General features: G+C 44.6%; 63 protein-coding genes (2 of these 63 cut by a window edge). 38 read left to right on the forward strand and 25 right to left on the reverse strand.

All coding sequences use genetic code 11. From position 1 onward, the window contains the following. The 5 genes from rhaB to MKX36_RS24455 all read left to right on the forward strand — a co-directional run. Positions 1-942, forward strand: partial view of a rhamnulokinase gene (gene rhaB / locus MKX36_RS24435; protein WP_340865960.1) — the 3' portion only. The gene continues 540 nt to the left of window position 1, outside the view; only the last 942 of its 1,482 coding nucleotides appear in the window; its start codon lies off the left edge, out of view; its stop codon occupies positions 940-942. 12 nt (positions 943-954) lie between these two features. Beyond that, positions 955-2,211, forward strand: coding sequence for an L-rhamnose isomerase (gene rhaA, locus MKX36_RS24440; protein WP_340865961.1), 1,257 nt, complete (start codon positions 955-957; stop codon positions 2,209-2,211). Between the two features lie 51 nt (positions 2,212-2,262). Next, positions 2,263-3,108: a rhamnulose-1-phosphate aldolase gene (gene rhaD, locus MKX36_RS24445; RefSeq protein WP_340865962.1), complete on the forward strand. Its 846-nt coding sequence runs from the start codon at positions 2,263-2,265 to the stop codon at positions 3,106-3,108. A 182-nt stretch (positions 3,109-3,290) separates the two neighbouring features. Further along, a complete protein-coding gene (locus tag MKX36_RS24450) occupies positions 3,291-4,187 on the forward strand; it encodes an AraC family transcriptional regulator (RefSeq protein ID WP_340865963.1) in 897 nt (298 codons plus the stop codon). Positions 4,188-4,330: 143 nt separating this feature from the next. After that, positions 4,331-6,619 carry a GDYXXLXY domain-containing protein gene (locus MKX36_RS24455; RefSeq protein WP_340866148.1) on the forward strand — a complete coding sequence of 763 codons (2,289 nt, stop codon included), beginning with the start codon at positions 4,331-4,333 and terminating at the stop codon, positions 6,617-6,619. Between the two features lie 191 nt (positions 6,620-6,810). Here MKX36_RS24455 and mmuM read toward each other — a convergent pair whose 3' ends face one another. Next, on the reverse strand, positions 6,811-7,758 hold the full coding sequence (gene mmuM / locus MKX36_RS24460; protein ID WP_340865964.1) for a homocysteine S-methyltransferase: 948 nt from the start codon (positions 7,756-7,758) through the stop codon (positions 6,811-6,813). A 291-nt stretch (positions 7,759-8,049) separates the two neighbouring features. Between mmuM and MKX36_RS24465 the strand changes: the two genes are divergently transcribed. Both MKX36_RS24465 and MKX36_RS24470 read left to right on the forward strand, forming a co-directional pair. Then, the gene (locus MKX36_RS24465) at positions 8,050-9,105 is read left to right on the forward strand and encodes an AEC family transporter (RefSeq protein WP_340865965.1); all 1,056 of its coding nucleotides are present in this window, start codon (positions 8,050-8,052) and stop codon (positions 9,103-9,105) included. A 17-nt stretch (positions 9,106-9,122) separates the two neighbouring features. Further along, a complete protein-coding gene (locus MKX36_RS24470; protein ID WP_340865966.1) occupies positions 9,123-10,142 on the forward strand; it encodes a 2-hydroxyacid dehydrogenase in 1,020 nt (339 codons plus the stop codon). 51 nt (positions 10,143-10,193) lie between these two features. Here MKX36_RS24470 and MKX36_RS24475 read toward each other — a convergent pair whose 3' ends face one another. Continuing rightward, the gene (locus tag MKX36_RS24475; RefSeq protein WP_025366182.1) at positions 10,194-10,931 is read right to left on the reverse strand and encodes a response regulator; all 738 of its coding nucleotides are present in this window, start codon (positions 10,929-10,931) and stop codon (positions 10,194-10,196) included. Next, positions 10,928-12,553: an ATP-binding protein gene (locus MKX36_RS24480; RefSeq protein ID WP_340865969.1), complete on the reverse strand. Its 1,626-nt coding sequence runs from the start codon at positions 12,551-12,553 to the stop codon at positions 10,928-10,930. The genes MKX36_RS24475 and MKX36_RS24480 overlap by 4 nt, the downstream gene beginning before the upstream one ends. A gap of 249 nt (positions 12,554-12,802) precedes the next feature. On the opposite strand from MKX36_RS24480, the gene MKX36_RS24485 reads away from it, so the two are divergent. Further along, the gene (locus tag MKX36_RS24485) at positions 12,803-12,985 is read left to right on the forward strand and encodes a hypothetical protein (protein WP_016822587.1); all 183 of its coding nucleotides are present in this window, start codon (positions 12,803-12,805) and stop codon (positions 12,983-12,985) included. 96 nt (positions 12,986-13,081) lie between these two features. On the opposite strand, the gene MKX36_RS24490 is transcribed toward MKX36_RS24485, so the two are convergent. From MKX36_RS24490 to rlmN, 3 genes are all read right to left on the reverse strand, one after another. Then, a complete protein-coding gene (locus tag MKX36_RS24490; RefSeq protein ID WP_340865970.1) occupies positions 13,082-14,014 on the reverse strand; it encodes a dihydroorotate dehydrogenase in 933 nt (310 codons plus the stop codon). Next, entirely contained in the window at positions 13,995-14,696 is a 702-nt protein-coding gene (locus tag MKX36_RS24495) for a dihydroorotate dehydrogenase electron transfer subunit (RefSeq protein WP_090889108.1), read from the reverse strand. Before MKX36_RS24495 ends, MKX36_RS24490 begins: the two co-directional genes overlap by 20 nt. 140 nt (positions 14,697-14,836) lie before the next feature. Then, entirely contained in the window at positions 14,837-15,934 is a 1,098-nt protein-coding gene (gene rlmN / locus MKX36_RS24500) for a 23S rRNA (adenine(2503)-C(2))-methyltransferase RlmN (RefSeq protein WP_240753408.1), read from the reverse strand. 170 nt (positions 15,935-16,104) lie between these two features. On the opposite strand from rlmN, the gene MKX36_RS24505 reads away from it, so the two are divergent. Both MKX36_RS24505 and MKX36_RS24510 read left to right on the forward strand, forming a co-directional pair. Then, positions 16,105-16,239, forward strand: coding sequence for a hypothetical protein (locus MKX36_RS24505; protein ID WP_256620833.1), 135 nt, complete (start codon positions 16,105-16,107; stop codon positions 16,237-16,239). Next, positions 16,184-17,053, forward strand: a complete 870-nt coding sequence (locus MKX36_RS24510; RefSeq protein WP_290402443.1) for an AraC family transcriptional regulator — start codon at positions 16,184-16,186, stop codon at positions 17,051-17,053. The genes MKX36_RS24505 and MKX36_RS24510 overlap by 56 nt, the downstream gene beginning before the upstream one ends. Positions 17,054-17,098: 45 nt before the next feature. On the opposite strand, the gene MKX36_RS24515 is transcribed toward MKX36_RS24510, so the two are convergent. Further along, positions 17,099-17,986 carry a LysR family transcriptional regulator gene (locus MKX36_RS24515; RefSeq protein ID WP_090889110.1) on the reverse strand — a complete coding sequence of 296 codons (888 nt, stop codon included), beginning with the start codon at positions 17,984-17,986 and terminating at the stop codon, positions 17,099-17,101. 157 nt (positions 17,987-18,143) lie between these two features. Here MKX36_RS24515 and MKX36_RS24520 point away from each other — a divergent pair, with 157 nt between their 5' ends. Next, the gene (locus MKX36_RS24520; protein ID WP_340865973.1) at positions 18,144-18,884 is read left to right on the forward strand and encodes an SDR family NAD(P)-dependent oxidoreductase; all 741 of its coding nucleotides are present in this window, start codon (positions 18,144-18,146) and stop codon (positions 18,882-18,884) included. 148 nt (positions 18,885-19,032) lie between these two features. Here the strand turns inward: MKX36_RS24520 and MKX36_RS24525 are convergent, their stop codons facing one another. Then, a complete protein-coding gene (locus MKX36_RS24525; RefSeq protein WP_025366187.1) occupies positions 19,033-19,764 on the reverse strand; it encodes a YheC/YheD family protein in 732 nt (243 codons plus the stop codon). A 285-nt stretch (positions 19,765-20,049) separates the two neighbouring features. Here MKX36_RS24525 and MKX36_RS24530 point away from each other — a divergent pair, with 285 nt between their 5' ends. The 4 genes from MKX36_RS24530 to MKX36_RS24545 all read left to right on the forward strand — a co-directional run bounded on the left by MKX36_RS24530 (position 20,050) and on the right by MKX36_RS24545 (position 22,647). After that, positions 20,050-20,595 carry a glutathione peroxidase gene (locus MKX36_RS24530; protein WP_016822579.1) on the forward strand — a complete coding sequence of 182 codons (546 nt, stop codon included), beginning with the start codon at positions 20,050-20,052 and terminating at the stop codon, positions 20,593-20,595. 132 nt (positions 20,596-20,727) lie between these two features. Next, positions 20,728-21,306 (forward strand): TetR/AcrR family transcriptional regulator, encoded by a 579-nt coding sequence (locus MKX36_RS24535; RefSeq protein ID WP_340865977.1) that lies wholly within the window; start codon positions 20,728-20,730, stop codon positions 21,304-21,306. 27 nt (positions 21,307-21,333) lie between these two features. Next, positions 21,334-22,074, forward strand: a complete 741-nt coding sequence (locus MKX36_RS24540) for an SDR family oxidoreductase (protein ID WP_257126485.1) — start codon at positions 21,334-21,336, stop codon at positions 22,072-22,074. A 36-nt stretch (positions 22,075-22,110) separates the two neighbouring features. Beyond that, on the forward strand, positions 22,111-22,647 hold the full coding sequence (locus tag MKX36_RS24545) for a Crp/Fnr family transcriptional regulator (protein WP_045244754.1): 537 nt from the start codon (positions 22,111-22,113) through the stop codon (positions 22,645-22,647). On the opposite strand, the gene MKX36_RS24550 is transcribed toward MKX36_RS24545, so the two are convergent. The 3 genes from MKX36_RS24550 to MKX36_RS24560 form a co-directional block, all read right to left on the reverse strand. Further along, a complete protein-coding gene (locus MKX36_RS24550) occupies positions 22,580-23,101 on the reverse strand; it encodes a DinB family protein (RefSeq protein ID WP_016822575.1) in 522 nt (173 codons plus the stop codon). The two genes, MKX36_RS24545 and MKX36_RS24550, sit on opposite strands and share 68 nt — an antisense overlap. A 64-nt stretch (positions 23,102-23,165) precedes the next feature. Next, positions 23,166-24,110 carry a helix-turn-helix transcriptional regulator gene (locus MKX36_RS24555; protein WP_025366190.1) on the reverse strand — a complete coding sequence of 315 codons (945 nt, stop codon included), beginning with the start codon at positions 24,108-24,110 and terminating at the stop codon, positions 23,166-23,168. Positions 24,111-24,219: 109 nt separating this feature from the next. After that, a complete protein-coding gene (locus MKX36_RS24560; RefSeq protein ID WP_016822573.1) occupies positions 24,220-24,576 on the reverse strand; it encodes a nucleotide excision repair endonuclease in 357 nt (118 codons plus the stop codon). 216 nt (positions 24,577-24,792) lie between these two features. On the opposite strand from MKX36_RS24560, the gene MKX36_RS24565 reads away from it, so the two are divergent. From MKX36_RS24565 to MKX36_RS24575, 3 genes are all read left to right on the forward strand, one after another. Next, the gene (locus MKX36_RS24565; RefSeq protein ID WP_016822572.1) at positions 24,793-25,416 is read left to right on the forward strand and encodes an acetate uptake transporter; all 624 of its coding nucleotides are present in this window, start codon (positions 24,793-24,795) and stop codon (positions 25,414-25,416) included. 198 nt (positions 25,417-25,614) lie between these two features. Further along, a complete protein-coding gene (locus MKX36_RS24570; RefSeq protein WP_085980133.1) occupies positions 25,615-25,989 on the forward strand; it encodes a winged helix-turn-helix transcriptional regulator in 375 nt (124 codons plus the stop codon). A 145-nt stretch (positions 25,990-26,134) separates the two neighbouring features. Next, positions 26,135-26,428, forward strand: a complete 294-nt coding sequence (locus tag MKX36_RS24575; protein ID WP_016822569.1) for a DUF1330 domain-containing protein — start codon at positions 26,135-26,137, stop codon at positions 26,426-26,428. A gap of 209 nt (positions 26,429-26,637) precedes the next feature. Here MKX36_RS24575 and MKX36_RS24580 read toward each other — a convergent pair whose 3' ends face one another. After that, positions 26,638-27,306: a hypothetical protein gene (locus tag MKX36_RS24580; RefSeq protein WP_123797821.1), complete on the reverse strand. Its 669-nt coding sequence runs from the start codon at positions 27,304-27,306 to the stop codon at positions 26,638-26,640. A 157-nt stretch (positions 27,307-27,463) separates the two neighbouring features. On the opposite strand from MKX36_RS24580, the gene MKX36_RS24585 reads away from it, so the two are divergent. The 6 genes from MKX36_RS24585 (at position 27,464) to MKX36_RS24610 (ending at position 31,419) form a co-directional block, all read left to right on the forward strand. Beyond that, positions 27,464-29,002 carry an FAD-dependent oxidoreductase gene (locus tag MKX36_RS24585; protein WP_340865979.1) on the forward strand — a complete coding sequence of 513 codons (1,539 nt, stop codon included), beginning with the start codon at positions 27,464-27,466 and terminating at the stop codon, positions 29,000-29,002. 73 nt (positions 29,003-29,075) lie between these two features. Further along, complete coding sequence (locus MKX36_RS24590) at positions 29,076-29,327, forward strand: hypothetical protein (RefSeq protein WP_016822564.1); 252 nt, start codon at positions 29,076-29,078, stop codon at positions 29,325-29,327. 40 nt (positions 29,328-29,367) lie between these two features. Further along, complete coding sequence (locus MKX36_RS24595) at positions 29,368-29,748, forward strand: spore coat protein (protein WP_045244822.1); 381 nt, start codon at positions 29,368-29,370, stop codon at positions 29,746-29,748. Continuing rightward, positions 29,745-30,881 carry a zinc-dependent alcohol dehydrogenase gene (locus tag MKX36_RS24600; RefSeq protein WP_113050095.1) on the forward strand — a complete coding sequence of 379 codons (1,137 nt, stop codon included), beginning with the start codon at positions 29,745-29,747 and terminating at the stop codon, positions 30,879-30,881. Before MKX36_RS24595 ends, MKX36_RS24600 begins: the two co-directional genes overlap by 4 nt. 29 nt (positions 30,882-30,910) lie before the next feature. Then, the gene (locus MKX36_RS24605) at positions 30,911-31,123 is read left to right on the forward strand and encodes a hypothetical protein (RefSeq protein WP_016822559.1); all 213 of its coding nucleotides are present in this window, start codon (positions 30,911-30,913) and stop codon (positions 31,121-31,123) included. Beyond that, positions 31,120-31,419 (forward strand): spore coat protein, encoded by a 300-nt coding sequence (locus MKX36_RS24610; RefSeq protein ID WP_016822558.1) that lies wholly within the window; start codon positions 31,120-31,122, stop codon positions 31,417-31,419. Before MKX36_RS24605 ends, MKX36_RS24610 begins: the two co-directional genes overlap by 4 nt. A gap of 115 nt (positions 31,420-31,534) precedes the next feature. Here MKX36_RS24610 and MKX36_RS24615 read toward each other — a convergent pair whose 3' ends face one another. Continuing rightward, entirely contained in the window at positions 31,535-32,521 is a 987-nt protein-coding gene (locus MKX36_RS24615) for an aldo/keto reductase (RefSeq protein ID WP_016822556.1), read from the reverse strand. A gap of 211 nt (positions 32,522-32,732) precedes the next feature. Between MKX36_RS24615 and MKX36_RS24620 the strand changes: the two genes are divergently transcribed. Next, complete coding sequence (locus MKX36_RS24620; RefSeq protein WP_025366195.1) at positions 32,733-33,116, forward strand: phosphodiester glycosidase family protein; 384 nt, start codon at positions 32,733-32,735, stop codon at positions 33,114-33,116. Positions 33,117-33,919: 803 nt separating this feature from the next. Here the strand turns inward: MKX36_RS24620 and MKX36_RS24625 are convergent. The 3 genes from MKX36_RS24625 to MKX36_RS24635 all read right to left on the reverse strand — a co-directional run bounded on the left by MKX36_RS24625 (position 33,920) and on the right by MKX36_RS24635 (position 35,303). After that, positions 33,920-34,429 carry a hypothetical protein gene (locus MKX36_RS24625; RefSeq protein WP_016822553.1) on the reverse strand — a complete coding sequence of 170 codons (510 nt, stop codon included), beginning with the start codon at positions 34,427-34,429 and terminating at the stop codon, positions 33,920-33,922. A 200-nt stretch (positions 34,430-34,629) separates the two neighbouring features. Then, on the reverse strand, positions 34,630-35,007 hold the full coding sequence (locus tag MKX36_RS24630) for a hypothetical protein (protein ID WP_340865982.1): 378 nt from the start codon (positions 35,005-35,007) through the stop codon (positions 34,630-34,632). 110 nt (positions 35,008-35,117) lie between these two features. After that, positions 35,118-35,303, reverse strand: coding sequence for a hypothetical protein (locus MKX36_RS24635; protein WP_340865984.1), 186 nt, complete (start codon positions 35,301-35,303; stop codon positions 35,118-35,120). A 224-nt stretch (positions 35,304-35,527) separates the two neighbouring features. On the opposite strand from MKX36_RS24635, the gene MKX36_RS24645 reads away from it, so the two are divergent. Next, positions 35,528-36,406 (forward strand): RCC1 domain-containing protein, encoded by an 879-nt coding sequence (locus MKX36_RS24645; RefSeq protein WP_445671825.1) that lies wholly within the window; start codon positions 35,528-35,530, stop codon positions 36,404-36,406. A gap of 153 nt (positions 36,407-36,559) precedes the next feature. Here the strand turns inward: MKX36_RS24645 and MKX36_RS24650 are convergent, their stop codons facing one another. Next, positions 36,560-37,189: a YfbR-like 5'-deoxynucleotidase gene (locus MKX36_RS24650; protein ID WP_019689016.1), complete on the reverse strand. Its 630-nt coding sequence runs from the start codon at positions 37,187-37,189 to the stop codon at positions 36,560-36,562. Positions 37,190-37,353: 164 nt separating this feature from the next. Between MKX36_RS24650 and MKX36_RS24655 the strand changes: the two genes are divergently transcribed. From MKX36_RS24655 to MKX36_RS24675, 5 genes are all read left to right on the forward strand, one after another. Continuing rightward, on the forward strand, positions 37,354-38,049 hold the full coding sequence (locus MKX36_RS24655; RefSeq protein WP_044786679.1) for a response regulator transcription factor: 696 nt from the start codon (positions 37,354-37,356) through the stop codon (positions 38,047-38,049). Then, complete coding sequence (locus MKX36_RS24660; RefSeq protein ID WP_340865986.1) at positions 38,042-39,046, forward strand: sensor histidine kinase; 1,005 nt, start codon at positions 38,042-38,044, stop codon at positions 39,044-39,046. Before MKX36_RS24655 ends, MKX36_RS24660 begins: the two co-directional genes overlap by 8 nt. Positions 39,047-39,148: 102 nt before the next feature. Beyond that, on the forward strand, positions 39,149-39,910 hold the full coding sequence (locus MKX36_RS24665) for an ABC transporter ATP-binding protein (RefSeq protein ID WP_340865987.1): 762 nt from the start codon (positions 39,149-39,151) through the stop codon (positions 39,908-39,910). Then, positions 39,900-41,840 (forward strand): ABC transporter permease, encoded by a 1,941-nt coding sequence (locus MKX36_RS24670; protein ID WP_257126490.1) that lies wholly within the window; start codon positions 39,900-39,902, stop codon positions 41,838-41,840. Before MKX36_RS24665 ends, MKX36_RS24670 begins: the two co-directional genes overlap by 11 nt. Positions 41,841-42,041: 201 nt before the next feature. After that, positions 42,042-42,425: a hypothetical protein gene (locus MKX36_RS24675; protein WP_019689019.1), complete on the forward strand. Its 384-nt coding sequence runs from the start codon at positions 42,042-42,044 to the stop codon at positions 42,423-42,425. Positions 42,426-42,509: 84 nt separating this feature from the next. Here the strand turns inward: MKX36_RS24675 and MKX36_RS24680 are convergent, their stop codons facing one another. The 3 genes from MKX36_RS24680 to MKX36_RS24690 form a co-directional block, all read right to left on the reverse strand. Beyond that, on the reverse strand, positions 42,510-43,484 hold the full coding sequence (locus MKX36_RS24680; protein WP_340865988.1) for an aldo/keto reductase family protein: 975 nt from the start codon (positions 43,482-43,484) through the stop codon (positions 42,510-42,512). 163 nt (positions 43,485-43,647) lie between these two features. Then, positions 43,648-44,610 (reverse strand): radical SAM protein, encoded by a 963-nt coding sequence (locus tag MKX36_RS24685; RefSeq protein ID WP_340865990.1) that lies wholly within the window; start codon positions 44,608-44,610, stop codon positions 43,648-43,650. A 99-nt stretch (positions 44,611-44,709) separates the two neighbouring features. Next, entirely contained in the window at positions 44,710-45,447 is a 738-nt protein-coding gene (locus MKX36_RS24690) for a hypothetical protein (protein WP_025366204.1), read from the reverse strand. Between the two features lie 199 nt (positions 45,448-45,646). On the opposite strand from MKX36_RS24690, the gene MKX36_RS24695 reads away from it, so the two are divergent. From MKX36_RS24695 to MKX36_RS24705, 3 genes are all read left to right on the forward strand, one after another. Continuing rightward, entirely contained in the window at positions 45,647-46,123 is a 477-nt protein-coding gene (locus tag MKX36_RS24695; protein WP_016822540.1) for a DsrE/DsrF/DrsH-like family protein, read from the forward strand. Between the two features lie 135 nt (positions 46,124-46,258). Next, positions 46,259-47,767 (forward strand): aminotransferase class V-fold PLP-dependent enzyme, encoded by a 1,509-nt coding sequence (locus tag MKX36_RS24700; protein WP_045244761.1) that lies wholly within the window; start codon positions 46,259-46,261, stop codon positions 47,765-47,767. Between the two features lie 81 nt (positions 47,768-47,848). Further along, a complete protein-coding gene (locus MKX36_RS24705) occupies positions 47,849-48,358 on the forward strand; it encodes a DUF1036 domain-containing protein (protein ID WP_016822538.1) in 510 nt (169 codons plus the stop codon). 108 nt (positions 48,359-48,466) lie between these two features. On the opposite strand, the gene MKX36_RS24710 is transcribed toward MKX36_RS24705, so the two are convergent. Beyond that, a complete protein-coding gene (locus tag MKX36_RS24710; RefSeq protein WP_016822537.1) occupies positions 48,467-49,519 on the reverse strand; it encodes an LLM class flavin-dependent oxidoreductase in 1,053 nt (350 codons plus the stop codon). Positions 49,520-49,769: 250 nt separating this feature from the next. Between MKX36_RS24710 and MKX36_RS24715 the strand changes: the two genes are divergently transcribed. Further along, positions 49,770-50,525: an AIM24 family protein gene (locus tag MKX36_RS24715; RefSeq protein ID WP_340865994.1), complete on the forward strand. Its 756-nt coding sequence runs from the start codon at positions 49,770-49,772 to the stop codon at positions 50,523-50,525. Between the two features lie 120 nt (positions 50,526-50,645). On the opposite strand, the gene MKX36_RS24720 is transcribed toward MKX36_RS24715, so the two are convergent. Then, positions 50,646-50,987, reverse strand: a complete 342-nt coding sequence (locus tag MKX36_RS24720) for a zinc ribbon domain-containing protein YjdM (protein ID WP_019689024.1) — start codon at positions 50,985-50,987, stop codon at positions 50,646-50,648. Between the two features lie 155 nt (positions 50,988-51,142). Continuing rightward, complete coding sequence (locus MKX36_RS24725; RefSeq protein WP_340865995.1) at positions 51,143-52,009, reverse strand: SDR family oxidoreductase; 867 nt, start codon at positions 52,007-52,009, stop codon at positions 51,143-51,145. Positions 52,010-52,157: 148 nt separating this feature from the next. Between MKX36_RS24725 and MKX36_RS24730 the strand changes: the two genes are divergently transcribed. Then, on the forward strand, positions 52,158-53,051 hold the full coding sequence (locus MKX36_RS24730; RefSeq protein ID WP_016822533.1) for a diacylglycerol/lipid kinase family protein: 894 nt from the start codon (positions 52,158-52,160) through the stop codon (positions 53,049-53,051). Between the two features lie 14 nt (positions 53,052-53,065). On the opposite strand, the gene MKX36_RS24735 is transcribed toward MKX36_RS24730, so the two are convergent. Then, a complete protein-coding gene (locus tag MKX36_RS24735; RefSeq protein WP_016822532.1) occupies positions 53,066-53,608 on the reverse strand; it encodes a hypothetical protein in 543 nt (180 codons plus the stop codon). Positions 53,609-53,705: 97 nt separating this feature from the next. On the opposite strand from MKX36_RS24735, the gene MKX36_RS24740 reads away from it, so the two are divergent. Both MKX36_RS24740 and MKX36_RS24745 read left to right on the forward strand, forming a co-directional pair. After that, a complete protein-coding gene (locus tag MKX36_RS24740) occupies positions 53,706-54,620 on the forward strand; it encodes a phosphatidate cytidylyltransferase (protein WP_340865996.1) in 915 nt (304 codons plus the stop codon). 115 nt (positions 54,621-54,735) lie between these two features. Next, positions 54,736-55,077 (forward strand): DUF3243 domain-containing protein, encoded by a 342-nt coding sequence (locus MKX36_RS24745; protein WP_013373818.1) that lies wholly within the window; start codon positions 54,736-54,738, stop codon positions 55,075-55,077. A 139-nt stretch (positions 55,078-55,216) separates the two neighbouring features. Here MKX36_RS24745 and MKX36_RS24750 read toward each other — a convergent pair whose 3' ends face one another. After that, positions 55,217-56,174: the end of a PTS fructose transporter subunit IIABC gene (locus MKX36_RS24750; protein WP_340865997.1), read on the reverse strand. 1,040 nt of this gene lie beyond the right edge of the window; the window shows 958 of its 1,998 coding nt (coding positions 1,041-1,998); its start codon lies off the right edge, out of view; its stop codon occupies positions 55,217-55,219.

A 56,174-nucleotide genomic window follows, 5' to 3' on the forward strand; every position in this document is an offset into this window, starting at 1 on the left:
AACACCCGAGAGTTTGATGAGGACCTGCTCTCCCTGCTCCAGCTTCGGCGCAATCAATTTTCGGAGCTGGCTGAGCCTGGACGTGTTCTGGGCTCCATCTTGCCGGAGCTTGTTCGGAAACACGATCTTCCCGACTGTCAGCTCATCCTTGTGCCTACACACGATACCGCCTCAGCGGTTGCAGGTGTTCCATCATCGCGAGAGGAGTCTTGGGCTTATATCAGCAGCGGAACATGGTCGCTATTGGGTATGGAACGATCCCAACCCTTGAATACCAAGACAGCTATGCAGGCGAACTACACCAATGAATGGGGCGCTTACGGCACGTACCGTTTTTTGAAAAATATCATGGGCTTATGGATGATTCAGGAGGTTAGAAGAGAAGGTGGTTCTGCACATAGCTTTGCCGAATTGGCCCAATTGGCTTCAGCAGAGACACCGTTTGTCAGTCTCGTCCTCTGTAACCAATCCTCTTTCTTAAATCCGGATAGTATGACCCTTGAGATTCAGAGGTTCTGTGAAAAAACCGGGCAGCCTGTCCCACGCACACCTGGCGCGCTCGCCCGCTGTATTTTTGACAGTCTGGCCTTAAGCTACCGGGATGCTTTACATGAGCTACAACATTTAACAGACGAAACGATTACGAGATTGCACATTGTCGGCGGAGGCGCTAACAACGAATTACTATGTCAGCTAACAGCCGACCTTTTAGAAATTGAGGTTCAGGCAGGACCTTCCGAATCGACGGCCATCGGCAATATTGTCGTGCAATTAATCAGCTCTGGTGCTCTTGGAGATCTGAAAGCTGCTGGCCGAACCATAGCCAATTCCTTCCCGACTCGGCTATATGAGCCGCAACCGGTGGAAGGCATTGGAGAGCTTCTGGATCGCTGGGAACGCCTCAAGATACAAGCAACACCCCCTATTCACATATCTCAATAAAGGAGTAAAGCCATGAACGAAGCCATTGAAGCGAGTTATAACGAAGCGAAAAAGCTGTATGCCCGCCACGGTATTCAGGTGGATGACGTTTTACGGAGGCTCTCACAAATCAAAATATCACTGCACTGCTGGCAGGGAGACGATGTGCAAGGATTCCTGTTCAAAGATAAACAGCTTAGCGGGGGAATTGCCGTAACAGGTAGCTACCCGGGCAGAGCAGGTACGCCAGATGAACTACGTCAGGACTTGGAAAAAGCCCTATCGCTCATCCCTGGTAAACACAAGGTTAATCTGCATGCGATCTATGCAGATACTACAGAACAAGTAGATTTGGATCAACTGGAGCCACGCCATTTTCAGAACTGGGTAGACTGGGCCAAACAGCAAGGGCTTGGACTTGATTTTAATCCGACCCTGTTCTCCCACCCCAAAGCGGAGGACGGCTTCACCCTAAGCCACAAGGACCCGGAAATTCGCGATTTCTGGATCACACACTGTAAGAAATCACGCAGAATTGCAGAATATTTTGGAAAGGAACTCGGTCAGCCTTGTGTCACAAATCACTGGATGCCGGATGGTTACAAGGATACCCCGGTGGATCGCTTGGCTCCAAGAGAACGTCTGCGGGATGCTCTGGACGAGATTTTCAGCGAGGAAATTAGTGAAGATTACAACATCGATGCAGTTGAAAGTAAACTGTTCGGCATCGGTTCGGAAAGCTATGTCGTCGGCTCTCATGAGTTCTATATGGGTTACGCCCTGACACGGGGGAAATCTATCTGTCTCGATTCTGGTCACTTCCACCCGACAGAAGTCATTTCGAACAAACTGTCCTCTGTGCTGATGTTCACCGATCAATTATTGCTACACGTCAGCAGACCTGTTCGTTGGGATAGCGATCATGTCGTGACGATGGACGACGAATTGCTGGACATTGCCCGTGAGCTCGTTCGCGGTGAGCTGCTTTCCCGCACTCATATCGGCCTTGATTTCTTCGATGGCAGTATCAACCATGTGGCTGCTTGGGTCATCGGCACACGCAACACCATCAAAGCGTTGCTTCGCGCCATGCTGGAACCGATTGAGGAACTGAAAAAAGCCGAAGAGGAAAGAGACTTCACTACGCGGCTTGCCCTGGTCGAAGAGTTTAAATCCTATCCGTTTGGGGCTGTATGGGATTACTATTGCGCTCAAAACGGCGTTCCCGTTCGTGAGGAATGGCTAACCGAGGCTAAAAACTATGAACAACGAGTCCTGCTGAAACGGTAACTACTGCACTGATCATTTTATATTCATATCATCCAAAGGGAGAGATCATCCATGACTACTGTGCTGGAGAATCAAAAAGAACGAAAATCAGGACTGGATATCCCATTTGTTCGCGAGATGGCGGAAATTACGCAAAACATGTGGAAATTCGGCTGGGATGAACGCAACGGAGGAAATGTAAGCTATATTCTGGATGAAGCCGAGGTTGCCAAATATATTGATATTCACAAAGTCATTCGAACGATTAAACCTGCTTTCCCCGTGAATGAACTGGCAGGCAAATATTTTATCGTCACTGGATCAGGCAAGTACTTCAAAAATGTTATTGCCGATCCGGAAGCCAATTTAGGAGTCCTGCGTGTATCCCAAGATGGTGAGCAGCTAGAAATTTTGTGGGGCCTCAAGCATGACGCGGTTCCTACCAGCGAATTGCCGTCTCATTTTATGAGCCATATTGAGCGCTTGAAGGTCGATCCCAACCATCGGGTTGTAATCCATAATCATGCCACCCATGTCATTGCCATGACCTTCATTCATAGTCTGGACGAAAACCAATTCACCAAAACGCTGTGGGAAATGTGTACCGAATGTATCGTAGTCTTTCCAGACGGTATCGGTGTAATCCCTTGGATGGTGCCAGGCTCCAGCGAAATCGGCCGTGAAACAGCGAAAAAAATGAAGGATCATCACGCTGTATTATGGCCTCATCACGGCATTTTCGGAACAGGTAGCTCCATTGATGAAGCGTTTGGCCTGATTGAAACGATTGAAAAAGCAGCGCAAATTTATATGCTGATTGCTAAGCATGATATCCAGCAACGTATTACAGATCAGGAGCTGTCGGATCTGGCTAAAGCCTTTAATGTTACTCCAAAAGAAGGAATCCTAAAAGTATAAACACAGGCTAATCGTATAGCGCAGGACTCTATAAGGCTCCACGGCTCGTCTCAAACCAGCCATGGAGCCTTTACCGTTTTAATTTTATAACCCTAAATTCCAATGAATTAACTTGTAATTGTACTTTCCTTTATATACAATAAAATCAAAATTCCCTTATCTCCACCAAAGGAGAGGTGACAATGATGAGAAGAACAAAGAATGAAGATCACTTCGACATCGTGGAAGACCATTATTTCACAACAACCGAACTGGAAAAATCCAGTGCCATTTGGCCAGTCAGACTGGGTATGGATATTTCGAAGGCAAGCTGTCATGTCGGCCCCAAGGCTGTCCCTTATTTTTATTTTATTTTTGTACTTGAAGGTCAAGCTGAGTTCATTTATAAGGAAAAGAAGTATCGTGTGCAAAAGTCTGATGTATTCTGTTTTTTTCCGCATCTTGCCCATGAATTTTACACCGACCAAGAGCACCCGTTACAAAAGGTATGGATTGCCTTTGAGGGACCGAAATCTCTGGCGCTACTGGAGCGGATCGGGATTAACCCCTCTAAGCCATTTATAGCTAACGCAGTGAGCGAGGAAATCCTCGAACTGATCTCCAACCTATTTTCCATCGCCAACGACCACAACAGACAGGGCAGCGATCTGGCCCGCTTAATTACACTACATCAGATCTTCGAGGAGTTGTCCCGCAACACATCTGGTGCTCTGCGCAACTCTGTATGCTCCGATTATTGGCTCCAGCAGGGGAAGGATTACATCGAAATGCATTATTGTGACCGTGTTACAATTGAGCAAATTGCTGAGCATGTAGGTGTGGATCGTGCGCATTTTTCACGTAAATTCCATTCTACCTTCCTTATCTCCCCCGCCAAATATTTGCAAACCCTCAAGATTAACGAAGCGAAAAGATTGCTGGAACAGACCACTTACAATCTGTCGATCATCGCCCAATCTATCGGTTATACCGACATGTCCACCTTTTCCAAGGCATTTAAGAAAACAGCAGGAATCCCACCCCGAGAATATCGCTTCCGGCATCAGTCCCGGCAAGAGATCCGCACTGCCAACGCTTAGTCGGAATCCAGCAACGATACAGGAGAACCACCATCATACGGCGGCTCTCCCTTTTTTATGACCTGATCCTAATTTGTACTTGGTTCTGAGTGCTATCAACGCTATAATAGGCATCAAACCAACAGGAAAGGTACGTGAATTCCATGCTGCGATTTAATGCTATACGTACAGGTTATCTGCTGGGCATCTCACTGATACTGGCTGCGATTATTTATTTTTTCGCCTCCAATTGGGGCGGACTGGATCGGACAGCCAAAATTGTGCTAGCTGTTGCGCTTATTGTTTTGTTCTATGGCTTGTCTTTTGTATTTGCACGTGTTCGTGCTGTTCCTGGGCAACAAGCTTTTCTGTCCAATATATTTCTGCTGGCTGGCTGTGTAGCCTTCGGCGTTTCCGTGGCGTTACTCGGTCAAATTTACAACTCCCATGCAGACAGCTATGGATTGTTTCTCATTTGGTCAGTGCCGGCTTTACTGCTTAGCTGGATCACCCGCTATAATCCTTTTTATATGCTGTCTTATGTATTGATTCATTTGGGGGTATGGCTTTATTTTTATCCAACGATGCAAAGCGCAGGTTATAGCCAACTGGAATCGTTGTCCATTGCTGGAGTGTTCGCAATATTCAATCTGGTTCTATTTCTATTGACGTTCCTTCATCGTATACATTCTGCTCCACTACAATATATGAGCTTTACTGTTCTCCATATAGCTATGTTGGCGATGACCAACTCCTTTGCATTCGATGGGTATGGCCTGATCATGAATATACCGCATATCGCTGTGATTGCTTTAGGATTTTATATATTTATCAAGGTTCGGCTGAATAAAACGTTATTGACCTTAGATGCATTGGCGCTCTCGGCTTTTGCTGTCTTTAAATTTATAGAGCTGGCAGAGGCGTACTCTTCATCTCTATTCTTTGTTTTCGGTTTGATTTTTGTGGCATTGCTACTGACGGGTAACGTATGGTTTTTCCGTTATTTAAATCGTTTGGGAAAACCATCTCCGGAGGCTGGAGAAATACCCAATGAGAACAAAGAAGATATCGCAAAATCCGATGCGCAGACAACTGTTTCCGAAGACCGCAGTAGTGAATGGATCAGCAAAACCGTATCCCGTGTAATCAAAGTGGTTGGAGTATTGATTGGCAGTATATCCCTCATTGGACTGATTATGATTAGCACAAACGTAAATCACACCGAATATGTACTGCTGAGTGTGTCTTTGCTGCTGATGATTACGATGATTGTCATACCGGAGTCCAAGCTGGATTCTGTAGTCCGTTATACACTGCTGACCATCAGCTATATTACCGGTCTGGCGGCCATTCTATGGTCAGACCAGACGTTACTTTCAGTATTATTTCTGATCGTTTCCATCGCCGGATGGTTTCGCTCCAAGGGGAAAAGGCAGCAATTTTTTGCCTATACTTTTGTAAACCTGAATATGGCGACTGTTTTATTAAAGCAGTATCAAGAATGGTATGGTTGGAACTGGACCTATGAATTCATCATCTTCGCCCTATTCGTGCTCAATGCCGTGTTATATGGGGTAAGCTACTTTGTGCTCAAGACAGAGTTAAAAGAACATCTTCGGGATAGCTCATTATTCTTCAGCTTATTGTTCCTGTTTTGGGCGACGTTTTTTGAGGATGTCATTCCACACTCTTATATGTTCATTAATATTTTTTATTTTATTATCGTTACATGGATGGTCTTTGCCTTTATTCGTCACAAACACAAATCGCAGGCCATTACGAGCGTCGTATTCTGGTTTATTTTTATCGGCTTCAAATACTATGATTTATTGTGGACGCTGCTGTATAAATCTTTTACACTGGCGCTGCTGGGGATCATTACACTCGGAATTACCTGGTGGTTCGATCGACGAATGGCTCATAGCGGCAAAGCAGCATTCGACGCCGACCACCGCAGCTTTAGCTTTATGCGCTTAAGCCCGTTACTCATTGCCATCGTCATCGTACTACAGCTGGGGATTATCGGCTATCAGACGGCGAGAAGTGAAACCCTGCTCGCCACAGGTGCCTCCGTTAAGCTCAAGCTGGCTCCTATAGATCCGCGTTCCCTGTTGCAGGGCGACTATGTGGCACTGAATTACGATATTTCTACCCCTCCTTCCAAGGACCCTCTTCAGGAGAAGGATTGGAACCGAGGCAAAGTTAAAGTCGTTCTCACACCAGATAGCCAAGGAGTATACATCTCTGATCGTCTATATCAAGATGGTGAAGTGCTTGCCAATCATGAAATCATTCTTAACGGACAATGGAATGGTTCTCGTATTCTGTACGGTATTGAGAATTATTTCATCCCTGAAGGAACCGGGCGTACTGTTGAACAGAACGCTCGTTACGCCTATATTCGGGTCAGCCGCAATGGAGATGCGTTGCTGGAACGTTTGGTGGAAAGCTGATCTGGATTGGCAAAGAGATAGAGAGGTAGAGAAATAGCGAACGAAGCGAGGCTTTAGAAATTCATTCTTTACAAAAAGCAGGCTGAACCAGGTTGCTCCATTACTGGAGTATAACTCGGTTCAGCCTGCTTGTTCTTTTGCGGCAATGGAGGAAAACTCCATGATAACCTTCCCTAAAAGTTTATCCTCGTTTATACCTCTCTCAACCATGCCACGATTTCTCTAATATCCTGTGGCTGAGTCCGACAACAGCCACCAATCATACGCGCTCCCGCTTCATACCATTGACGGGCACTCTGCCCGAACGTTTCTGTACAAGTATGGCCATGCCATGTCTTGGTGACCGGGTCATATTCCTCCCCCAAATTGGGATATACCACCACCGGCTTATCCGTATGGCTGTGTATTTCGTGAATAAGGGATGGAATGAATTTGGGCAACGTGCAATTGATCCCTACCGCAGCCACCTGCTCGTGCTCATTCAGCCACTTTGCACATGCGGCGACAGACTCGCCGTTACTGATATGCTGCTCATCCTTTGCACTAAAGCTGATCCAGGCATATGTGCCGGGGAATTCCTTTAGCAATCGTGTGATAGCCTTGGCCTCAACCAGACAAGGTATCGTTTCACAAGCTAAAATGTCTGCTCCCGCCTCGATCAAAGCTTTCATGCGCGGCCTGTGAAACTCCATAAGCTGCTCCTCGCTCAGCTTGTAATCACCGCGATACTCTGATCCATCAGCGAGAAACGCCCCATAGGGTCCGACAGAGGCCGCAACCAGCGGCTTGGGACGAGTCTGCTGACTCGCAGTAGCCGTCACATCGGCCCAAAACTCATCTCGTGCCTGTACAGCAATCTGCACCGATGACTGAATAAGCTTCAATGCCTCATTTTCGCTCAGCCCGCGTTGAACATAGCCCTCCACAGTGGCCTGATAGCTCGCCGTAATCGCACAGTCTGCCCCAGCCTCAAAATAATCTCGATGTACACGCTTGATCGAATCTGGATGTTCATAGAGGATTTTGGCTGACCATAAGCTATCGTTTAGATCATGCCCGTGACGTTCTAGTTCAGTCGCCATTGCGCCGTCCAGCACGATCAGCTGAAATTTGTTCAGTATACGTTGTATCGGATTCATGCGGACCCTCCTGCTTGTCTTATCCATTTAACCCACTAACCAGGTTGGAATTAATTTTTTATATTATAGCATGTATGCCGATGAGCACCTCACATTTACATCCTGATGTAACGTATAAATTTTTTAAATTAGTTTCATAAGTTAAATTAATTAGATATTGTTCTTTTTTTCACAAAGTTTTTTTACTATAAAGGTGCAAACCAAACACTTTGGCCAAAAGATCAGGGAATTGCATTGTCACATTTTGCATCGTCATTTATGTGAAAAAAGGTACAAGAGAGGGTTTTATCTATGTCTTTACTAGAAATGATTACAGCGACCTTAACAGATAACAACATTGTCAGTTCTATCGCTTCTACCGTTTTTATTATCCTGCTCGGCTTCTTTTGCCGCAAGAAGGGGATTTTTACCGCAGCCGTAGGAAAGATGCTATCTAAGGTTGTTCTCACCGTGGCTCTACCAGCACTAGCCTTTAATTCTTTCATGCAGGATATCAATCCTACCATATTAAAACAAGGCATGAATGTCTTAATATGGGGGATTCTCATTTATATCATTCTCATCTTTATTTCCAAGCCGTTCTTCCTGAGCTACAACAAGGATAAGCAGGATGTTTTACGGGTACTCACTATTTTCGGTTCTACCACTTTTTTTGGAATTCCCATTGTCGGTGCCATTTACGGTCCTACCGGAGTCATGTATAGTTCCATTTTTAATATAGGCTACCGCATTTTCTTATATTCTTATGGTTATATCAAAATGAGCGGTTTAAAAATGGAGCTAAAAAATCTCAAAACTATGTTTTTGAATCCGATCGTTATCGCGACTTTTATAGGCTTGTTTGTTTGGTTGTTCCAGGGTTATTTACCACAAATGAGTGTGGCTACAGAGGATGGAACCATTCAGCAGTTTGCTTTTCTAAGAATTGACCAAACCGCTGTCTGGCTGTTCAAGCCCATGACTTACCTTGCCGGACTAGCTTCTCCATTGGCCTGGCTATCGATTGGCTCGACTTTGGGTGAGATCAGCTTCAAATCGGCAGCTACAGACAAGACATCATGGTATTACAGCCTTGTTAAAGTTTGGCTAGTACCTATTGTGAACATCGTTTTGCTGGCTTTGTTGACTGTATCTCATATTCTGTCGGTCGATACTGTCGCTTTATCTACTATTGTCATTATGATGGCTACTCCTACAGCTACCGTAGCTGCAGCCTATGCTATCAGTTTTGATAAAGAAGCTGTACTGACTTCCAACGCTTCGCTTCTATCAACTATTACTTCCGTCGTCATGATTCCAGTGTGGATCATTACGCTCAATGTCATTGATAAAATTGGAATTTTCTAAATCAGGGGGAAAACAACATGTTAAAAATCATCTGCTATGGTGTCCGTTCATACGAGAAACCCTATTTCCATGAGCTCAATAAATATAACTTCCAGCTAACGCTGGTAGAAGAGCTGCTAACTTCCAGCAATGCAGAACTGGCGCAGCATCACGATGCTGTTTTGTTAAGAGGAAACTGTGCTGCCAATCGAGAAAATCTTACAAAATTCAATAAGTACGGCATTCAATATGTTTTCACCAGAACGGTCGGAATCAACCACATTGATTTGGATGCTTGCAGCGAATTTGGAATGAAGGTCGCACGCGTCCCATCCTACTCTCCGAATGCTATTGCAGAGTTATCCCTAACGCTGGCTATGATGCTGCTCCGTCACACCGCTTATATGACTACCAAAAGCTCTTTCAAAAATTTTATTGTGGACGAGCATACGTTCAGCAAAGAGATTCACAATTGTAAAGTCGGGATTATCGGGGTCGGTCGCATTGGTCTGACGGAAGCCAAATTGTTTAAAGGATTAGGTGCTTCTGTTATCGGCTATGATGTGTACCAATCGGACGCGGCCAAGGCCGTCGTTCCATTCACAACCTTGGATGAGTTACTGGCAGAGAGTGACATCGTCAGTGTGCATGTTCCTTACCTGCCGGGACAGAACGACCAAATGATTAATGCCAGCTTTTTAGCAAAAATGAAAAAGGGAGCTATTCTCATCAACACCTCACGTGGGGAATTACAAGATAACCAAGCCATTCTGGATGCATTGCTCAGCAATCATTTGGAAGGGTTCGGAACAGATGTCTTTCCTAAAGAGGAAGAACTATTTTTCAAAGCATTTGACCCATGGCAAATGCTCCCGGACCCAACAATCCAGAAGCTTGTGGAGCTGTATCCAAGAGTTTTGGTAACCCCTCATGCGGGCTCGAATACGGTTACTGCGTTATCCAACATGATTGAAACCAGCTACGAAAACTTCCATGATATCATTACAACTCATTCTTCGGACAATCTGGTTCCACTTCCTGTTCTCGCTATGAAATAATGCAGAAAGTCTGGTACACTCATTGGACAATAAAGAACCGCTATCTCCAGATCATACTGGAAATGGCGGTTCTTTTATATCAGGATTGATCTGATAGAGCATTAGTGGTCTTCCAACCTTGTGGTATTCTATCGATTCAATTAGGAAGCCATCGTCTACTAGGAACTGAATATATTTTTTGACTGTAATCCGGGACAAATCCACTTCTCTGGCTAAGGTTTCAACCGAAAAGGGTCCGTCCAGCTCTTGGATACTCTTCAGTATGGTAGTCATGGTCAGTTTGGACAAGTTTTTAGACAGATTTTTTGATAGATTTGGAGGTAGATGTTCAACAGTTTTTTTCTTTTCCACACCCATAGGCTCTTCTTTATTAAAATATTGATCAATGACAGCCTGATTAATTCCGTTCCCTTCCTCCATTACCGTGGCCAGACGCTGGATTTTCTCCACAGCCAGCTTAAAACGTTCAAATGTAAAAGGCTTGATTAGATAGTCCGCCACTCCATAAAAAACAGCTTCCTTCACCGTTTGGATATCCTTTGCAGCCGTAATTAAAATAACCGAAGCATGGTACTGATGCTCCTGCATATGGGATAGCAAGGTTAATCCGCTTTTTCCGGGTAAATACACGTCCAGTAATACCACATCCGGTGTGTGTTTCTGAAGATAATCCTGCGCTTTCTGGACGGTATCTGCTTTACCTACCACATCCAAGTGGTCCATACGCTCAATAAACTGTTGGTTGAGCTCAGCAACCATGGGATCATCCTCAACAATGAGTACCTTCATTCACTCGTCACCTCCAATGTACAGGGCAACTCTACATAGATACTTGTTCCCAGGCCAGGTTGGCTGTCCATTTCAATGATGCCCTGGTGATTATCCACCATGGTTTTAACCAGATTCAAGCCGTAACCCCTGTCCTCTCCTTTGGTTGAGAAGCCATGCTCGAATATTCTTTGTTGCATTTCGGAATCAATCCCCATACCATTATCCTTCACTTTCAAAATGAACACATTTCCCTCGCACTCATAATTTAATTTTAATTCAATTTTGCCGGGTTGCCTTTTTTGTAAAATGGAGTCTATCGCGTTGTCAAAAAAATTGCCCAATATGTGTATGACATCATGAACAATGTCCTGCATCTCTAGATTGGAGACATTCGAGCTTTCTTCCAGTAACACCGAAATATTCTGCTCGCGTGCTTCGTTGATTTTCCCCATAATAAAACCTGCTAACGCCGGAACTTTAATTCTCTCTGTTAGAAAGCCTACTTCATTTTGATACCGGTGATTTAGCTGCTGAATATACTGACTGACCTCTTCATATTTCCTCATCTCAATCAGTCCGGAGATCACGTGCATTTTGTTCATAAACTCATGCGTCTGCCCGCGAAGAGAGTTAATATAATATTTGGTGCCACTTAACTGATTGCTAAGATGAATCATCTCGGATTGGTCGCGCAGCGTAGCCACTGCCCCAAAAAACTCATTTTCTACATGTATAGGGGTTACTGTCGCAATGACTTCTATACCATTCACATAAAATGAGCGGTCCTTGATCTTCTTCTTATCATCAAACACTTTCTTGAAGAGCGCGTTATAAAAGTTGGTATCGATTTGCTCGCCAATCGGTGCCTTCTTGTCTTGATTCGCCAATTGGTACTTGGCCTTAGCTTCCTTGTTCATAAGCATAATTTTCTTATCAGCGGAAATGGCTATAATGCCTTCAGAGACTTCATTTTCAATAATTACTTTTTCACGTAATCGTGTTGCTATCTCTTGTGGCTCCAGCCCAAATAAAATCGTTTTGATTTTTTGCGCCAGAATGATCGCCCCCAGAACTCCACTAAATAGCCCCAGCATCAGTCCTCCAAAAATGGTATACTGCGCCTGCATCAAATCATGATTTAGCGTTCTCATGGTCAGCCCTACACATACAATGCCAATGACCTCATTCTGTTGATTGAATATCGGCGTAAAATAACGGTAGCCTTGACCCAAAACACCGATATTCTCAGAGAAATGTCCCTGACCGGATAGCGCCTTTCTGGCATCATTCAGATCAGAGAACGGCTTGCCAATCATGGTTTCATTCGGATGGGATAGCCGAATTAAATCGTGGTTCAGTATGACTACAAAATCTACATTAACGTTATGCATGACTCCAAGCGAGTAATCCTGGATCTGTCTCACAGGAACTCCCCACTCAACATTACGAATCACATCGTTGTCACTGGCAACCACCTTGGCAATACCCGAAAGTTTTTCCTTCGTATTATCAAAATGCTTGTTAATCACGAAATTACGAATGAGAAGCAAGGATATAATCAAGGAAATAATAATAACTAAAACAACCAAAATAATAATCATGAATTGTAGCGAAACTTTGAATTGTCTTCTCGGTTTCAACTTGCCTTTTAACCGCAACCCTATCACCCAGCTTCTTTATCAAGCTCTCCATGAGAAGAAGAGCCTATCCTGCCCCTATAATCCCTTTTTATTCGACATTGTTTGACAAATTCCCTTCTTATTCTGCAAGCTTTACGCGCCTCATCGGGAATTAACGTAGTCTGTATCTGAAATAGAACAATATGCTGAATAAGGAAAGATCAATCCTCCATAATAAGGACGTATACCTAACGAAAGGGAGGATAACGGATGATTGACAATCTCGAAAGCAATTACGACTGCTCCCATGCAGGACAAGACCTTCACCAGCTCAAGCAGGAGCTCGCTACGCTTCAGGCACAAGGTGCCAACGACCAGGCATCCAAGGAAGCCATTCATCGGCTGGAAAATCAAATTTCGTTCATCTTGAACAAATGCGATATTAACCATTAGTCGAGTCTGGCTGGTTCGGTAAAATACAAAACCGGCTTGCCTAAAAAGACAAGCCGGTTTTGTATGCTTAAGTTTATGCACAAACGAGTCCAAAATTCACAAAATTCCTCGTATCTCATCCAATGACTGCACCTTTTCCTGCTGCATCCATTGTTCTAGTCCATATACCAGCTCAGCCCCTGCATGTAAATGGACAAAATTATACGTTCCCACCTGAATAGCGGCGGCCCCTGCCATGGTAAATTCAATAATGTCCTCCACCGAGCTGATCCCGCCCATCCCGATCACGGGAATCGATACCGCCTGCGCCACCTGGTGAACCATGCGCAAGGCAATCGGCTTGATTGCCGGGCCGGAAAGGCCTGCATACGTGTTGGCAAAGACACTGCGACGCCGACGTATATCTATTTTCATTGCAGAAAATGTATTGATCAGCGAAACGCCGTCCGCGCCTTCATCCTCGCACATCACTGCCATTTGCGTGATGTTCTCTGCATTTGGAGACAGCTTAACAACTAGCGGAAGTGCCGTCACATTGCGCACCTGACGCACAACCTCCCGCGCTACCTCTGTCTGGATACCAAATTGCATTCCACCCTGCTTCACATTGGGACATGAAATGTTCAATTCCACCATGTCAACGCCTCTGCGATTCATTGTACGGCGTTTTTGCGCGTTTTCCGTAATCATGGCTACGGCCTGTACGTATTCCTCCAGATTGGAGCCACCCACATTAGCAATAACAGCCGTGTTCCAGCGAGTCATGTCATCCAGTTCATCCTTCAAAAAAGCCGCCACACCCGGGTTTTCTAATCCTACACTATTCAGCATGCCTGATGCTGTCTCATGTATTCGTTGCCCCGTATTCCCCGCCTTCGGATGAAGGGTTAGTCCCTTGCCGACGATGCCGCCGAGAAGTTCAGGAGAATAGAACTCCGCAAACTCACGCCCAAATCCAAACGTACCCGATGCCATGATAATTGGATTTTTGAACGGTACACCTGCTATATTACACGCCATGGAGATCATCGAACTCCACCTCCTCCACCGGGAATACAGGCCCTTCCTTACATACCCTCCGATTGCCTTCACGGGTACGCATAGTACAGCCCAAACATGCGCCAATACCACAGGCCATGTGTCTTTCTGTTGAAATATATAAACGGGACGCTGTACCCGCCGTTTTCAGCGCGAGTGCTTGCAACATCGGAGTGGGCCCGCAGGAAAACATATTCGCATAACGAGCCGGATCGACCTGTTCGACGATGCTTCCCCCTACTTTGACCTGTACAGATGCTGCCGCAGCCTCGAACGCTTCAACCCCAAAGGCTTGCTGTGCAAAACCCAGATAAACGTCTGCATGTGGGTAATATTTTGCAGCCAACAACAAAGGTGCTGTACCCATGCCACCGCCGATTAAAGCTAGACTGCCCTCGACCTGCGGAAACCCGTTTCCGAAAGGTCCTTCCAACTGAATCTCCTGACCAGGCTGTAATTGGGAAAATAGATTGGTCCCCTCTCCAACAACCCGGTATAAAAAGGAAATGCTCTCTTCCCCGATATCATAAATGCTGATGGGTCTTGGCAGCAGTGGGTAACCATTCCCGCTGCGCAGCATGTAGAACTGACCCATTTTCCCTTTAAATTTGCCCTCTATCTTCATTACATAAATGCCCGGAACGAGCGCCACATTTGAAATTACGTTAGCCATATAACCCCTCCACTAACCACTCACTATAACGTAAAAGCAGCAACTATTACGTGACTATTTTCACATTTATAGTTGGCGTTTTGTTCCATGACTCATGTATAAAAAAAGCGTACTCCTGTTAGAGAGTACGCTCGTACATTTTAACTAATCGCTTCGCGCTCCGCATTGCGGCTGCCGCTCGCATCCTTGCGAATTTGCTTGCTGCGTAGCTGTCCACAGGCCGCATCAATGTCGACTCCGTGCTCCAGCCGAACACTACAGCTAATGCCTTGCTTTTTCAACACATCATAGAAGCCAGTAATCGACTCCGACTCACTCCGCTGGTATTGACTATGCTCATCCACCGGATTGTACGGAATCAGGTTCACATTCGCCAGATTGCGACGATGGCCCACCAGCTCAGCCAGTTCGAGCGCATGCTCCTTACCGTCATTAACATCCTTCAGGAGGATGTACTCTAGCGTAATCCGACGATTGGTTTTGTCCAAATAATAATCAATCGCCTGCATGAGCTTCTCAATCGGGATCGCCCGATTGATCTTCATAATGCGGGTACGAATCTCATTATTCGGAGCATGGAGGGAGATCGCAAGGTTGACGTGTAGATCGGAATCTGCAAATTCAATAATTTTATCGGCAAGGCCACTTGTGGACACAGTAATATGCCGCGGCCCAATCGCCAGCCCTTTGTGATCCTTAATGACCCGAATGAAATCGGACAGGTTCACAAAGTTATCAAACGGTTCGCCAATCCCCATTACCACAACGTGACTGACCCGGTCGCCCGGACGTTCCTGGTCCAGATACAGCTGCACCTTCATGATTTGTCCTACAATTTCACCACTGGAAAGGTCACGGCTCTTCTTCAACAATCCGCTCGCACAGAAGCTGCATCCAATGTTACATCCCACCTGGGTCGTCACACATACGGATAGTCCAAACTTATGCCGCATTAATACCGTCTCAATCAAATTCCCATCCTGCAAGCGGAACAAAAACTTGACCGTCCCGTCTGCTGATTGTTGCTTCACGTGTTCTTCCAGGGTTTCAATAGAGAAGTGCTCCGCCAACAAGCGAGTACAACTCTCGTGAACCTCTGTCATCGCCGCAAAATCAGTAATTCGTTTCCGGTACAATGCGTCCCATACCTGTAATGCCCGAGATTTTTTATGTCCATGCTCCATGAGCCATGCTGTCAATTGGTCTAACGTTAATCCATAAATGGATTCCTTTTTCATGTTCGATCCTCTTTTCACAAACGTTAAAATTCGTATTTCTATATATAAACCCTAGCCATCACGACTCGTCTCAACTATCATTGCATCATAGCATGTTTGAGCGCTCTGCGCTATTCAAACACTTCTTTTATTGTCCCAAATTTTAATTATGAACACAAGGGGGCAGGCTGATGAAACCCTGTTCAACAACAGCACGCAAAGACAGGATGACGGACACCGTGAATGATATGATTACAACCAAGGAAGGTGATGTGGTTGGAATGGTTGGTTCGGATCAAGAACGCACTCGATCTAATGGAAGATAGAATGCAGCAGCCCCTCAATATCGATGAAATTGCAAAGGCGGCCTACTCGTCTCCCTTTCATTTTCAACGGATGTTTTATATGCTGACTGGCGTTACGGTAGCAGAATATGTGCGCAAACGTCGATTGACCCTGGCTGCTCAAGAGTTGAGTCTTTCTACCACCAAAGTACTGGATGTTGCGTTCAAATACGGATATGATTCCCCCGAATCTTTTTCTAAAGCGTTCCGAAAGGTACACGGTATTTCTCCCTCTGAGGCCAGAAACCCGGGAGTGAACCTGAAAGCCTTTCCGCGCATCACCTTCCACCTATCGCTGAAGGGAGATCAGGAGATGGATTATAAAATTGTAGAGAAGGCGGCCTTTACGGTCATTGGGAAGTCCATTCAAGTTACTACTAAGAACGGTGAAAATCTTCGGGAAATCCCAAAATTCTGGGATCAGCTTAACGGAGATGGCACATCAGATCGCATTCATGCCTTGGGGACAGGCGACGATATACTCGGTATATGTCTGGACATGAAGCATGGTGAGGAGACGTTTAGCTACCTTATCGCCGCAGAGGGTAACGAAGACGTAGCAGCCTCGAACGGATTAGAAGCCAGAACCATCCCGGCTGCCACCTGGGCCGTGTTTACATCCATCGGCCCTATGCCTCACTCGATCCAGAAGGTATGGCAAAGAATTTACCAGGAATGGTTCCCTGCCAGCAATTATGAGCATTCAGGCGGTCCCGAGCTGGAAGTGTATACCATGGGGGATGCTCATGCTGAGGACTACCGAAGTGAAGTATGGATCCCGATTACGAAAAAATAAACAAACGAACCGGCTGCCTATTGCAGTCGGTTTGTTATCGTATGCTCAGGACAATTGCCCCAGTTCTTTCTTTAACACAGAATATAGCCTTGCGCTTGCTAGCTTCAGCGGTGCCTCGGTTGCTTTACAAAGAAGACCAAAGGTCATATCGATCAGGCTGCCGCTTAATTGCCTCACCGCTGTTCCTACCGGGACAGGATGGACTAGAATTTGGGGCACAAGGGCAATCCCCAATTCACATTCCACATAAGATTTCAGAGCCGTCATGCTACCAATTTCCATCGTGTCTAACGTGGTTATTCCATGTTCCTTCATGACCATTTCAAGTTTACGCCGATAGGGACAGATGGACGACGTAATAAGTAGGCGATGCCCTTGCAAATCTGCGGGTCCAATGCACTCCTTTTGTGCAAGAGGGTGATGTTCAGGCATCAAAACTACAAAATTCTCCTTAAATAAAGGTTCAAAATATAGTTCTGTACCCAAATCCGGAGCAGAGCATAATGCGATGTCCACATCCCCTTTGAGAATACGCTCGCTTAATGTAGGGGTATTCCCAAACTCAACAGAAATCCGAATGTAAGGATAATGGTTTAAGAATCGCTTTAAAATTTCAGGTAGTCGGTAACTGGCGGTCGGTTCAGTCACCCCTATGCGAATGTCGCCTGCGGTTCCCTTTTGCAGGTTCTCCATATTTTCCTGCAATTGCTCCATATCTTTTACAATATGCAGACTTTGCTCGTAAAACATCCTGCCCGCTTCAGTTAACTTTATTTTCTTGCCCCGTTCAATCAGCTGAACTCCTAGATCGGATTCCAGTCTCTGTATTTGCATCGTCACGGTGGATTGTGCATAATTCAACGCTTCCGCTGCACGCATAAAACTTCCGCAATTCACAATCATCTGAAATGTTTTAAGTGCTTTAATATCCATTCTCCTACTCCTAAGTCGCTCGTTTAATTCAATTTTATTGAATTTCAAGTTCAGTTAATTCAATTATACATAATATAATACATCCTCTACAATGATCCATATTAGATCATATTATTTTTCACACAAAACTAACGAGTTGGATAAGGGGCGGACATACATGGATTTACATCAAAAAGTAGCACTGGTTACAGGAGGCGGTACAGGAATTGGGAGAGCCATATGTATGGAGCTGGCGGATCGTAAGGCTACGGTAGTCGTAAACTATTCCCGTTCTAAAGACGATGCAGAGGAAACCGTACGTAGGATACTCGAACAGGGAGGAAGTGCAATTGCATTACAGGCAGATGTTTCCCAAGATCGGGAAGTTCGAGCGATGGTCGAGCAGATTGTTCAGCAATACGGCACGGTTGGTGTACTGGTGAATAACGCCAGCATTACACATCATATTCCGATGGATGATCTAGAGGCCGTTACGGAAGCGGTGTGGAATGATCTCTTGGATGTCAATGTGAAAGGCATGTTTCACTGTGCCAGAGCCGTGGCTCCTTATATGAAGCATCGTCAACAAGGAGCTATCGTCAATCTGGGAAGTATAGCTGGACAAACAGGGCTAGGTTCCTCGCTACCCTATGCAGTATCCAAAGCAGCCGTCCACGGGCTGACCAAGTCGTTAGCACGATCTCTGGCACCTGATATTCGAGTCAATTGCATCGTACCAGGCGCGGTGGCCACAAGATGGTGGGCAGGTAGGGAAGAACAAATGAAACAATTGGCTCCCCACTTGCTGCTACAGCGCATTTCCACACCTGAGGATATTGCTAGCATGGTCTGCTCTGCTTTGGAACAGGAAGCCATGACAGGCCAGATCATTACGATAGACAGCGGACAAACGCTATAAAGTTACTGGGCTTCTAGGTAAAAAACAAGCCGCCTTCTTAGACAGAAGGTGGCTGTTAAGCTAGAACCTAAAAAGGAGAATGCTCCCGCAAGTTTGCCGGGGCGTTCTCCTCCTTATCTTATTCATAAATGATTTAAAACACTTTATTCTAATGATGATGAATACGACGTTTATTTCTCAAAATGTTGCGAATCATCTTATGATTAGGGAGCTGCCTGAATAACATATGTCCTGGATGCGGATTGGCCTCAATAATCCAGATTTGACCGCTCTTTTCAATAGCAAGATCGATGCCCAGCTCGCGAACCGGATGATTTTGGTCAATCGTGTCGGCAATAATTCTAGAAAGCTCAATGACCTGGTCCAAAATCTCTTTCATTTTCGCTCTGTCATTTTTAAAAACCCTTAAAAGCACTTTGGACAACGGCGCCGCATGTCCTCCCTTCCGATAGTTGGTAACGACCTTTCGAGGTGCAGCGACACGGCCGGTTATCCCTGAAATGACCCATTCCGATTCCGGCTTCTGCATATACACTCTGGCATCAAAAATCGAACCTTTGTACTTGGCTAACTTAAGTCCTTGCTGTACCAAATAACGACGATGAGGTCTCCGATAGCTTCTAATTGCTCTTCTTACAGCGTGGGATCTAACGACTCTGCGACTGGAGCCGCAACGAACCTCATATCTCCTCCCTACCTTTTTCGCGCGTATGATGCCGGTTCCTCCACTGCCATAATTAGGCTTGATAAAGACAGTGCGGTAGGTATCCAGCATCCGTAAAGTCCTTGCATTCGTAATCCAGCGGGTTTCGGGCAAGTGCGAGCGTAAAATGGGATGTTGTTGCATTTCCTTGTATTGAATCATCTTTCCAATGGGCACGAATATCCCTCGATTCTGTTGGGTTTTTGCACACACTACATGAATATGCATCTATATTCTATCTTGGTAACGGCGAATGCCACAGTTTGCTATGTAAGAGGCAAATCTCCTACTTTCTCTAAGCCAAGTCTTCTTTGGTTTCAAAGAGTGAGAGAGGGGTACTATGGGTCTTTACATGACGCAATTATTGTAAACACCTATAAAGTTGATCCCAATAATATATTGGACCAATAACAACTCTAGATATATGATGTATTAAAAAATAACGCGAGGAGGAACGATAACATGTCTGTTTATGATTTTCAAGCAACCTCAATTAACGGGAAACCGATTGAATTGTCAGACTATAGAGGTAAGGTTCTCCTTATTGTAAACACTGCCAGCATGTGTAGCTTCTCCAGCCAATTCGCTGATCTGCAAAAGCTCTATGAAAGACGGAGAGAACAAGGTTTTGAAATCCTTGCTTTTCCATGTAACCAATTCAATGGAAAAGAGCCGGGTAGCAATTCGGAGGTTCAGGGAATTTGTCAAATTAAGCATGGAGTAACCTTCCCATTATTTGAGAAGACGGAGGTAAGAGGCTCTTCCCTTCATCCTTTATTTCAATATCTGACCCAACAGGCACCGTTTCAAGGCTTCGATACCCAGGCCAAAGACGGTCAATGGATGGACGATTTCTTGCAGGATAAATATCCAGAAATATACGTTGGCGACGGTATCAAGTGGAATTTTTCCAAATTCCTGATTGATCGCGGCGGCTATGTAAAAGCCAGATTTGAAGTAACAACGGCAACCTGTGCTATTGACCCTGTCATCGAATCGCTCTTGTAGGTTTCCTGGTCACACTTTAGATTCTTTAAAAAGAGAGTATCAAATGACAAAAACGTATATTTGTCATTTGATACTCTTTGTGTTATCCTGACTTCAAGGAGGTGACTCACACGGTAAGTCAACCGTGTCTCTATGGAAAAATCCTCAGATATACTGACCAAGGAACAGATTCTTATCGCGACAGAAGACACCCTTAGACGTTTTGGTGTAACCAAAAGCTCCGTGACGGATGTTGCCAAAGTGTTAGGAGTAAGTCACGGCACTATTTACCGACACTTTAAAAGTAAAGCCGAGCTTCTTGAAGGCGTGACCGAAAAATGGCTAAATGAAAAGATTATTGATCCGTTAACGGAGATATGCCAGGATTCATCTGTGCTAGGAATATCGCACTTAAAACGATATATACAGACCTTGGTCGAACTTAAGCAGTATTATGCCCGCGATGACGAGGAAATGTTCGAGATGTATACCCGGGTCACCGAGCAAGCCGCGAATTTAATCGACCAACATATCGCCCACATTGTGGATCAGCTCGCTGATATTATTGTGCGCGGGGGTATCACAGCGGATCAGCCGCCCCAACTGGCGCGTACGCTTTTCTATGCCACAGCCCGTTTTCATCATCCCGCACATGCTTATGAATGGAAGAATCCGACGATTGATCAGGAGTTTGCAGAAGTGTGGATGCTTTTAGAAAAAGGGATATCTTAAAATATATAGAAAGAAGGCCAAACACATATGAAGCATTTGGAAGGAAAAATAGCGATTATCACTGGCTCCTCCAGGGGAATTGGACGTGCCATTGCCGAGCAACTGGCTAATCTAGGTGCTAGTGTAGTCGTCAATTATGCCAGTAGTCCGGACAGAGCTAAAGAAGTGGTAGCAGGCATTCTTCAAAAAGGCGGAAAGGCCATAGCTCTCCACGCTGATCTGAGCAAGACGGGCGATATTGAAGCCTTATTTAAGAATACGATTGCTGAATTCGGCAAAGTGGATATTCTGGTTAACAACGCCGGGCTGATGATTACCAAACCTCTGGCTGAGGTGACCGAAGCTGATTTTGACCAACAATTCGCATTGAATGTAAAAGGTACTTTCTTTGCCTGCCAGCAAGCGATGAAATACATGGAGAACTACGGGAGAATCGTGAACCTGTCCACGTCCGTGATCGGACAAATGTTCCCGGCTTACAGCGTGTATGCGGGAACGAAAGGCGCGGTGGAGCAATTTACCCGTCAGCTAGCCAAAGAGTTCGGAAGCAGGCAAATTACGATCAATGCCGTGGCTCCCGGCCCTGTCAACACAGAGCTTTTTCAGGCAGGAAAAACAGAGCAACAGATCGAAGGCATGAAGAAAATGAATGCTATGGGTCGTCTCGGTGAACCGGAAGATATCGCTGATGTGATTGAGTTTCTGGTCAGCGCTAAATCGCAGTGGGTTACCGGACAGACCATCCGCGTGAATGGCGGATTCATCTAAAAGCTGGAATACATGAAATGGAGGCTATACACGTTCATGATATTACACAAAGGCGAGACCTTATTTCGACAAGGGGAATCAGGCCCTTTATATCACTTAAAGAGCGGCTTGTTAAAAATTGTCCGAGTCCATGAAGACGGCTCGCAAATTTTAGTTAATGTAATTGTGCCCGATGAAACCATCCCGCACCACTCCCTCATCAGTCCCAATCCCTATTATGGTACCGCGATGGCGCTGGTCACCTCTGAGGTTGAGGTTCTGTCGCAAAAAGAATGGTACCTGAAGCTAGAGCAAGACCCGGCTCAATGTCGAGCCATTGCTTTGCAGCTACAGGATAAGCTGCGCATGATGCAGCAACGAATTGACCAGCTCACGGAGGTATCGCCTGCCGAGAAGCTTCGGAAGCTTCAACGCTGGTTCCACTCCTACATCGCACCCGCTACGTTAACAGACGTGCTGACGCAGGAGGAAATTGGGCAGTTCATCGGGCTGCGCCGGGAGACGATTAACCGGCTATTGCGTGCTTCAAGCGCTCCATCTGCAAAAGATGATGACGATAATGCATCTCGATGAGTCTAAACCACTCTCCCGCATTCAACGCGCCAAATCCGGGATGAGAGACGGTAGACGACCCTGTTGATTTGTCAACGGTCGGCTCAATCTCTCTCATTTTACGGATCACCACGTTTAATCCTTCTACAATCTCTTCTTTGCTCGTCGGTTGGGGGGGAGTATACTGCGGAGATGGTGGAACTTGGATACGTATGGGTGGAAAGCTTCCCAAGTTAAATGCGGCTGTGCCCGCCTCCGTTTTATCCCCCTTCTCCCCATTAGACTGTAGACAAAGGTCTATGTTCCTAAGATGCATATAAAGAGCAGAGTTCACCAAATGAAGATACATTTGTCCAAGCGACCATTGTCCCTCCTGCGGTGTGTACTGCAATTGCTCCAAGCTGAAGCTGTCCAATTCAAGAAGATAGTGTTGTACCGTTTCTTCAAAACGCTGTAATGTTTCGCTTGTATTCATATAGTAAATGCCCCTCTCTATCAAAGTAGCTTTACTATACAAGAATGCTACTGACAGCATTATGTCAGTAGCATTTCAACATTTTTTCCACTTCCGTACGGACGCGCTCGCGAAGCGATTCAGGCTCCAGCACCACCACGTCTGCACCCCATCCAAGTATCCATGATAGTAACTCCTCTGGCTGTCTGACGCGATAGAGTACATGCAGTCCATCTGCATGCTCCTCCATGGACTCCATGTAAAAATGGTTCGCTTCCTTCACTTTATCTACAATATTCGAATTGGCTTGTATGCGGACATTTACATGGCGGTCATCGGGTTGTTTATAATCCTGCAAATTAAAATCACTAGGCAACTGATAGCTATCCTCCAGCATGATCAGCTCGTCCATACGCGACAAACGGAAATGTCGCAACTGCTGCCGCAATTCGCATTGTCCAATCAAAACCCACGAACCATGCAGCAGTACAAGACCATAAGGAGCGACCACACGCACACTTTGGCGATTCCCGTCAGCCTCTGGCAATTTTTTGGAGTAGCTAAACCGAACCTTCCGTTTGTTCAATACAGCGATGCGCAGCGTTTCCAAATACGTTTTCTCTCTCTGGTCTACCCCTTTACCCACCGCCAGCAGTCTAATGGTCGTCCGCACCTGAGAAACTTCCCTGCGAACGCTCTCTGGTAAAATAGCTTCAATTTTTCTGCGTGAAGCTTGTGCCTTCATGCCATAGTCTGTATCAAATTTTTGTTCGACAAAATCTGCTCCGATTAGCAGTGCCACAGCCTCTTCAACAGTAAAGCTTACAGGGGGCAGGAAGTATCCCTCCATCAAGGAGTATCCAATGCCCGGTGCCCCTACAATCGGCACGCCCGATTCGCTTAAAGCCTGAATATCCCGATAGATCGTTCTCACACTTGTTTCGAAAATCGCCGCTAAATCCTCGGCCCGTAAAATATCGTTACGTTGTAACTCTAGCAAAATGGCCAGCAACCGGTCGGTTTTGTTCATACTACATCGCCCCGTCCTTGAAAGGATCTAAATGCACGAATTTAAAAGAGCAATAAGAGCAGTGCACGACTGCGGCTTATTGCTCTTTTGTCATAAAGCAGTTGCTTCTTTATTTAAAAAACACTTTTTCAACGTTATATTTAGCCTTTTGCGAATTGATGATGTAGGTTTCATAAATTTCACGATCTACCGCATCTTCCACAATACAGACCTCAATAATCGCCACTTCGTTCCGATTGGCCTTGATCGGCGATACGTTATCTTCAAAATGCTTTTTGATTCTTGGTCTTAGCTTTCTTGCTTTACCAACGAACAGCAATTCCTCCTGTGCGTTGTAGAACATAAAGATACCAGCCTTATCTCTAGGAATCAGGTGGAAATCTGTAAATCCGTAAATATGGCTGAGCTCAGGGTTAACCTGTTTGGTAATCGTGATATCTGGAGTTGGAATCGTTATATTAATCACTATGTCACTTCCTCATTCTATATAGGTGTAAATACTATCATAAATCCTGCGCTAACACCATTTAATAAATCCTTGCCCGTCACTAAACAGATCGGTAGGAATTTTATGAATTACCTACTATGCGAGTAGGTTGGTTTCCGTTACAATATGTCAGTGTGATTCTGGCATCGGCAGATTGACGCGTACTTGAATATTATTGGAGGCTTCTATTTTTTCATGCAAAATGAATCTCATTCTAACGTAAAAATCATAACGGCCGATCCGAGCGCGATCGGCCTGTTTGGCTTGGCCATTGTAACGCTTGTAGCTTCATCCCAAAAGCTTGGTCTCACTGATGGCTTGAGCTTTATTATTCCTTGGGCTATTTTCCTTGGTGCCTTTGCACAGCTGTTTGCCTGCATTCAGGATGCAAAGCATAACAACACCTTTGGCATGACGGCATTTGGTGCTTACGCCTTCTTCTGGTTAGCCGTAGCTAGTAGCTGGATGATTAAAATGGGCGTATTCGGCTCAGAGCTGGCATCAGCGGTGGATGGCAGACAGCTCGGCTTTGCCTTTGCCGGCTATCTCATCTTTACGCTCTTCATGACCATTGGAGCCATGGAGACGCATAAGGTTCTATTTTTTATTTTTGTGTTGATTGATTTTCTGTTCCTCGGCCTTAGCTTCGATGCATTTGGCATCGCCCCAGAGGTGTTCCATACCATCGCTGCTTATGCTGAAATGGGCATCGGTCTACTCTCGCTGTACGGTACAGGAGCTGCTGTCCTGAATGCACATTTTGGCCGTACATTCCTGCCCGTAGGACGACCTTTCGGCATTTTCAAACCACGTCCTTAGTTGCATACGTATATCTCCAAAGCCGCCTTTCGCGCCGATCCGCGTTAAGGATGGCTTTGGGGATATAAGGCTGGAATTACTCGGCTTGCTACTAGATGCTGCTTATTAAAGTTAACTTGAAATCAAGTGTTGCCTTGTATCGCTGTATCTGAACTAAACTGCAAGTGCAGTATTGGTATAATAACAAAGTGAAAGGAGATGATATCGTTGAGAAAACGGCTGAACAATGGAGTTAATTGCACGCCGACTAAAGGCTGTCCGGTGGAAGTAACCTTAAGCATTATCGGCGGAAAGTGGAAAGGAATCATTCTGTACGAATTGCTGGGTGGAACTAAGCGGTTTCAAGAACTGCGGCGAGCACTTCCCACGGCCACCCAAAAAATGCTGACCCTCCAACTGCGAGAGTTAGAAGCAGACGGTCTCATTCACCGCGAAGTTCATCACCTTGTTCCGCCAAAAGTGGAATACTCGCTAACCCCGCTCGGGGCTTCGCTTGAGTCAATACTCACCCAAATGAAGGCTTGGGGAGAACGATTTCAGGCCGAACATCATCTCTCCGACTTTCAAACCTGAAATAACGAACCGGTGTAATAAATGAAACTGAGGATAAAAAAAGTGCCTAATTTACAAATCTCCGCGTGTCGGATTAAGCTAAAGATGCTCGCCGGCGAAATCCTAGGACGTATGATCACCGTCCGACATACAGAGGAGAATGAATATGAGCGCATATGTTATCGTAGATATAAAAGTAGAGGAAGAAGCTGTTTTCAAACAATACGCAGAGCTAGCAGATGCGCTGCTGCAGAAAGTTCCGGGATTCCGCAACCTTACGCTAGATCCACAGCCCGAGACACTGGAAGGCACATGGAAGCCGTCAATAGTCGTAGTTCACGAATTCCCGACTTACGAGGCTGCCAAGCAGTTCTATTATTCCGATGACTACGCGCCCTTAATTAAGCTGCGCCAATCAGGAACTCAAGCTAATGTTATTCTGGTTAACGGAAGAGCATAAACTCCTGTTCTGCTACTTTGCATATATTAGGACAATCGCATTCAAATTAGGTAACTAGCTTATTTAATTTCATAGTCATTAAATAAAACAAACTGCTACGTCCTATTAAGGACGCAGCAGTTTTTCTAGTACAACGTAAAAAATGTAACCGTACACCTCCGCCAGCATCTTGTTCTCCCCCGGAATGAAGGTAACACCATTCCATAAAATTATAGAGTGTCCCCTGCGACAGGCTTCATCGTTTTCTCCGCCATTCTGTCGATTGTCCAGACTAGTCCCCCCACGGCAAGAGTGGCGATGACCGCCATAATTGCTGTTCCGCCGACATGCAGTAGCAGCACGGGAACCCACAGCAGTCCAAGTATACGATGGATGGTTCGCATCCACTTGTTACGTACTTTATTAATATAGAAACCGTACCCGGAGATAGCCAGTATAATAGCAAAGGCTGCTAGGCCGGAGTAGGTTTTGTGATCTTGAAATTTGGTAATCAGGAAATAGACACCATGAACGGCAATAAGAATCAAGGTCGCCCAACCCAGCAGTTTATGCAAGGAGTGAAACAACTTTCCGGCCTTTTGAACCAACATTGACGGTGATCTCAGTTTCTTCTTAAACCAGAACCAACAGAAAGAGGCCGCCCCAAGAAAAACGGAGATCGTTCCCAAGGTGTTAAATATTTCTCCGTTTCCCCCACCACCTTTTCCTCCGGGACTTCCGCCCATGTGCCCTGGTACTTTGCCGCCTCCCGGAGGTCGCATGCCAGGCTTGCCACCGGAAACCGAGGACATGTAGTAATAGTAGATTACGAGTAGAGCCGCTACCGTAACTGCAATGATTGCCGGAATCCAAACCGTCTTTTTCGTCTTTGTTTTCATTAGTTATGCATCCTCCCCGGGAAAATTGCCTTGATTGTACCCAGTCAGGCTGAAAACAAGATGAAGGCTGGCTGAAAGTATCCCTTTTTAGGGTATATAAAATCATACAATGATAACAATGTATACAATAATTGTAGTCAAAGGGGTGCTTGTGAAAATGAAACAAGATGAAAATCATGTCGCCTTTCCGCAATTTCCAGAATCGTATTGGTTAGCTTCAACTGACATCCCCAGTTTTCCCAAGCTCAGTGAAGATATTCAGGTGGATGTTGCTATTGTAGGTGCGGGGATCACGGGTATTACCACTGCTTATTTACTGTCCAAAAAAGGGCTAAATGTCGCAGTCGTCGACGCAGGGCGGATACTTCATGGAACAACAGGCCATACGACCGCCAAAATTACCGCACAGCATGATTTGATCTACAGCGAGTTTCTTTCACATTTTGGCAAGGAGAAAACTCGGCTCTATTACGAAGCCAACCGTGATGCTCTTGAATTCATCAGACAAACGGTAGAAGAGAATCATATTGATTGTCAATTTACAGAAGAAGATGCCTATGTTTATACAAGTGCAGATACGCATGTGGAAAAAATCGCCGACGAGTATAAAGCTTATAAGGAACTTGGCATCCCGGGAAGTTATGTCGAACAAACACCTCTGCCTTTCTCAACTAAAGCAGCTATTATGATGGAAAACCAGGCTCAGTTTAATCCGGTTCCTTTCTTAAGGTATTTGGCAAATCAAGTCATTCGGCAAGGCGGGAAAATCTATGAACAGACTACCGTTGTGGGTGTGGATAAAGGAAACCCTGCCATCATTAAAACAAGCGACGGGCATAAAATTACCTGCAACCATGTCGTATCCTCCTCTCATTTTCCGTTTAATGATCCAAACAGTCTTTATTTTGCGCGATTGCATGCCGAGCGGTCTTATGTCCTAGCCGTCAAGACGGACAAAACCTATCCGGGTGGCATGTACCTAAGTGCGGAAACCCCCAAACGTTCGCTTCGCTCTGTACTAATAAACGGTGAACCGATGGTCATCGTCGGTGGCGAAGGCCACAAAACGGGTCAAGGAATCTGCACATTTCAATACTATGAAGCTTTAGAAAAGTTCGCAGAGCAAACATTTGGGTTAAAAGAAATCGTCTATCGCTGGTCGGCACAGGACCTGTATTCGTTAGACAAGCTCCCTTACATCGGGCAGGAATTATCCGATGTTCCTAACATCCTCGTGGCTACGGGCTATAGAAAATGGGGGATGACCACAAGTGTCGCAGCGGCTTTATTAAATACGAATCTGATTACCAGAAAGGAAAGCCCGTATCAGGATCTTTTCTCCCCTTCAAGATTTCATGCAGACCCCGACATTAAAACATTTGTGACACAAAATGCGAATGTAGCTAAACACTTGATTGCCGGGAAGCTGGGAATCAGCCACAAAAAAGCCGAAGAACTCCAGCAAGACGAAGGGGCAGTCATTCGGCTGAATGGCAAAAGGGCAGGCGCTTACCGAGATTTACAGGGGACACTGCACCTAGTGGACACAACGTGCACCCATATGGGCTGCGAAGTTGACTGGAACGAGGCGGAAAGAACATGGGATTGCCCATGTCATGGCTCTCGCTTTTCATATCAAGGCGAAGTAATTGAGGGACCCGCTAAAAAAGCACTTGGCAAGGTTGAAGCCGAATAGAACGATCCTTTCGGAATAAACCTAGTTATGCTGGACAACATACCTTCGAGAATCATAAAAGAAAGGTGATCCTATGATAAGCCAACAGCCTACATTAGCGGCGCATGAGTCCCTAGAGATCCATGAAGTGCTTAACTTCAAAACGTTATGTTTAGCCAAGTCCAAATTAATGCAGGGCTTAGTATTCGATCAAGAGCTAAAGGATTTAATGGAAAAAGATGTTCAGCAATCTATTCAGGCTATTGCTGATTTGCAAGCAATCTACGCTAAAGCACCGTTTCAAGCACCTGTTCCTGACTCCCGTCCAACACCAATTTTAAATTGAGGTGAATGATGTGACACCTAGCCAGACCCAGTCCGCCAAAATGGATTATGTGGACCCAAAAAACTCATTAAATATGCCCGAAATGGCAGACACGACACTTGCAATGGATTTTCTGGTTCGCGTCAAGGAAGGGGTTCGGAACACAGCAGTAGCTTTAACAGAAACCGTCTCTACCGATGCCAGAACCCTATTGCGCCATCAACTGCATCAAGGTATCGCGCTTCATCAGGAAATTACTGAACTGATGGTACGGAAAAAATGGTTTCATCCCTATGAGCTGCAAAAGCAATATCAATTGGATCAACTGTCAGCTAATAAGACGGTGGACATTAGCAAGATGAAACTGTTCCCAGACGATACCACACGCAAAGGTATGTTTGATCGCACGCCGGACGAACATATTGGAGGGAATCAGGCATGAAGGCAGTGACCTATCAAGGTATCAAAAACGTTGTCGTTAAAGACGTTCCTGACCCACGTATTCAAAAAGCCGATGATGCGATTGTCAGACTGACGACAACCGCTATTTGTGGTTCAGATTTGCATCTCCTTCACGGAATGATTCCGAACTTACAAGAAGATTTTGTTATCGGGCATGAGCCAATGGGGGTTGTAGAAGAAGTCGGCAGCGGCGTGACTAACTTGAAAAAGGGAGATCGCGTGATCATTCCGTTCAACATCGCGTGTGGTGAATGCTTTTACTGTAAAAACCAATTGGAAAGCCAATGTGATCATTCGAATGAAAATGGAGAGATGGGCGGTTTTTTTGGCTATTCCGGAACAACCGGTGGATATCCAGGTGGACAAGCTGAATATTTACGTGTGCCTTTTGCCAACTTCACTCATTTCAAAATTCCGGAGAGTTGCGAACATTCTGATGAGAAGCTTTGCCTGATTGCTGATGCCATGACTACTGCATTTTGGAGCGTCGATAACGCCGGAGTGAAGGCTGGGGATACTGTCATTGTTATAGGCTGTGGGCCAGTAGGTCTATTAGCGCAAAAATTCGCCTGGTTCAAAGGGGCAAAACGAGTCATTGCGGCAGACTATCTGGATTATCGTCTGCAACACGCAAAGCGCACCAATCATGTGGAGATCGTGAATGTGGAATCGCAAGAAAACGTCGGCAACTATCTGAAGGAGATGACCAAAGGAGGCGCAGACGTAGTTATTGACTGCTCCGGCATGAGCGGCAAAATGTCTCCGCTGGAATCCTTAGCTTCAGGTCTTAAACTTCACGGTGGAGCTTTGGGAGGCTTAGTCATAGCTACACAGGCTGTCCGCAAAGGGGGCACTATTCAAGTTACCGGGGTATACGGCGGTCGATATAACGGTTTTCCGATGGGAGATATTTTTCAGCGAAATGTTAATTTGCGTACGGGACAGGCTCCTGTTATTCACTATATGCCTTACATGTATGAGCTGATAGATACGGGGAAGGTTGACCCTGGTGACGTTGTCACACACGTCATTCCACTAAGCGATGCTAAACGCGGATATGAAATTTTCGATACCAGACAAGACAATTGCATCAAAGTTGTACTTAAACCTTAACTATATATTGGACTGGAGGCAAATGTTATATGGTGTATGGCCTGCACGAAACACTTGAAGTCCATGAATTGTCAGCATTCAAAACAGTGTGTCTTACCAAGTCTAAAACAATGCAAGCATTGATCTCTGATCCGGTTCTCAAAGCTATTTTGCAAAAGGACGTTGACCTAACAACACGACAATTGCAAGAGCTGAGTAATGTTTTAAATCAAGCCTCGTCATCACAGGAGGTGGAGCAATGAATATACTCTTGGAGTATTTGACCGGACTCAATACGTTAACCGACCAAGTGATTGCTGCTGATTTTTTAAACACCGCCAAAAGCGGTGTGAGAAATTACGCTATGGCCGTAACGGAAGCGGGAACTCCAGAAATTAAAGCTATGCTTACAAAACAACTGGATGAAGCTATCGATATGCATGAGCAAATTTCAACGTACATGATCGAACGTGGCTGGTATCACCCCTGGAACGTAAAAGAGCAGCTGTCGGTGGATCTGCAAAATATCAATACTGCATTGCAAGCTCCTGTTTTGTAAAAGGATGCCTTCGGCATTATACGAAGCACGTTCCTGCTTATATATAAAGTCCTTAAGCCGTCTTTCACGCCGATTCGTGTTAAAGACGGCTTAAGGGGTTATCTCGTGATTCTTATTATTCCGCTTGCCAATTTGGCATCCGCTCTGCCGGGTAACGAAGGCCGGCTGCCATTCCTTTAGGGATGATGGCGTTAATCGTCTCCATTTCTTCTGCGGACAAGCCCACATCAACTGCTCCTGCATTTTCCTCTAAATACGTGACCCGTTTGGTGCCGGGGATTGGTACAATTCCCTCTTGTGCAAGTAACCAGGCCAAAGCAAGCTGAGAAGGCTTGACTCCTTTTTGAGCCGCAAGATCCTTAACATGCTGCACGAGATCCAGATTCTTTTGGAAATTTTCGGGCTGAAAACGTGGCGCCGTGCGACGGTAATCATCTTCTGCGAAATCATCCAACTTCTGAATTTGACCGCTCAAAAATCCGCGTCCCAGTGGACTGTAGGCCACAAATTCGATGCCCAGCTCCTTACATGTCGGTATCACTTCATCTTCTGCTTCCCGGCTCCATAAGGAGTATTCCGTTTGCAGTGCTGTAATCGGGTGTACCTTATGAGCACGTCTGATCAGTGCAGGAGACGCTTCAGATAGCCCCAGATAGCGGACTTTTCCCGCTTGGACCAGATCACTCATCGCCCCTACTGTTTCTTCAATAGGTACATTCGGGTCAACACGGTGCTGATAGTACAAATCAATCACATCTACACCCAATCTTTGCAGGCTACGATCACATGCCTGTTTTACATATTCAGGACGGCCGCTTACCCCCATAAATGCACCATCTTCCCCGCGCATAATCGAAAACTTGGTAGCTAACACTACTTCATCCCGGTGGCTCCGCAGGATTTGACTGATCAGTTTTTCATTTTTCCCCACACCGTAGACATCTGCTGTATCCCAGAAGTTGATCCCCAGCTCCAACGCACGATGAAGCGTTTTGATCGATTCCTGATCATCCAACTCACCATAATACTCGGACATTCCCATGCAGCCCAGACCCAGAGCGGATACTTGAAGGTCGCTGTTACCCAGTTGTTTCTTTTTCAATTTTATCACTCCCAATTTGTCAGAATAGCCATCGCCTGTCCTAATCCATACGTTACACCCAGTATGTTACTACTTAAAGTTAACTTTAAGTCAAGCATTGTCTCGTACGCAGTATTTCATTTTTTTTAATAAAATTTGATGATTAGGTTGTAAGGGGCAGCTGTAAATTGCCATTACCCGTACTTTAAGTGTAACGGATCTCAAAAAACAAATGGGAACGGCAATTAAGTACAAATCCATTATTAGCGGCGGTAGTCTGTCACTGAAGAATAAGGAAGAAGTATGGCTCAAGGAGCTGAAAGAGATTGAAAACTTCGATTTGAATGGAACCTTGCAGTACACGGAAGCCACGGGACGGACAGGCCTGGGATTCAAAGTCGTGAATAATATTTGGCAGGTCTATCTGGTTGTTCATAAAAATGAGACGCTAAAACAACTTCGCAATTATTTTATCAAACAGGATTGCTTTGAAGCCGTTCTTCTTGATGGTGGGGGCTCGTCCGGTATTCAACTCAAAAACTCTGCAGGTACAATGGTTAAGAATGCGCAAACACGTTATATCTACAACATGGTAAAACTCATTAATATCACCTAAACCTTATGATATGACGTGCTTTTATAGGAGTAAGGTTCCTTACCGGCCTCCTCTACAATTCATCCAGCACGACCATTTCCAATGCCAGGAAAACAGAGGTTGCAGGGTACACATAAGAAACCTCAATGGGTTGCCCACCTGTAATTCTTCTGGATTGATTAATTGCCTCCGCTGTCCATCCATCTGCTTATAAATATGTGTATCTGGGATAGATATATAGACCGATTGGATAGGTTTTTCCGTAGGATCAACATTTTCAGGTATTTCTTTGGCAAATTGAACAGACTGTTCAAATCGGATCAAATAGTTCGTGGCAGGGGCTGCTAAGGGTTAATATACTCGCTAAAGATGAAAGTATACAGAAATGGACGGAAGCAAGATTTCCTTTTAGACCATCTGAGCTGACTGAGCCCAAATCTTTTAAAATGATGGATGATAGCCTGGAGTTGGTTAGGGCTTCACTTAAGGAATCGCAAGCCGACAAAGGGGCATATGAAACTGTCATCTCATTCTACGGGAAGATGGATAATGAAATAATGCATGAGGAGTGGAGAGCATATGATGCAGTAGGTAAGCAGTATAACGTACTTGCTATAGAGCGATCGTAGGGCAAAGCAGACTTATGATTCTGGATTACAAAGCTAGATCAGATTCCAGAGGAGCTTATCCTGGTAAGGGAAGTGGTGGATAAACGATACAAAGATCCTAACTGGTCAGTATTGCTCAAATAATATGTAGAGAAAGAAAAGAAGACGTTCTGATTTTATCAGAACGTCTTCTCTTGGGTTGGAATGAGATATGAATCAGTCTATCGAAACAATTTGCCATGATCCACCCTTATCTTTTTCAAAATAAAAGGTATACTGTACATCAGGTGAAGAACCTTCTTCTTTAGTAAGCCGTTTGCCTACTACGGGTACCAATACCCGATCCTTTTCTTTTATAGCTTCGGCAATCCCTGTAAACTTCACTGGATGCTCTAAGAGATAATCGTGACCTGTTCCAATGTCTGGAGCAAGCGCAGCATGAAATTGATTCAAATCGTTTGATACAAAGGCGGCTATAGCCGCTTTGAGTTTGGTTATCATGCCATCCTCAATCAGAGGATCTTTAACTTCATTCCATTTGATCTCGTCCAAGCTATGCTGGACAGCTGATTGACCGGGTTCTTCTTTTACTGCCGATTCTGAGGTTGCTGGCAGTACCGTTTCATTGGTGGATGGACTTGTTGCTTCCTGTTTTCCACAACCAGCAAACACACCTACACTTGCAGCAAGGATAAGAATAGAAATAATTCGAGCAGGTTTATTCATGTTAAATGTACACATCCTTTCTCGTTCTTTGACGAATACAAATGAAGAAAATTACAATAATCTTATAATAATTTACTCTATTTTTTAAATTATGTAAAAAACGAAGGCATCAATCGAATGATACCTTCGTTTATATTCTATTATATACCCTTTTTTAGGGTGAGTAGAGGGCTAGTAAGGCCCTCTACTTGATTATGAGATTACCGCAAGGCAACCATAGAGAAGACTTTACGACTATCGCCTGTTGCCTTAGGGGTTCCCGCTCTCATCTGTGCAGAACCAGAACCATCAAGGAAAATACCATTCACCAGCGTACCGGAACTGACCTTTTCTTTAATGGCAGAACGGAACTGTGCAGCTGAGCATTTCGTGTTTGTAACCACGAGCCATATATTTTTGCCAGTGTTGTATACCAAACCTGCACGCTCTGCATTACCTGTGCGGTTTGGCATATTTTCTTTATCCGCTTGTGCGGCCCATCCGGATTCGTTATTCAATCCCATACTGATCCCACCTTGAGCCCAGTACTGATGGCGATTTACTACAGCAAGACTTGCTGCCGAGCTTACCACTTGCACAGAGAACTCTCCTTCACGAGAATCCCATACCAGTGTGCCGCGAGCATACTTTGCGTTCTCATAACCAGAGCCGTATGACCCTTTGCTACCACCGACTGGAACGTCATTGTTTACTGCAATCGTGAGCAATGCACCTGAAAGAAATCGAAGAAGCTACCATTGATACCATCTGTACTCTGGTTCGCAATCGTGGAACCTCCAGGAAGAGCCTTCATATAAACGCTGTTTGGGGATGTTTTGATTGTGTGCAGGACGACTCCGTTAGATGCTGTAACTTGTGAATATGTGTATGCCATAATTCTTACCACTCCTATTAATTATTTTTTAGTGGAAGAACAATGAGGGGGAATCCATCTTCAGCGCTCCATTCCCTAGCGCTTACTGTGATGCCGTATTGCCTTCTCATATATAAAGGAGTGGAATACGCATTTTTTACAACCAATTTTATAAAAAATATAAATGATTAAACTTTACCACAAGCCGGTGCTCTGCATTCGACCTTGCTCAAAAAGACAGAACCATCTGGTCTTGGGGCTTTGCAGGTCACGGGGAGCTAGGGACAGGAAAGGTAAGGGATTCTGCAAAGGAGCCTGTTATAAACAAGTATATTAATGATGTGAAGGAAGTGAGGGCAGGTGGTCAGTTTACTCTTGCGCTCAAAAATGACGGTACCGTGTGGGCCTACGGGGAAAATAACTTTGGCCAACTCGGCAATGGCACCAAAGGAGCTTCTGCCTCTTCCGTTAAGCCTGTGCAGGTACAGGGTTTGGAGGATATTGTAGCCATTAACGCTGGGGATAGCTTCGGTGCAGCCTTAGACAAAGATAATCAGCTATGGGTATGGGGACGCGGTTATGATGGTGCAATGGGGCAGGATGATAAAGAAGACCAGCCTACCCCTGTTCAATATCGAATTGGTGATATCAAAACCTTTACAGCAGGACCTGACCGCATATATGTATTGACCAATAGCGGAGAAGTATATGCTTCCGGCAACAACTCTTCTGGAAAGCTTGGGGATGGAACTTCTACTTTTAGAAGATCACCCGTATTGATCAATGTTTCCAATGTAAGTAGACTGAAAGCAGGTAAAAGTCAAACTTTTGCACTTAAAAATAATGGAACTCTTTGGGGTTGGGGAACGAATAATGTCGGGCAGGTAGGTGATGGAACCGATGTATTTTCTGTTAAAGTCCCATCCCAAGTTGTAGATGACACCAACACGCCACTAACTGATGTAGTAGCATTCAGTGCAGCAGGAACCCATTCCCATGCGCTGACGGCCGATGGAACGGTCTGGTCCTGGGGATCTAATGGAAATGGTGAGCTTGGTATCGGCAACGTCAAGACCCAATATGCTGCTACGAAAACGAATTTCCCGAATCCATTTTCTAAATAAGCTCCGTTCTCTCCAATTGAATCAGGGCAGGTTCAATCAACTGTCCTGATTGCTTTTTTATTTTCATATAGAACCTGCTTTATTATAAAAAAACTATTGTTATGTATGAACAGAAGCGCTTCGCGGCTTCTGAAAGACGGCGAGAAAATTCATTTACAGAGCTAAGGCCTCTTCCGTGATCTTTTTTATATCAATGGATGAAGGCGTTTCTTCCTTAACCATATCCGGCAGGATATTTTCCAAAAAATACTCAACGCATTTCAAATTAATATTTTTGATTTTTACAAGCGCATTGCGATACATCACAATAAATTCCTTTTCGGTATTCCCCCGCTGAAGCTCGGCAAACGCTTCATACACCTGATCCATTTTATCCGCTACTTCTAAAATTAAGCCTTCAACAGAATCATCTTTACCTTCTCTTAGCTGCTTGCGGAAAATTGCTTTAAAATCCTCGGGAATATTCTCTTCTATAAAATACTCAATCATACCCTCTTCAACTTGCTGGATTAATAACCGTAGTTCCTTGGAGGAATGCTTAACAGGCGTTTTAATGTCTCCAATAAAAATCTCGCCGTAATCGTGACTGCTGGTAATCTCGTATAGCTTTTTCCAATCAATATTGAGGCCGTTCCTCTCTTCGATATCAGCCAGGGTTTTGGCATATTGCACGACTTTCCAGGAATGAGCCGATACACTATGTTCCTCGAATTTAAACTTGCCTGGACAACGAATAATTCTTTCCAACTCATTTAGGGATCGAAAATAGGTGTGAATTCCCATCAATACATCCATCCTTTAACGGTATGAAATAGTAGATATAAACCAACTATAAACCTCAACTATTAACAGCAGATTATCGCAATATCAAGTTGACTCTTTCACATATAGCACATAAACAAATTTTGCTATACACTTTATATAAAAAAGTAAAAGTGGTGAAATCGTTGTTTAAAATCTTGCTGATTGAAGATGATGAAACTTTGTTCCATGAAATAAAGGACAGGTTAACTCAATGGGCCTATGATGTGTACGGCATCCGGGATTTTAGTAAAGTCATTCAAGAATTCACAACGATAAAGCCCGATCTGGTCGTGATTGATATTCAATTGCCGAAATTTGATGGTTTTCATTGGTGTCGAATGATTCGATCCCACTCTAACGTCCCGATTATCTTCTTATCATCGCGGGATCACCCTACGGATATAGTAATGTCAATGCAGCTTGGAGCGGATGATTTTATCCAAAAACCCTTCCATTTTGATGTACTGATTGCAAAATTACAAGCGACACTTCGCCGTGTATATAATTACAATACAGAACCTGTTTCCCTGAAAACATGGCGTGGAGCGACGGTCGATTATGAAAAAAATGTAGTAGCCAATGAGGCTGGCTCCATCGAATTAACCAAGAACGAGATTTTTATTTTGAAGCTGCTGATTGAACAAAAAAATAAAATTGTCGCACGAGAGGAATTAATTAAAAGCCTCTGGGATGATGAACGTTTTGTCAGCGACAATACCCTGACTGTCAACTTGAACCGCCTGCGTAAAAAATTGGACGAGCTGGATTTGGGCTGTTTCATTGAAACAAAAGTGGGGCAAGGCTACATGGCTACAGAAGAGGCACCTGCCTATGATTAAAAAATACCTTACAGAGAGGCGGAGCTGGATTCTACTTTTTGTATGCCAACAAATGCTGATCCTTCTCATTGCTTATGTGGATACGGCAATCCCGTTGATACCGATCCTGTATGTCGTTTTCTTATCTATGTTGGTTTTCCTGGTTTTTTTAATCGTTCGCTATCCCAAGGAAACCAAGTTCTATAGGGCCTTGGAAGAATGGGAGGGGCCTCTCCAATTAACCGGAATGGGCGAACCTGAAAGTCCATTTGAGCGAATCATTGAACACAAAATTGTCCATCAAACCGAACGACTACAACAGATGATCTCGCAAAATCAATTGACTCTGGAACACGAAAAGGATGAGCTGTTATCATGGATTCATGAGGTGAAAACACCTTTAACCGCCATGCATTTGATGATTGAGCGACTGGATGACAAATCTCTTAAGGCTCAGCTAACTTATGAATGGCTGCGAATTCATTTACTGCTGGACCAACAGTTGCATCAGAAGCGCATATCTTTTATTGAAAACGATTTGTACGTCGAGCAAGTAGATTTAAAATCTCTGGTTTTTAAAGAGATCAAAGCATTACAGTCATGGTGCATCCAAAAAGGGATCGGTTTTGACATCCGACTTGAGCACATAGAAGTGCTAAGTGATGCCAAATGGCTAGCTTTTATCATCAGACAGCTCTTAACCAATGCCATCAAATATAGCGATGCCAGTGATATTATCATTCACAGCTATGAACATAAGGATCGAATACAGCTTGAGGTTCAAGACTTTGGGCGTGGGATTGATCCGAAGGATATACCTCGTATTTTCGAGAAAGGTTTTACATCCACGACCCAACATTCCGATCATACTTCAACAGGCATGGGGTTATATTTAACGAAAAAGGCAGCGCAGTCCTTGCTCATACATATAGATGTGCACTCCAAACCGAACACGGGTACTACCTTCACTTTAATTTTCCCCAAACGAAATGATTTCGTAAGTATGATGAGCATGTGACAGAGATGTCACATGCTTTTATGTATTGTTCGCCCAATCAAGGGAAAAGCATCGGCACGATTTTTATAATAAGGCTACAAGAATAATAAGGAGTGCATCGAAGTGAATATTTTAGAAGCCCATAAGATTCACAAAAGCTATGGTAATAAGCTAAATATGCAGGAGGTTTTGAAGGGAATAGATATCGTTATTGAGGAAGGTGAATTTGTCAGTATTATGGGAGCCTCCGGTTCAGGTAAAACCACTCTACTAAATGTCCTTTCCTCCATTGATAAAGTAAGCCACGGTTCCATTAAGATCAATGATATCGAAATGACGAAAATGAAAGAAAAGCAACTGGCTGAATTCCGCAAACAGCATTTAGGCTTTATTTTTCAAGAGTATAATCTGCTGGATACGCTCACCGTGAAGGAGAATATTCTTTTGCCCCTATCTATCACCAAAACGTCTAAAAAAGAGGCCAACCGAAGATTTCAGGAGGTGGCTACAGAGCTGGGGATTTATGAGCTCAAGGACAAGTATCCCAATGAAATTTCGGGTGGACAGAAACAGCGTACATCTGCGGCTAGAGCGTTTATTCATGAGCCTACGATTATTTTTGCCGATGAACCTACGGGTGCGCTTGATTCGAAGTCGGCTTCTGATCTATTAAACAAGCTGGGTCAGCTGAACCAAAAGCGCAAAGCAACTATTATTATGGTCACGCATGATCCTGTTGCAGCCAGCCATTGCAGCCGAGTCATTTTTATGAAGGATGGGCAAATGTATACGCAGCTTCATAAAGGCGTGCAGGAAAGGCAAAGCTTCTTCCAGGATATCATGAAAACCCAAGCAGTCTTAGGCGGGGTCCAATATGAACATTAATCTGCTCATTCTAAAGAATTTGAAAAAAAACCTGAAAAATTATTACCTTTATGTTTTTGCTCTTATTTTCAGTGTTGCGCTCTATTTCGCCTTTGTCACATTACAATACGATCCCTCCATGGACGAAGTGAAGGGCTCTGTTAAAGGTGCAGCTTCTATACGGGCAGCATCCGTCTTACTAGTCGCTATTGTATGCATTTTCCTTTTGTATGCTAATAATATTTTTATAAAAAGACGCAGTAAAGAAATCGGCCTATTTCAACTGATCGGAATGACAAAAAGTAAAATTTTTCGCATTCTAAGTGCTGAAAACTTAATTTTATACTTCGGTTCTCTTTTCGTTGGAATTGGGGTTGGATTTTCTTTTTCCAAATTAGTGATCATGATCTTATTTAAGACGACGGGCGTCGAGGCTATTGCCACTCTATATTTCTCGAACCAAGCACTGACTCAAACACTCATCGTTTTTGTTGTCATCTACTTGCTGATTATGGTCATGAATTACTCTTTTATCAAAAGACAAAGTATTTTGTCTTTGTTTCGAGTGACCTCAACCACCGAAGGGAAAATCAAGAAAATAACGATCTTTGAGATGATTATCGGGATCATTGGCGTCTCACTCATCGCGTTAGGTTACTATGTTTCCTCCAGATTATTTGGTGGAGACTTTACATCCCTAAATGAACTATTTATGGCGATGGTATTTATTTTGGGCTCTGTCATCATCGGAACATTTCTCTTTTATAAAGGGTCCATCCGCTTTATTTCCAATATCATCAGAAAAAGTAAAGGCGGCTACTTAAACATTCATGAGGTGCTGTCCCTCTCATCCATTATGTTCCGCATGAAATCCAATGCTTTGTTGTTAACCATTATTACGACAGTATCGGCACTTGCTATCGGTTTACTATCCTTAAGCTATATCGCCTATTATTCTGCGGATCAAGCAGCTGAGGATAATGTCCCATCCCATTTTGCCATGACGAATGTGCCGGATGCGGAGAAATTCAAAGCGTTACTTCATGAGCATGATATACAGTATCGAGAAAAGAAAATTGAAGTGATTCAAGTCAGTGTGAAGACAGCGCAAATTATGGAGACTCCTATGGAACAATTAAATAAGGGTGCGGATTTCACGACACTGCCTGTCGTAAGCGACCGATCTGTGGAGGATACGGATGTATCTCCAGGCCAAACGGTTTTAACGGGCTATAATGATATGTTACAGAAATTCATGTCCTTGAAAGACTTTGGACCCTTGGATTTGAAGGGGAAAACAGAAGTCATACCTCAACAATATGTGGGTCTAAAAAAGGATTATGTGATTCCCTACTATTTTGCAGCTGGGGGAGTACCCACTGTCATTGTAGACGAAACCATTTTTGAGCGGTTAAAGAAAGATGTAAATCCAGAGATCCAAAAGAAGTCCTCCTTATATATTGGAATTGATATGCTAAACTCAGCGCAGATTGAAGAAGCCGATCGCCTCTTTGCAGCTGCGAATTTTAATGATCAACAAACATCACAGCTTGAAATGAGCAGTAATCAGAAGAGAAATATGGGAGTGATCATGTTTGTCGTTGGCTTTTTGGGACTCACCTTTCTCATTACATCAGGCTGCATCCTTTATTTTAAGCAAATGGATGAGAGCGAAGACGAAAAGGCCAATTATACTGTATTGAGAAAGTTAGGCTTCACCCAAAGTGACCTGCTGCGAGGCATTAAAATAAAACAACTCTTTAACTTCGGCATTCCGTTAGTGATCGGCCTATCACACAGCTATTTCGCCGTCCAATCCGGCTGGTTCTTGTTTGGGACCGAAGTTTGGATGCCTATGATCATCGTGATGGTGCTATACACCGCCTTATATTCCATCTTTGGAGTGCTATCCATTCTGTATTATAAAAAGGTCATTAAATCAGCATTATAACTGGCAAAAAATCAAAAAATGCCCTCAGCACAAGTGCCGGGGGCTTTTCCAAATATTTGAGCATTTTTGTTCCTGCATGTACAATAAAATAACTATTATCGTAACCCCAAGGGGGGGGAGCTTATTTTATTATTAATCATCAATGGCATCGGCATCATAGCGAATATTATACTGGGTTCCTTTATAGGCGTAGCTATTTTTATGGGAATCGTTTTTCTCCTGATTGGCTTGCCTGAGTTTAAAAAATCGCCAAAACTTACGAAAAAGGCCAAAAAAGATATCGCCTATATTATGTCAACACTATTAACTCTTCTTATATTCGTAGTTATTGTTTCTTGGAATATTCATACTTCAGGTGACCTGTTTCTTGAAGGTCCGCTAACACCGCAAATGAAGCTTCACTGGGGGCAAAAGGTTTTGATACTAGGGTTACTGGAGGGCCTATGGGCTGTTATCACCCTAAAATGGCTGTTGCCCATCTTTTTTGATCCCCTGGATCTCAGCAAGAAGCAAATCCTTGTTTTAGTGAGCGGAATTGCATTTAGTGTGGTTTCAGGCATCTATGCCATGCTTGATGCCAGTTAAAAAGTCTCGCCCTTCTCTGTTACGGACAGGAAGAGCGAGACTTTGTTATTGATGGCTTCCCTCAATAGAGGCTCGTGTGAATGCTTAGCGCAAAGGCTCAAAACCCTCTGCTTGCTTCAGAATCTGCTCAATTTGCGCGCAGGTCTCCGGTTGCAAAGTCACCTCGACTGCCTTCACATTTTCCTCGATCTGTGCCGGTTTAGTAGCCCCAATCAGTGCAGCGCTGATCCCCGGTTCTCTCAGAATCCAGGCAAGCGCGAGTTGTGACAAGGTGATACCCAAGTCCTTCGCCAGCTGATCCAGCTCCTGAACGCAGTTGAGAACAGTATCGTTCATATAACTGCTGATGACATTATTGACAGAGGCATCAGCCCCGCGGCTACCCGTCGGTATAGGCTGTCCCGGCTTGTATTTACCTGTGAGGACGCCTTGGGCCAGAGGTGAAAATACAATTTGGCCGATGCCTACCTGACCGGATACGGGAAGTACCTCATGCTCGATATAACGCTCGAACATATTATAGATCGGCTGATTGGCAATCAGCGGGCGCAGATTCAGCCGTTTTCCAATACCATAGGCATCCGTGAGCTGGGCAGCACTCCATTCACTAACCGCAGCATACAGGATCTTGCCTTGAGCTTGAAGATCATCAAGCGCCCGCAGTGTCTCTTCCAATGGAGTGTCTGGATCATAACGATGGCAGAAGTACATGTCGATATAATCTGTGCCGAGGCGCTTCAAACTCGCCTCACATTGCTCCATAATGTGCTTGCGTGACAGTCCTCTGTCATTGGGACCAGAATCCATAGGAAAGAAAACCTTGGTAGAAAGCACATAGCTCTCTCTTCGATAAGGCTTCAAAGCGGCTCCCATAGCCTTCTCGCCTTCTCCACGGTTATACGCGTTCGCGGTATCAAAGAAATTGATTCCAAGTTCAAAGGCTTTGGCAATACAGGTATGAGCTGCTTCCTGCTCGGCGGCTGTACCGTACGTTAACCAGCTCCCCAGTCCGATTTCACTAATTTTAAGACCGCTATTGCCTACATTTCTATATCTCATATCTACTCCTTCTTTCCTAAGAAGCTCGCATTTTTATATATTTTAGCATGTAAACCCTTTCATTAAAACAAATAATAAAGGACTCATGGAGTTACATGAAGGACATCTACCACCCCGACTGCTAGGGTGGTAGATGCTGTAGTCTCATAATCTCAAATCATGTCTACTTGCTTCCTACAGGAAAAAGCGCATCATATGCAGGACAAGGCAGTTTGTCGAGAAACTCCTGAAGCTGCTTCGGTTTATTTTTGTAAATATCCTTTAGGGACGTTCCGTTATAAATATTACCGATGACCACAGGATGACAAAGTTCACAGATCAGAATATCCCCGTTCCCGTGAAGATGAAGCTGCTTCTTACCATCAACACAGTTGGAAAAATATACACCTGGCTCTTCCTTGAAGCCCAGCTCCTCAGCAAAACGGTCCATACAGGTGAAATACAGCACGGTATCGTCTTTCTTGTGTGCAATCAGGTCATGAACGGAACGGACAAGTGCTTCCTTGGTGGAGATCGCGTTCCAATTCGTATGATCCATCACAATGCTGTTTTGGATTTCGTGGATACGCACACCGAGTTCGTATACTTTTTCACTGATTGCTGGCATATTGTTCTGTGTCTCTGCAAATAGCAAAGTTTCCAGCACCGTTTCCAACTTGGCTTCGGTACACAACCGAATATTTTGAACGATTTTCTCATACATGCGAGGGTGAACATGATAATACTGTGCATATTTATCGGCATCCGTAAAGTTGAAGGAGATATGAATGTTGGAAAGCCCCGCGTCACGCAGCTTCTCAATTCGTTCAGGGCTGAGCAAGCTGGCATTGGTATTGAGCTGGGTAGCGATTCCTTTGCTCGAACAGTGAGCCACAATATCCAGACAGTCCTCATACTTCAAGGTCACTTCTCCCCCGGACAGTCGCACACGTTTTAACGTTGGAATATCATCAATGATACTTTTGACCTCTTTACTGCTAATGCATTGTCCGTCGTTCCGCTGATATGCGCAGCAGTAATCACACTTGAAGTTGCAATTAGAGGTGACCCCGACTTCCAGTCCCTCTAGCTCATAAATGCCCGGCTTCTCCAGCTCAAGTGCTTTATATTTGTTCTCTATACTCACTTTCTTATTGTCCTCCCGATCTCAGGCTTGTGTCTTGAATTCCCTTGAGATTATACAGAATGGGAGCGGTTTGTAGATATGACATTGGTAACGGCGAGCTTACTTTACCGGAGTAAGAAATTCTTTATCTATATACTTATAAGTCTCAAATAAACCTTGAGAGCCATAAGGCACATCTAATTCATGTCCATCTAAAGTAATATAGGATTGCCCTGTTACAGCTAACTCCTGATGAAAGGGATCTATCTTTTTAATGTTTTCTACATTTGTAAATGAAAAAACCCATATCTCAGCATTCGTAGCTAAGTCACCCGCTGCAATGACTAATTCGTTGGTTCCATCATGATCAAAATCGTAAACGCTCGCTTGAAGCCTATAGCCTGCTTTCAATTCACCAAACTCGTCAAAGGCTTCCGATTCTCCAGTTGAAGACAAGTCGAGTGGCCAACCTGTAGACTCGGAAGGGAATACCACCAATGTTTTCACTCCGTTAGGATGATCCATCCCTAATACGAGTTCAGCCTTAGTTGCCCCCATTTGAAGGGGTAACTCCACATCAGGTTGGCCTGACGTCCAATCTGCATGAACTAATGAATTCCCCTCTTCTGAACGTATTATAGCTTTTTCTTTAGATACGACCACTTTCATAGATTGGCCTGCATCAGTTGTATTTTCCTTCTTCTCTTCAGAATTTATCGGTTGCTCGGAGGACATATTTTTGGAGATTGAGGCTTTTGAAAATGAATCCGTATTCTTCTCTTGATGGGTTCCACATGCTGTCACAATCAGCAATAAAAACAAAAACATTATAGACGATGTTTTTCTCATAAATTTCAAAACCCGTTCCTTCCTCATTTGTTCTTATATTCCATAAACAATGGTGCTATGTAATTTCCATAGATAATAATAACATATATTGAATAGTGCTCTTGAATCCGACACATCTCCTACAATTGTGATCAATATGTGAACTGGGCATAGTTCTCCTTTCCAAATCCATACTGAATATATCTGTTGGTAATGGAGGCGGAAGATCGTGGACAAAAGGATGAATCTGCTTATGTTCAGCGGCGATTATGATAAAGCTATGGCTGGACTGATTTTGGCCAATACAGCTCGGGAGCTGGATGTCGAGGTTACGATGTTTTTTGCATTCTGGGGATTATCATTGGTTCGTGATCCCGATAAAATGACGCTTGAGGACAAGACCATTTACGAGAAACTTATGGATCTGGTGACTCCCAAGGGGCCTGAAGCTTTACCGCTATCCCATATGAATTTTAGCGGTCTGGGCAAGCTGATGCTGACGGAAATGCTGGAAGACAATGAGGCACCGAAGCTGATCCATTTCCTGAAAGGAGCCCGGAAGAAAAACGTCAAATTTTATGCCTGCAAGCTATCGGTGGATATTATGGGTTTTAAACCGGAAGAATTCATCCCTGAACTGGAAATTATCGAGGCAAAAACGTATCTAAAAGATGCGCTTGAGTCGGATATGCAGCTTTTTATCTAATATATCCTCATGCCTTATCCTGCTATTGGATGAGGCTTTTTATTTTGACTAAATGATGACATTCGCCTATTTTTTTTAACCTATTCCAGCCTCCCTACGTACCCTAAGAAGATAGAACGACTTGGGAGGCGCCGTATGCTCATGGCTCGAATCGGAAGTAGTAACTGTAGGTATCAGCCTTCTAACGAGGCTTATTTCCAAAAGTATCGCGAAAATACAATCGGTTATCACCAGACCTTTGAATCTCCATATGGGCTTAAAAAGCTGATTTATGCGGATTGGGCAGCCAGCGGTCGTTTGTATGGCCCCATCGAGTCGAAAATAGTTCATGAATTAGGTCCATTTGTGGCGAACACGCATACGGAGTCTAATTTGACAGGTACTCTAATGACCCAAGCCTATGAAAAAGCAAAACAAATCATTAAGAACCACGTTCATGCCAATGAACATGATATCATTCTATTCGCCGGGTCCGGGATGACAGGTGCGGTGAATAAACTTCAGCGACTATTAGGATTGAAAATACATGAAAAATTAAAGCACCTCTACCCCATCGCTGAAAAAGACCGTCCCGTTATTTTTGTTACACACATGGAGCATCATTCCAATCATATTTCCTGGGCAGAAACCATTGGAGACGTTGTGTGTCTTCCTCCAGGTCCTGGAGGAATGGTCGATCCAGCTCATCTCGAACAACTGCTGCTTCAATTTCGGCATCGCCCGATCAAGATTGGCGCTTTTACCGCCTGCTCCAATGTTACAGGGTTTGAAGTGCCGATTCACCAGCTATCCCGCAAAATGCATGAACATGGCGGCGTATGTTTCGTTGATTTTTCGGCAAGCGCACCTTATGCGGAGATCGACATGCACCCTACAGATCCCCTTGAGAAACTGGACGGAATTGTATTTTCCCCTCACAAATTCCTTGGTGGCCCCGGTACAAGCGGCGTTCTCATTATGGATTCGCGGCTGTGCCTCCATTGTGCTCCCGATCAACCCGGGGGCGGTACGGTGAGTTGGACCAATCCTTGGGGTGGATACGAGTATAAGGATAGTATTGAAGCACGCGAGGATGGAGGGACCCCTCCTTTTCTACAGGCTGTTCGAACCGCGCTCTGTATTCAGCTGAAGGAACAAATGGGATACAGCCGCATGTTGGAGCGTAAAAAGGAGCTGACCTCATTATTGCTAAAAGGCTTGGGCACCATACCAGGTCTGCATATTTTGGGAGGAAACAGCCAAGATCGGCTGGGAATCGTTTCTTTCGTTGTCGGTCATATTCACTATAACCTGATTGTAAAACTACTAAATGATCGATTTGGCATTCAGGTCCGAGGCGGCTGTTCATGTGCAGGCCCCTATGGACATTATTTGCTGGGCATCGACCAGCAAGCATCTAAGCAAATGACAGACCTGATTCATGAGGGAGACTTATCTCGAAAGCCGGGCTGGGTGCGTCTGTCGCTTCATCCCATGATGACCAATCAGGAAGTCTCCTATATTGTCTCTTCCATACGGGCTATCGTGGAAAACATCATAACCTGGCAAAAAGATTATACCTATCAACCGGAATCAAACGAATGGCGATCTATGAATGAACATCACAAAATAGACATCAGCAAATGGTTCAACTTTAGCAATTAAAAGACTCTTGTCCGTTTCCTTCTTTCAAAATACTCATAAGCTACACTGTAAGATTACTATATGAGGAAAGAAGGGGCGACAATGGGTGTCAATTTTCGCAACAGCACCAATGCGGCTATCTTTCTAGTTTTTGCCTATCCGGACTTCAGCTGTACTCCTGTTAACTACTCTAAAGCAGGCTGGTTTCGTGTGAACCCCGGTCAAACGATTCAAGTATGGAGCGGCTTCGCCGGAGGTAATACGTTTTTCTATTATGCCGAGGATGACTTTGGACGTACATGGCGAGGTTCATACTTCACTCAAGTTCCTGAAAATGCCTTCGATTGGTGCTGGGATACAGGCTGTACCACTTGTAGAAACGTGGGACTGCGGAGAATTGCGGTTAGCCCGTTCGTCTTGAACTATACTATCGACTTTATAACAAGCAGCAGTCAAAGAAAACCTGCATCAACCACACTCCGCATGACGCTGCCTTCCAAAGCAACTCAAGAGAAACCTATCTTGCGCAGAGTTCCTGCAAAACCTAAGAGACTAAAACAAGGAAAGCCTCTCCTGCAAAGACGCATCACGCATAAAAAACGGACTAAATAAACAATGATCTGATTGGCCCCACCTGTACAGATTATTTAGAACCAAAAAAGGAGCGACCTCCTCACATGGTCTGCTCCTTTATCTTTCTCTATACTGAGGTCAATCCGCCTATTTGTTCTCGGATTCCCACTTTGATATCTCTTCACGCACCCGTGGCGCTACCTCTGTTCCCAATAATTCAATAGCTCTCATGACATCATCATGCGGCATCGTGCCGACGGGCACATGCAATAGAAACCGTGTAATGCCTACCTGTTTACGGAGGTGAATGATTTTCTTGGCTACCGTATCAGGATCGCCCACATATAATGCTCCTTCAAAGCTGCGCGCGGCATCGAAGCTGGAACGAGTATAAGGACCCCAACCACGTTCACGCCCAAGCACATTCATGCTCTGCTGAGTGGAAGGGAAAAACTTATCCGCTGCAAGCTCGGTAGTCTCCGCGATAAAACCATGCGAGTGGGATGCAACTGGAAGCAGCGATGCATCATGACCTGCATGTTTAGCTGCCTTTTTGTACAACTCCACCAAGGGTGCAAACTGCATAGGGCTGCCTCCAATAATGGCAAGCACCAACGGCAATCCAAGCAAGCCCGCACGAACCACTGATTCCTGATTGCCTCCACTCCCAATCCATACAGGCAAAGGATTTTGCACCGGACGCGGGTACACGCCCAAATTGTTGATTGCGGACCGATGTCCGCCTTTCCAGGTCACTTTTTCGGATTCACGTATTTTCAATAACAGCTCCAGCTTTTCATCAAACAACTCATCGTAGTTATCCAGGTCATATCCAAACAACGGGAACGATTCGATAAAAGAACCTCGGCCTGCCATAATCTCAGCTCGTCCATTCGAAATACTGTCCAGCGTAGCAAAGTCCTGAAATACACGCACCGGATCATCCGATGAAAGCACCGTAACCGCACTGGTTAGGCGAATTCGTCGGGTTTGTGCCGCAGCAGCAGCCAGTATAACAGCCGGAGCAGATGCCGCATAATCTTTACGATGATGCTCTCCCACGCCGTACACATCCAGTCCTACCTGATCAGCAAGTACAATTTCCTCGACCACTTCACGTATCCGTTGTGCGTGACTGATGACCTCACCGGTTTGGGGATCCGGTGTTGTTTCTACAAACGTGCTTATACCTATCTCCACTTATGCTACCCCCTATTGTATGTTTCATTTTTATTCGGCTGCTTCCAAAGTAAATCATTTTAAAAACCGATATCTTTATATTGAACCTTTTTCGTATCTTTTTCAAGCTCTCCTTTTCTGAGTCTGAAAATCAGGCGAGAGAAGTGCCGAGATCCACGCAGGAAAAGCAGTCTCTTTGTCGAATTTATGGTATGGAATAAATAAGATTTCCATCCCCACACCATGAAAACAACAAGGAGGCACATACATTATGGCTTTTGTCATTAATAATTTAAAGGATAACAGCAATGTTGCCATCACTGACCAATTAGGTGGATTTACGGTACTGGAATACATAACAGATTTGAGTTGCACCTCGGTTGCAGCTGCAAAAGACAATTACTATATGAGCAAAAGTAACATGCGCCGCAAGCAGCTCATGATCGAAATCAATAATAGTGAGATTATGATGAGGGCAGGTGCCATGCAATATACTGTAGGCAGCATGGAAATGACTACTGGTGTAAAAGGCGTCGGAGGCTTAATGCGAAACTTGGTATCCGGTGCTGTAACGGGGACAGGTGCTATTAAACCGCATTATAAAGGCACGGGGACCATTATGCTGGAGCCTACCTACCAATATATTTGGCTCATTGATGTGGATAATGATGACATTGCCATCGAAGACGGATTGTTTTTAGCTTGCGACACCACGCTTAACATATCCGTCGTTGCACGCAGTAATCTTTCTTCTGCTGCACTGGGCGGAGAAGGGTTATTTAATTTAAGCGCCCGTGGAAAAGGAGTGCTGGCACTTCAAGCGCCGATCCCTTCTGATGAAGCGGTCGTTATAGAATTGCAAAATGATGTGCTCAAGGTGGATGGCAACTTTGCCCTTATGTGGTCCAACACCCTACAGTTCACCGTCGAAAAATCGGGAAAAACCAAAATGGGCTCGGCCGCTTCCGGCGAAGGGCTGGTTAATGTATACAGGGGAACCGGAACCGTATGGCTAGCACCACTATGACATCTATTTGGGCATGAGCATTGGAAGCCCAAAGATGCCAAATGCTAGTAAAAAAGGAGAAGCCTCGGCTTCTCCTTTTTTTAATCCTCATGGAACTGAATAGTTTCTCTGCTGTACACTTTAATTCTTTTTGACAAACTCCGATTTTAGCTTCATTGCTCCAAAACCATCGATTTTGCAATCAATATCGTGATCGCCTTCCACCAAACGGATGTTTTTTACTTTGGTGCCGATTTTCAAGACGGAAGAGCTTCCCTTCACTTTAAGGTCTTTAATGACCGTCACAGAGTCACCATCCTTCAGAATGTTACCATTCGCATCTTTGACGACTTTTACATCTTCACTGCTTACGGATTCTGACTCGGCAGACCACTCATGAGCGCATTCCGGGCAAATGAACAGACTGCGGTCCTCATAGGTGTACTCTGAATTACACTCAGGACAGTTTGGCAAATTAGACATGGTATTATGTACTCCATTCATATATTATTTCTATTCCAAGCCTACCTTGGAGTTCCCTACAAGTATATTGGATAATCAGTCGCGGTTCCACTTATGAATGTAACTAAACAGATGCTAACCTTCCTAGGTAGCATCCGTTTTTGACAGTACGGTTATTATGCTTGAATTTGCTTGACTAGTTCACTAATCCCTTGGTTAAGCGGTGTAAGGGGACGCTTCAACAGCTTCTCTAAATCGTTGCTTGCGACATCCAAGGCTCCTTCGCGAATTGCCTGTTGAATGCCTACCACAATAGGGATGGCACCTTCCGGTACTCCCGCACCGAGCATAATCTCGGCATACGCAGCATCGTCCACTTGCTGTACAGGAACGTCTTTACCTAGGACCTCGGCAAGTATGGCTGCCAACTCTTCTTGGGTAATCGGCTTACCGGAGAGCTCGTATATGGTATTCTCATGCCCTTCGCCAGACAACACGGCTGCAGCCGCTTCCGCGTAATCAGCACGGGTTGCCCAGCCTACTTTACCGGACCCTGCCGAGGTTAGCCATGGAGCTCCCGCGAGTACGGATTGGATCGTGCCTGCTTCATTCTCAAGATACCAATTATTACGCAAGAAGGAATAAGGAATACCCGACTCACGTATGAACTCCTCCGTAATACGATGTACAGGTGCAAGGAATAGAGTGCTGTCAGCGGCATTGGCAGCACTGGTATACGCGATGAAGCCCACTCCCGCATGCACAGCAGCATCAACAGCCGCTTTATGCTGACGAATTCTAGTATCATTATCTCCGTCTGCGGATATAATCAACAGTCGGTCTACACCAGCAAATGCCTGATCCAGCGTTTCCGGCTTATCAAAATCGCCATGACGAACGTCAACGCCACGATTACGTAACCCCTCGGCTTTTTCCGGATTTCTTACGCTAACAATAAGATCTTGTGCCGGAACGGATGCAAGCAATGTATCTACCACAATGGCCCCCAGCTGCCCCGTTGCTCCTGTTAATGCGATTTTCATACGAAATCCTCCATTCATATTTTTATTTACTTTTATATAGTAACTAAAAATATGATACATGTCTAATTTAGAGTCTAAAGGTATGCTTTACGGGTAAGGGTTGGTAACCCTGGTAACCCAGACCTTCCACAAAGAGAGGAATATGTGTATGAAGAAAGCTATGGTCATTGTAAATCCCTCTTCCGGCAAAGAGGAGTCCCTCCAACATGTCAGAAACGTAGAAGAAATTCTACGTGAGCAAGGATACGCTGTTACAGTCGAAGAGACGGCACAAGAACTTGATGCCACCCGTTTTTGCGTCACTGCTTGTCAGGAAACTTATGATCTAGTCGTTTCCCTCGGTGGAGATGGCACGCTCCACGAAACCATTAATGGTTTCATGGATCAAGACCATCGTCCAAAACTGGGGGTCATCCCTCTTGGGACGGTCAATGATTTTGCCCGTGCCTTACAAATTCCGCTAAGTCCCGAACTGGCGATCCGTACACTCACTTCTGCTCGCGTGAAAGCCGTAGATATGGGCCTCTTAAACGGTCAAATGTTTGCTAATGTTGTTGCCACTGGCTCGCTTGCCGAATCGCTATCCGCTGTGTCGTCAGACGATAAATCCATGTTTGGCACATTTGCCTACATTAAAGAAGGTATGAAAGAACTGATCAACCATCCTGCCCATCCGCTTATCGTTCGCTATGATGACAAGACTTGGGAAGGCGAATCCCCACTCTTTCTTGCTGCTTTAACCAACTCAGTTGGCGGATTTGAGAAACTGGTGCCCGGGGCAGCAGTTGATGATGGCCTGCTTCACTGCTTTATTTTCAAAAACCTCAATATATTGAATACGGTGACAGCCAGTATATCCTTATTTTTAGGCAACTTGAAGGATCATAAAGACGTCGTTTACTTTACCGCAAAGCATGTAAGTGTCAGCTCCGCAGAATCGGTCAGTACGAATGTAGATGGTGAGGAAGGACCGTCTTTGCCTATTGAGGTTCGTATTCTACCGCGTCATATCGAGGTGATTGTGCCTGAGGAGTCTGAGTAATACGGTGCTTATCCTCAGGCTTGAGGCTCATACTCGCTCAATTTTCCTTCGTAGATCAAATGGAATCGGTCACTTTGCCGAAAATCGTCTGGTGTGATAAGGGCAGGCAACTTGTTCCATATTTTTATGCCGGATCGCTGTAAAATTTCCGCGACGAATTGCGAACAAAAATAAGAATTACTGAACTCGACTGGTTCTTTGAGTGCAACGCCAATCAAGCCCAGTAAGTTATACATATATTTTTGTCGGCTTCGGATAAAAACGTGTAGAACTCTCTTCATTTTTTCGACTTCGCGATTGGTTACTTGAAGCTCGTAGATAACACATGTTGTATTCGGAAATCTGCTGTATGTACCTGTTTTAATATCCTCTTTCACGAAACCACCATCCAGAGGGTTACTGGGGGTCTTTCTCCCGAAGCTGTATAACTCCGAAAGTTCTCGGTCGAAGGAAATGGAGGCGTGATTGTATGGCGCTCTTGTATAGCTTTTAATAACTCTCGTAAGAAACGTTCCCGTATTCGTAAGCAAGATAAAAACGGACTGATCAGCTACCATTTACGAAATTTCCCCTTATCAAGTTTGAATTATTCCTTCATAATAACATAGGACCCCCTTCATGGAATCCTATTTTGCTATAAGTTGGTGAGTCGCAATGGACAGTTCGTTATTCACGTTAACCCTCATTTGTATAGCCTTATTAATCATCCATCTGATTTATATAGTGGTAGCCAAAACACAGCCAAACAAAGACTATGCAGCTATTGGGCTTCGCATCAAGACCTGGTGGGGCATGTTCTTTATCTTTTGCCTGGCAACACTTTTCAATCCGATCGTTTCACTGCTTTCCTTGATGGTGCTTACTTTCTTTGCGTTAAAAGAATACTTCTCCATGATTAGATCTAGAAAAGCTGACCGCAGGTTATTTTTATGGGCATACTTGGCGATTCCTGTACAGTTTTATTGGATTTATATCGGGTGGTATGGAATGTTTATTGTCTTTATCCCTATCTATGTATTCTTGCTGCTGCCGCTCCCTCGATTGATCAATAAAGGAACCGTTGGTTTCTTGCGCAGTGTCAGCTCGACTCAATGGGGACTCATGCTGATGGTTTTTGGACTGAGTCACCTGGCATATTTTCAGTTTGCTACGCCGCAATACGGAGCGAAACTTGTACTTTTTCTAGTGGTACTGACACAACTCAATGATGTCGTACATTATCTGGGATCGCTCTATTTCGGCAAGCGGAAAATCGTCCCGACATCCAATCCCAATATAACTTGGGAAGGCTTTGCATTCGCTTTTCCCGTAACCATAGCGGCTTCCTATCTAATCTATCCGTACCTGACGCCGTTTGATCTGAAATTTGGGATTATTTTCGGCATGTTGATTAGCTTGAGCGGTTTCTTCGGAAGCTTAACGGTTTCCGTGCTGAAGCGAGATTTATTAATCGGTGATGATGATAAGTTCGATGCTTTGAAAAAAAGCTACTTAAGCCGGGTGGATAGCTTGACCTACACCTCGCCCGTCTTTTTTCACGTAATTCGTTATTTTTTCGACTTTATGTAGCAATTGTCTCCCTGCACTCCGCTTCTCACCGTTTTCATTTTAGTGAGCCGGGGTAAGTACTACTGTACCGCAAGCAGTCCTTATCCTAGAAAACAATCTTGAGGAGGCGTTAGAAATGGCAGAGCACAATCATGTTGTAAATAAGGAAGGCGAAGTGGCACTGAACAAAGTAGATGACGCGTTAAATCGGATAGACGACAGCAAAAAGGATGACATTTTGGGCAGCTTTGATTCATTCAAAAGTTATTTGAGCGACAAAATTGAAATGGCTCAAAAAATCGGCTTGAATGAAGAAGTGATGGCGAAAGCAGCTGAGAAGATCGCAGGCTATCTGGCAGCCAAGGAAGAACCGCGCAATAGCGAGGAGAAGCTTCTTCAGGAATTGTGGAAGGTAGGGGACAAAGAGCAGCAGCACGCGCTTGCTCATATGCTCGTACGCGTGGCTCAATCCTCGTAGAAATATTTAATTGATGAAGAATAATATTTTACTATAAAAGAGCAGTCTATCCTTAAATGAGGATAGACTGCTTTTGCGTTTACTATCGTTGCAGCGCGTTCCGTTAGGGATTACAATATGTTCTGCTTAGCGTATGGAATTAATGTACCTGGGACAACAATTCATATGCATCTTCCTTGGTAGTAACCGCCAGAAGTGCTTCTCTGAAATGATCGTCCATCAGCTTACGAGACAGCATTTGCAGCACCTTCAGATGTGCATTGTCCTTGCTATTACGCGGAACAGCAATCATGAAGATTAGTTTCGCTTCACTGCCGTCCAAGCTTTTCCAGTCCACTCCGCTCCGCTTCAATCCAAAGACCACGCTTGGCTTCAGTACAGCTTCCGATTTACCGTGAGGGATGGCAATATTCATTCCAATGCCTGTGGAGCTTTCCTTCTCTCGGTCCAATATGGCCTGTTTAAAACCACTGGCAGAACTTACGGCTCCATTTCTCTCAAGTATTCCGATCATTTCATCAATCACGGCATCCTGTGTCGTTCCTTCCAGATCCAGATCAATCAGATCCATCGTTACAATATCTGTCAACTTCTCAATGTGAATGGCTTGCGAAGATACGGCTGGATCGTTATTTGCAGTTGCTACAGCTGATGACTCGGCGGCAGTCATAGTCATCATAGATTGTTCCGTTACTGCGGCAGAATCTCCAGATGTCTCTTCTCCAGCAACAGCTGGATTTGCAGTTGCAATATCTCTTTTCAGCAGACTCACTAGGATGACCGACACAGCTGCACCGACAATAACGGCAATGAAGAACATCAATACATTGTCCACTGCACCAAGGACGGCTACGATCGGTCCACCATGAGCTACCTTATCTCCTACATTTCCCAACATCGCAATGACTGAACCGACCATAGACCCTGCCATGATACTAGGAATAACACGCAATGGATCTTGTGCAGCGAAGGGAATCGCCCCTTCAGTAATACCGAATAGTCCCATCGTGAATGTCGCCTTTCCAGCCTCGCGTTCTGCTGGTGCAAATTTACGCTTGTTGATCATTGCTGCAAGTCCCATTCCAATCGGTGGAATA

Origin of the sequence: Paenibacillus sp. FSL W8-0439 (genome assembly GCF_038008995.1) — a bacterium.
In the GTDB taxonomy this organism is placed as follows: Bacteria; Bacillota; Bacilli; order Paenibacillales; family Paenibacillaceae; genus Paenibacillus; species Paenibacillus polymyxa.

What these genes read in the sequence shown, in the direction of transcription:
- MKX36_RS24565 (WP_016822572.1), top strand. Translation starts at nt 24,793, where the DNA reads ATGCAAAATGAATCTCATTCTAACGTAAAAATCATAACGGCCGATCCG.
- rhaD (WP_340865962.1), top strand. Translation starts at nt 2,263, where the DNA reads ATGACTACTGTGCTGGAGAATCAAAAAGAACGAAAATCAGGACTGGAT.
- MKX36_RS24520 (WP_340865973.1), top strand. Translation starts at nt 18,144, where the DNA reads ATGGATTTACATCAAAAAGTAGCACTGGTTACAGGAGGCGGTACAGGA.
- MKX36_RS24470 (WP_340865966.1), top strand. Translation starts at nt 9,123, where the DNA reads ATGTTAAAAATCATCTGCTATGGTGTCCGTTCATACGAGAAACCCTAT.
- MKX36_RS24575 (WP_016822569.1), top strand. Translation starts at nt 26,135, where the DNA reads ATGAGCGCATATGTTATCGTAGATATAAAAGTAGAGGAAGAAGCTGTT.
- MKX36_RS24585 (WP_340865979.1), top strand. Translation starts at nt 27,464, where the DNA reads ATGAAACAAGATGAAAATCATGTCGCCTTTCCGCAATTTCCAGAATCG.
- MKX36_RS24590 (WP_016822564.1), top strand. Translation starts at nt 29,076, where the DNA reads ATGATAAGCCAACAGCCTACATTAGCGGCGCATGAGTCCCTAGAGATC.
- MKX36_RS24675 (WP_019689019.1), top strand. Translation starts at nt 42,042, where the DNA reads ATGGGAATCGTTTTTCTCCTGATTGGCTTGCCTGAGTTTAAAAAATCG.
- MKX36_RS24515 (WP_090889110.1), bottom strand. Translation starts at nt 17,986, where the DNA reads ATGGATATTAAAGCACTTAAAACATTTCAGATGATTGTGAATTGCGGA.
- MKX36_RS24545 (WP_045244754.1), top strand. Translation starts at nt 22,111, where the DNA reads ATGATATTACACAAAGGCGAGACCTTATTTCGACAAGGGGAATCAGGC.
- MKX36_RS24475 (WP_025366182.1), bottom strand. Translation starts at nt 10,931, where the DNA reads ATGAAGGTACTCATTGTTGAGGATGATCCCATGGTTGCTGAGCTCAAC.
- MKX36_RS24605 (WP_016822559.1), top strand. Translation starts at nt 30,911, where the DNA reads ATGGTGTATGGCCTGCACGAAACACTTGAAGTCCATGAATTGTCAGCA.
- MKX36_RS24450 (WP_340865963.1), top strand. Translation starts at nt 3,291, where the DNA reads ATGATGAGAAGAACAAAGAATGAAGATCACTTCGACATCGTGGAAGAC.
- MKX36_RS24635 (WP_340865984.1), bottom strand. Translation starts at nt 35,303, where the DNA reads ATGGCATACACATATTCACAAGTTACAGCATCTAACGGAGTCGTCCTG.
- MKX36_RS24530 (WP_016822579.1), top strand. Translation starts at nt 20,050, where the DNA reads ATGTCTGTTTATGATTTTCAAGCAACCTCAATTAACGGGAAACCGATT.
- MKX36_RS24610 (WP_016822558.1), top strand. Translation starts at nt 31,120, where the DNA reads ATGAATATACTCTTGGAGTATTTGACCGGACTCAATACGTTAACCGAC.
- MKX36_RS24465 (WP_340865965.1), top strand. Translation starts at nt 8,050, where the DNA reads ATGTCTTTACTAGAAATGATTACAGCGACCTTAACAGATAACAACATT.
- MKX36_RS24485 (WP_016822587.1), top strand. Translation starts at nt 12,803, where the DNA reads ATGATTGACAATCTCGAAAGCAATTACGACTGCTCCCATGCAGGACAA.
- MKX36_RS24580 (WP_123797821.1), bottom strand. Translation starts at nt 27,306, where the DNA reads ATGAAAACAAAGACGAAAAAGACGGTTTGGATTCCGGCAATCATTGCA.
- MKX36_RS24570 (WP_085980133.1), top strand. Translation starts at nt 25,615, where the DNA reads ATGATATCGTTGAGAAAACGGCTGAACAATGGAGTTAATTGCACGCCG.
- MKX36_RS24495 (WP_090889108.1), bottom strand. Translation starts at nt 14,696, where the DNA reads ATGGCTAACGTAATTTCAAATGTGGCGCTCGTTCCGGGCATTTATGTA.
- MKX36_RS24720 (WP_019689024.1), bottom strand. Translation starts at nt 50,987, where the DNA reads ATGTCTAATTTGCCAAACTGTCCTGAGTGTAATTCAGAGTACACCTAT.
- rlmN (WP_240753408.1), bottom strand. Translation starts at nt 15,934, where the DNA reads ATGAAAAAGGAATCCATTTATGGATTAACGTTAGACCAATTGACAGCA.
- MKX36_RS24740 (WP_340865996.1), top strand. Translation starts at nt 53,706, where the DNA reads ATGGACAGTTCGTTATTCACGTTAACCCTCATTTGTATAGCCTTATTA.
- MKX36_RS24550 (WP_016822575.1), bottom strand. Translation starts at nt 23,101, where the DNA reads ATGAATACAAGCGAAACATTACAGCGTTTTGAAGAAACGGTACAACAC.
- MKX36_RS24715 (WP_340865994.1), top strand. Translation starts at nt 49,770, where the DNA reads ATGGCTTTTGTCATTAATAATTTAAAGGATAACAGCAATGTTGCCATC.
- MKX36_RS24745 (WP_013373818.1), top strand. Translation starts at nt 54,736, where the DNA reads ATGGCAGAGCACAATCATGTTGTAAATAAGGAAGGCGAAGTGGCACTG.
- MKX36_RS24700 (WP_045244761.1), top strand. Translation starts at nt 46,259, where the DNA reads ATGCTCATGGCTCGAATCGGAAGTAGTAACTGTAGGTATCAGCCTTCT.
- MKX36_RS24455 (WP_340866148.1), top strand. Translation starts at nt 4,331, where the DNA reads ATGCTGCGATTTAATGCTATACGTACAGGTTATCTGCTGGGCATCTCA.
- MKX36_RS24660 (WP_340865986.1), top strand. Translation starts at nt 38,042, where the DNA reads ATGATTAAAAAATACCTTACAGAGAGGCGGAGCTGGATTCTACTTTTT.
- MKX36_RS24535 (WP_340865977.1), top strand. Translation starts at nt 20,728, where the DNA reads ATGGAAAAATCCTCAGATATACTGACCAAGGAACAGATTCTTATCGCG.
- MKX36_RS24670 (WP_257126490.1), top strand. Translation starts at nt 39,900, where the DNA reads ATGAACATTAATCTGCTCATTCTAAAGAATTTGAAAAAAAACCTGAAA.
- MKX36_RS24540 (WP_257126485.1), top strand. Translation starts at nt 21,334, where the DNA reads ATGAAGCATTTGGAAGGAAAAATAGCGATTATCACTGGCTCCTCCAGG.
- MKX36_RS24725 (WP_340865995.1), bottom strand. Translation starts at nt 52,009, where the DNA reads ATGAAAATCGCATTAACAGGAGCAACGGGGCAGCTGGGGGCCATTGTG.
- mmuM (WP_340865964.1), bottom strand. Translation starts at nt 7,758, where the DNA reads ATGAATCCGATACAACGTATACTGAACAAATTTCAGCTGATCGTGCTG.
- MKX36_RS24510 (WP_290402443.1), top strand. Translation starts at nt 16,184, where the DNA reads ATGTGGTTGGAATGGTTGGTTCGGATCAAGAACGCACTCGATCTAATG.
- MKX36_RS24705 (WP_016822538.1), top strand. Translation starts at nt 47,849, where the DNA reads ATGGGTGTCAATTTTCGCAACAGCACCAATGCGGCTATCTTTCTAGTT.
- MKX36_RS24490 (WP_340865970.1), bottom strand. Translation starts at nt 14,014, where the DNA reads ATGATCTCCATGGCGTGTAATATAGCAGGTGTACCGTTCAAAAATCCA.
- MKX36_RS24600 (WP_113050095.1), top strand. Translation starts at nt 29,745, where the DNA reads ATGAAGGCAGTGACCTATCAAGGTATCAAAAACGTTGTCGTTAAAGAC.
- MKX36_RS24625 (WP_016822553.1), bottom strand. Translation starts at nt 34,429, where the DNA reads ATGAATAAACCTGCTCGAATTATTTCTATTCTTATCCTTGCTGCAAGT.
- MKX36_RS24595 (WP_045244822.1), top strand. Translation starts at nt 29,368, where the DNA reads ATGGATTATGTGGACCCAAAAAACTCATTAAATATGCCCGAAATGGCA.
- MKX36_RS24650 (WP_019689016.1), bottom strand. Translation starts at nt 37,189, where the DNA reads ATGGGAATTCACACCTATTTTCGATCCCTAAATGAGTTGGAAAGAATT.
- MKX36_RS24680 (WP_340865988.1), bottom strand. Translation starts at nt 43,484, where the DNA reads ATGAGATATAGAAATGTAGGCAATAGCGGTCTTAAAATTAGTGAAATC.
- MKX36_RS24735 (WP_016822532.1), bottom strand. Translation starts at nt 53,608, where the DNA reads ATGGTAGCTGATCAGTCCGTTTTTATCTTGCTTACGAATACGGGAACG.
- MKX36_RS24555 (WP_025366190.1), bottom strand. Translation starts at nt 24,110, where the DNA reads ATGAACAAAACCGACCGGTTGCTGGCCATTTTGCTAGAGTTACAACGT.
- MKX36_RS24505 (WP_256620833.1), top strand. Translation starts at nt 16,105, where the DNA reads ATGAAACCCTGTTCAACAACAGCACGCAAAGACAGGATGACGGACACC.
- rhaA (WP_340865961.1), top strand. Translation starts at nt 955, where the DNA reads ATGAACGAAGCCATTGAAGCGAGTTATAACGAAGCGAAAAAGCTGTAT.
- MKX36_RS24730 (WP_016822533.1), top strand. Translation starts at nt 52,158, where the DNA reads ATGAAGAAAGCTATGGTCATTGTAAATCCCTCTTCCGGCAAAGAGGAG.
- MKX36_RS24620 (WP_025366195.1), top strand. Translation starts at nt 32,733, where the DNA reads ATGGGAACGGCAATTAAGTACAAATCCATTATTAGCGGCGGTAGTCTG.